47 protein-coding genes and 1 riboswitch (2 of these 48 cut by a window edge) are annotated in these 57,671 nt (G+C 71.9%); of the genes, 9 read left to right on the forward strand and 38 right to left on the reverse strand.

The features are described from left to right. Nucleotides 1-231 carry the 3' portion of a VOC family protein gene (locus ACYVKF_RS19330; protein ID WP_460968588.1) on the forward strand. The gene continues 126 nt to the left of window position 1, outside the view, so only the last 231 of its 357 coding nucleotides appear in the window; the start codon falls outside the window, past its left edge; the stop codon is at nt 229-231. Nucleotides 232-324: 93 nt separating this feature from the next. Here ACYVKF_RS19330 and ACYVKF_RS19335 read toward each other — a convergent pair whose 3' ends face one another. The 3 genes from ACYVKF_RS19335 to ACYVKF_RS19345 are packed head-to-tail and all read right to left on the reverse strand — an operon-like array spanning nt 325 to nt 3,581. Continuing rightward, the gene (locus ACYVKF_RS19335; protein ID WP_460968590.1) at nt 325-2,616 is read right to left on the reverse strand and encodes an exo-beta-d-1,3/1,6-glucosidase; all 2,292 of its coding nucleotides are present in this window, start codon (nt 2,614-2,616) and stop codon (nt 325-327) included. A gap of 10 nt (nt 2,617-2,626) precedes the next feature. Beyond that, a complete protein-coding gene (locus ACYVKF_RS19340; protein ID WP_460968592.1) occupies nt 2,627-3,001 on the reverse strand; it encodes a DUF805 domain-containing protein in 375 nt (124 codons plus the stop codon). Nucleotides 3,002-3,011: 10 nt separating this feature from the next. Next, nucleotides 3,012-3,581: a TetR/AcrR family transcriptional regulator gene (locus ACYVKF_RS19345; RefSeq protein WP_460968594.1), complete on the reverse strand. Its 570-nt coding sequence runs from the start codon at nt 3,579-3,581 to the stop codon at nt 3,012-3,014. Between the two features lie 192 nt (nt 3,582-3,773). Here ACYVKF_RS19345 and ACYVKF_RS19350 point away from each other — a divergent pair, with 192 nt between their 5' ends. After that, nucleotides 3,774-5,993: an MMPL family transporter gene (locus ACYVKF_RS19350; RefSeq protein WP_460968596.1), complete on the forward strand. Its 2,220-nt coding sequence runs from the start codon at nt 3,774-3,776 to the stop codon at nt 5,991-5,993. On the opposite strand, the gene ACYVKF_RS19355 is transcribed toward ACYVKF_RS19350, so the two are convergent. The 3 genes from ACYVKF_RS19355 to ACYVKF_RS19365 form a co-directional block, all read right to left on the reverse strand. After that, nucleotides 5,990-6,469, reverse strand: coding sequence for a hypothetical protein (locus tag ACYVKF_RS19355; protein WP_460968597.1), 480 nt, complete (start codon nt 6,467-6,469; stop codon nt 5,990-5,992). The genes ACYVKF_RS19350 and ACYVKF_RS19355 overlap by 4 nt on opposite strands. Nucleotides 6,470-6,536: 67 nt before the next feature. Continuing rightward, a complete protein-coding gene (locus ACYVKF_RS19360; RefSeq protein WP_460968599.1) occupies nt 6,537-7,286 on the reverse strand; it encodes a hypothetical protein in 750 nt (249 codons plus the stop codon). A gap of 153 nt (nt 7,287-7,439) precedes the next feature. Next, a complete protein-coding gene (locus tag ACYVKF_RS19365) occupies nt 7,440-7,598 on the reverse strand; it encodes a hypothetical protein (protein WP_157581328.1) in 159 nt (52 codons plus the stop codon). Nucleotides 7,599-7,859: 261 nt separating this feature from the next. Between ACYVKF_RS19365 and ACYVKF_RS19370 the strand changes: the two genes are divergently transcribed. Further along, nucleotides 7,860-9,617, forward strand: coding sequence for an FG-GAP repeat domain-containing protein (locus ACYVKF_RS19370; protein WP_460968600.1), 1,758 nt, complete (start codon nt 7,860-7,862; stop codon nt 9,615-9,617). A gap of 107 nt (nt 9,618-9,724) precedes the next feature. On the opposite strand, the gene ACYVKF_RS19375 is transcribed toward ACYVKF_RS19370, so the two are convergent. The 24 genes from ACYVKF_RS19375 to mraZ form a co-directional block, all read right to left on the reverse strand. Beyond that, nucleotides 9,725-11,884, reverse strand: coding sequence for an ATP-binding SpoIIE family protein phosphatase (locus ACYVKF_RS19375; RefSeq protein ID WP_460968602.1), 2,160 nt, complete (start codon nt 11,882-11,884; stop codon nt 9,725-9,727). A 94-nt stretch (nt 11,885-11,978) separates the two neighbouring features. Beyond that, entirely contained in the window at nt 11,979-14,135 is a 2,157-nt protein-coding gene (locus ACYVKF_RS19380; protein WP_056914947.1) for a S9 family peptidase, read from the reverse strand. Between the two features lie 22 nt (nt 14,136-14,157). Then, entirely contained in the window at nt 14,158-17,769 is a 3,612-nt protein-coding gene (dnaE, locus tag ACYVKF_RS19385) for a DNA polymerase III subunit alpha (RefSeq protein ID WP_460968604.1), read from the reverse strand. Nucleotides 17,770-17,916: 147 nt separating this feature from the next. Further along, nucleotides 17,917-18,840 (reverse strand): RluA family pseudouridine synthase, encoded by a 924-nt coding sequence (locus tag ACYVKF_RS19390; protein WP_460968606.1) that lies wholly within the window; start codon nt 18,838-18,840, stop codon nt 17,917-17,919. Continuing rightward, nucleotides 18,833-19,471: a signal peptidase II gene (gene lspA / locus ACYVKF_RS19395; RefSeq protein WP_082552814.1), complete on the reverse strand. Its 639-nt coding sequence runs from the start codon at nt 19,469-19,471 to the stop codon at nt 18,833-18,835. Before lspA ends, ACYVKF_RS19390 begins: the two co-directional genes overlap by 8 nt. Next, nucleotides 19,444-20,331 (reverse strand): TraR/DksA family transcriptional regulator, encoded by an 888-nt coding sequence (locus tag ACYVKF_RS19400; RefSeq protein ID WP_460968608.1) that lies wholly within the window; start codon nt 20,329-20,331, stop codon nt 19,444-19,446. The genes lspA and ACYVKF_RS19400 overlap by 28 nt, the downstream gene beginning before the upstream one ends. A gap of 236 nt (nt 20,332-20,567) precedes the next feature. Beyond that, nucleotides 20,568-21,815, reverse strand: a complete 1,248-nt coding sequence (locus ACYVKF_RS19405) for a DivIVA domain-containing protein (protein WP_460968610.1) — start codon at nt 21,813-21,815, stop codon at nt 20,568-20,570. 108 nt (nt 21,816-21,923) lie between these two features. After that, on the reverse strand, nt 21,924-22,214 hold the full coding sequence (locus ACYVKF_RS19410; RefSeq protein ID WP_056914951.1) for a YggT family protein: 291 nt from the start codon (nt 22,212-22,214) through the stop codon (nt 21,924-21,926). 42 nt (nt 22,215-22,256) lie between these two features. Then, a complete protein-coding gene (locus ACYVKF_RS19415) occupies nt 22,257-22,742 on the reverse strand; it encodes a cell division protein SepF (protein WP_056914952.1) in 486 nt (161 codons plus the stop codon). 90 nt (nt 22,743-22,832) lie between these two features. Beyond that, nucleotides 22,833-23,534 (reverse strand): YggS family pyridoxal phosphate-dependent enzyme, encoded by a 702-nt coding sequence (locus ACYVKF_RS19420; protein WP_460968612.1) that lies wholly within the window; start codon nt 23,532-23,534, stop codon nt 22,833-22,835. Continuing rightward, nucleotides 23,531-24,256, reverse strand: coding sequence for a peptidoglycan editing factor PgeF (pgeF, locus tag ACYVKF_RS19425; protein ID WP_460968613.1), 726 nt, complete (start codon nt 24,254-24,256; stop codon nt 23,531-23,533). The genes ACYVKF_RS19420 and pgeF overlap by 4 nt, the downstream gene beginning before the upstream one ends. A gap of 139 nt (nt 24,257-24,395) precedes the next feature. Further along, nucleotides 24,396-25,634 carry a cell division protein FtsZ gene (ftsZ, locus tag ACYVKF_RS19430; protein ID WP_460968615.1) on the reverse strand — a complete coding sequence of 413 codons (1,239 nt, stop codon included), beginning with the start codon at nt 25,632-25,634 and terminating at the stop codon, nt 24,396-24,398. Nucleotides 25,635-25,928: 294 nt separating this feature from the next. After that, complete coding sequence (locus tag ACYVKF_RS19435; RefSeq protein ID WP_460968617.1) at nt 25,929-26,528, reverse strand: cell division protein FtsQ/DivIB; 600 nt, start codon at nt 26,526-26,528, stop codon at nt 25,929-25,931. A gap of 413 nt (nt 26,529-26,941) precedes the next feature. After that, nucleotides 26,942-28,381: a UDP-N-acetylmuramate--L-alanine ligase gene (gene murC, locus ACYVKF_RS19440; RefSeq protein ID WP_460968619.1), complete on the reverse strand. Its 1,440-nt coding sequence runs from the start codon at nt 28,379-28,381 to the stop codon at nt 26,942-26,944. Then, nucleotides 28,378-29,505 carry an undecaprenyldiphospho-muramoylpentapeptide beta-N-acetylglucosaminyltransferase gene (gene murG / locus ACYVKF_RS19445; protein ID WP_460968621.1) on the reverse strand — a complete coding sequence of 376 codons (1,128 nt, stop codon included), beginning with the start codon at nt 29,503-29,505 and terminating at the stop codon, nt 28,378-28,380. The genes murC and murG overlap by 4 nt, the downstream gene beginning before the upstream one ends. Continuing rightward, nucleotides 29,505-30,779, reverse strand: a complete 1,275-nt coding sequence (ftsW, locus tag ACYVKF_RS19450; protein ID WP_082552817.1) for a putative lipid II flippase FtsW — start codon at nt 30,777-30,779, stop codon at nt 29,505-29,507. Before ftsW ends, murG begins: the two co-directional genes overlap by 1 nt. Continuing rightward, nucleotides 30,776-32,392 (reverse strand): UDP-N-acetylmuramoyl-L-alanine--D-glutamate ligase, encoded by a 1,617-nt coding sequence (murD, locus tag ACYVKF_RS19455; RefSeq protein WP_460968623.1) that lies wholly within the window; start codon nt 32,390-32,392, stop codon nt 30,776-30,778. The genes ftsW and murD overlap by 4 nt, the downstream gene beginning before the upstream one ends. 111 nt (nt 32,393-32,503) lie before the next feature. Next, nucleotides 32,504-33,586 carry a phospho-N-acetylmuramoyl-pentapeptide-transferase gene (mraY, locus tag ACYVKF_RS19460; RefSeq protein WP_056914959.1) on the reverse strand — a complete coding sequence of 361 codons (1,083 nt, stop codon included), beginning with the start codon at nt 33,584-33,586 and terminating at the stop codon, nt 32,504-32,506. Then, complete coding sequence (locus ACYVKF_RS19465) at nt 33,583-35,043, reverse strand: UDP-N-acetylmuramoyl-tripeptide--D-alanyl-D-alanine ligase (protein ID WP_460968625.1); 1,461 nt, start codon at nt 35,041-35,043, stop codon at nt 33,583-33,585. Before ACYVKF_RS19465 ends, mraY begins: the two co-directional genes overlap by 4 nt. Beyond that, on the reverse strand, nt 35,040-36,632 hold the full coding sequence (locus ACYVKF_RS19470) for a UDP-N-acetylmuramoyl-L-alanyl-D-glutamate--2,6-diaminopimelate ligase (protein WP_460968627.1): 1,593 nt from the start codon (nt 36,630-36,632) through the stop codon (nt 35,040-35,042). The genes ACYVKF_RS19465 and ACYVKF_RS19470 overlap by 4 nt, the downstream gene beginning before the upstream one ends. A 17-nt stretch (nt 36,633-36,649) precedes the next feature. Beyond that, the gene (locus ACYVKF_RS19475) at nt 36,650-38,434 is read right to left on the reverse strand and encodes a peptidoglycan D,D-transpeptidase FtsI family protein (protein ID WP_460968629.1); all 1,785 of its coding nucleotides are present in this window, start codon (nt 38,432-38,434) and stop codon (nt 36,650-36,652) included. A 359-nt stretch (nt 38,435-38,793) separates the two neighbouring features. After that, a complete protein-coding gene (locus ACYVKF_RS19480) occupies nt 38,794-39,453 on the reverse strand; it encodes a hypothetical protein (protein ID WP_460968631.1) in 660 nt (219 codons plus the stop codon). Then, on the reverse strand, nt 39,450-40,439 hold the full coding sequence (gene rsmH, locus ACYVKF_RS19485) for a 16S rRNA (cytosine(1402)-N(4))-methyltransferase RsmH (protein ID WP_460968633.1): 990 nt from the start codon (nt 40,437-40,439) through the stop codon (nt 39,450-39,452). Before rsmH ends, ACYVKF_RS19480 begins: the two co-directional genes overlap by 4 nt. Before the next feature lie 233 nt (nt 40,440-40,672). Further along, on the reverse strand, nt 40,673-41,104 hold the full coding sequence (mraZ, locus tag ACYVKF_RS19490; RefSeq protein ID WP_056914965.1) for a division/cell wall cluster transcriptional repressor MraZ: 432 nt from the start codon (nt 41,102-41,104) through the stop codon (nt 40,673-40,675). A 394-nt stretch (nt 41,105-41,498) separates the two neighbouring features. On the opposite strand from mraZ, the gene ACYVKF_RS19495 reads away from it, so the two are divergent. From ACYVKF_RS19495 to ACYVKF_RS19505, 3 genes are read left to right on the forward strand one after another with little or no spacing between them, the layout of a single operon-like run. Then, complete coding sequence (locus tag ACYVKF_RS19495; protein WP_235529038.1) at nt 41,499-42,602, forward strand: AAA family ATPase; 1,104 nt, start codon at nt 41,499-41,501, stop codon at nt 42,600-42,602. Nucleotides 42,603-42,611: 9 nt separating this feature from the next. Continuing rightward, nucleotides 42,612-43,871 carry a DUF58 domain-containing protein gene (locus ACYVKF_RS19500; RefSeq protein ID WP_056914966.1) on the forward strand — a complete coding sequence of 420 codons (1,260 nt, stop codon included), beginning with the start codon at nt 42,612-42,614 and terminating at the stop codon, nt 43,869-43,871. After that, nucleotides 43,868-46,267, forward strand: coding sequence for a transglutaminase TgpA family protein (locus tag ACYVKF_RS19505; RefSeq protein WP_056914967.1), 2,400 nt, complete (start codon nt 43,868-43,870; stop codon nt 46,265-46,267). Before ACYVKF_RS19500 ends, ACYVKF_RS19505 begins: the two co-directional genes overlap by 4 nt. 57 nt (nt 46,268-46,324) lie before the next feature. Here the strand turns inward: ACYVKF_RS19505 and ACYVKF_RS19510 are convergent, their stop codons facing one another. The 7 genes from ACYVKF_RS19510 to ACYVKF_RS19540 all read right to left on the reverse strand — a co-directional run bounded on the left by ACYVKF_RS19510 (nt 46,325) and on the right by ACYVKF_RS19540 (nt 53,604). Next, nucleotides 46,325-47,116, reverse strand: coding sequence for a hypothetical protein (locus ACYVKF_RS19510; protein WP_460968636.1), 792 nt, complete (start codon nt 47,114-47,116; stop codon nt 46,325-46,327). A 268-nt stretch (nt 47,117-47,384) separates the two neighbouring features. Next, nucleotides 47,385-49,001 (reverse strand): RNA polymerase sigma factor, encoded by a 1,617-nt coding sequence (locus ACYVKF_RS19515; RefSeq protein ID WP_460968637.1) that lies wholly within the window; start codon nt 48,999-49,001, stop codon nt 47,385-47,387. Nucleotides 49,002-49,220: 219 nt separating this feature from the next. After that, on the reverse strand, nt 49,221-49,622 hold the full coding sequence (locus ACYVKF_RS19520; protein ID WP_056914969.1) for a universal stress protein: 402 nt from the start codon (nt 49,620-49,622) through the stop codon (nt 49,221-49,223). A gap of 68 nt (nt 49,623-49,690) precedes the next feature. Next, nucleotides 49,691-50,827, reverse strand: a complete 1,137-nt coding sequence (gene metX / locus ACYVKF_RS19525; protein ID WP_460968640.1) for a homoserine O-acetyltransferase MetX — start codon at nt 50,825-50,827, stop codon at nt 49,691-49,693. A gap of 16 nt (nt 50,828-50,843) precedes the next feature. Then, a riboswitch (SAM riboswitch) is annotated at nt 50,844-50,954 on the reverse strand. An 83-nt stretch (nt 50,955-51,037) separates the two neighbouring features. Beyond that, on the reverse strand, nt 51,038-52,159 hold the full coding sequence (locus ACYVKF_RS19530) for a DUF4192 domain-containing protein (protein ID WP_460968642.1): 1,122 nt from the start codon (nt 52,157-52,159) through the stop codon (nt 51,038-51,040). Between the two features lie 189 nt (nt 52,160-52,348). Further along, on the reverse strand, nt 52,349-52,774 hold the full coding sequence (locus ACYVKF_RS19535) for a YkvA family protein (protein WP_460968644.1): 426 nt from the start codon (nt 52,772-52,774) through the stop codon (nt 52,349-52,351). Between the two features lie 116 nt (nt 52,775-52,890). Beyond that, nucleotides 52,891-53,604 (reverse strand): EcsC family protein, encoded by a 714-nt coding sequence (locus ACYVKF_RS19540; RefSeq protein WP_369796176.1) that lies wholly within the window; start codon nt 53,602-53,604, stop codon nt 52,891-52,893. Between the two features lie 119 nt (nt 53,605-53,723). Between ACYVKF_RS19540 and ACYVKF_RS19545 the strand changes: the two genes are divergently transcribed. After that, entirely contained in the window at nt 53,724-54,656 is a 933-nt protein-coding gene (locus ACYVKF_RS19545) for a sulfurtransferase (RefSeq protein ID WP_056914972.1), read from the forward strand. Continuing rightward, complete coding sequence (locus ACYVKF_RS19550) at nt 54,653-55,117, forward strand: SufE family protein (protein ID WP_460968647.1); 465 nt, start codon at nt 54,653-54,655, stop codon at nt 55,115-55,117. The genes ACYVKF_RS19545 and ACYVKF_RS19550 overlap by 4 nt, the downstream gene beginning before the upstream one ends. A 119-nt stretch (nt 55,118-55,236) precedes the next feature. Here ACYVKF_RS19550 and ACYVKF_RS19555 read toward each other — a convergent pair whose 3' ends face one another. After that, nucleotides 55,237-56,763, reverse strand: a complete 1,527-nt coding sequence (locus ACYVKF_RS19555) for a S8 family peptidase (protein WP_460968649.1) — start codon at nt 56,761-56,763, stop codon at nt 55,237-55,239. 163 nt (nt 56,764-56,926) lie between these two features. On the opposite strand from ACYVKF_RS19555, the gene ACYVKF_RS19560 reads away from it, so the two are divergent. Then, on the forward strand, nt 56,927-57,671 hold the 5' portion of the coding sequence (locus ACYVKF_RS19560) for a DNA polymerase (protein ID WP_460968651.1). 944 nt of this gene lie beyond the right edge of the window; 745 of the gene's 1,689 nt are visible here — the first part of the coding sequence; its start codon is at nt 56,927-56,929; its stop codon lies off the right edge, out of view.

The following is a 57,671-nucleotide window of genomic DNA, read 5'->3' on the forward strand; positions in this document are numbered from 1 at the left end:
GAGTACGGGCAGTGCATCTGCTTCCAGACGGTCGAGAACTACCGCGCGCCGATCTGGCCCGGTCAGGACGTGCCGCAGCAGATGCACCTCGACGTGGTGGTCGACGACCTCGACGTGGCCGAGGCCGAAGTGCTCGAGATCGGCGCGACGAAGCACGAGCACCAGCCGGGCACGACGTTCCGGGTGTTCCTCGACCCGGCCGGTCACCCCTTCTGTCTCTGCCTCAGCTGAGCCACCCGACCCCGACGCCCGTCCTCGGACGCTCGGCCACGGATGCCCGACGCTCGACGCACAAGCCCGCCCCCGGACGCCCGGGACAGCCCGTCAGCCCGTCAGCCCGAACGCCGCGCGGAGCAGCACCTCGTCCCGCGACGACGGCCCCACGAGCAGCTCGAACCCGCCGGGCTCGACGACCCTGCGACCCGAGGCGTCCACGATCGAGCAGGCCGACACCGGCACCGCCACGTCCACCGTCACCGAGGCACCCGGCTCGACCCGCACCTGGGTGAACGACTTGAGCTCCTTGTCGGCCCAGCTGGCCGACGTCACGAGGTCGCGCACGTAGACCTGGACCGTCTCGAGGGCCGGCCGAGATCCCTTGTTGGACAACGTGACTCGACCTGAGACCGCCCCGTCGCCCGCAGCCGGCACCGAGACCGAGTCGGCGTCGAGCACGAGGTCGGAGTAGTCCACCGTCGTGTACGACAGTCCCTCCCCGAAGGCGAACGCCGGGCGCTGCGTGAGGTCTGCGTACCGGTCGCCGTGCTGGCCGCGCACCTGGTTGTAGTAGGTCGGCTGCTGACCGGCATGACGGGCGAACGAGATCGGCAGCCGACCCGATGGTTCGATGTCGCCGAGGAGCAGCTCCGCGATGGCCCGGCCGCCCTGCATACCGGGGTTGGCGACCCACACCACCGCAGCGGCGTCGAGGGCGGAGTCGGGCAGCACCAACGGCTTCGAGGCCAACAGCACCACGACCATCGGGGTCCCGGTGGCGGCGAGCGCATCGAGCAGGGCCACCTGACCGCCGACGAGCTCGAGCGTCGCCGTCGAGCGCCCCTCACCGACGAGCTCGATGCGGTCGCCGACGACGGCGACCACGACGTCCGCGGCAGACGCAGCCGCAACGGCCTCCTCGATGAGCGCCGGGTCGGGAGGACTCGGCACCGCCACCTGGGGACGTGGCTGCCCGTCCGGGAAGAACTCGCCCGACGGGTCCGGCGCCAGGGTGAGGATGTCGGCGCCACGCGCCCGGCTCACCGTCCAGTCGTCCGGCACCGCCGCGCGCAGTCCGTCCAGGACGGTCGTGATCATCTCCCGCGGGTGACCCTCGAGGATCCAGTCAGCCTGCCCCGACGAACCGGCCCAGTCCCCCAGCTGCGTCTGGGCGTCGTCGGCGAGCGGCCCCACGACCGCGATCCGTCGCGCGCCGCCTCCATCGGCGAGACCCGAGGCAGGGCTGGCCGAGTCCCGCAGCGGAAGGGCGCCGTCGTTGCGCAGCAGCACCAGCGAGCGCCGTGCCACCTCGAGGTTGAGCTCGGTGTGCGACGCCGTGGCGATCACCTCGCGCTGGCGCGAGGGGTCGGGTCGGCGCGGGTCCTCGAACAACCCGAGCTCGAACTTCACCGTCAGGATGCGGCTGACCGCGGGGTGCAGGTCCGACTCGGACAGCATCCCCCGGGAGATCGCGTCGAGCGCCCCCGCGAAGAACTGCGGCGTCGTCATGACCATGTCGTTGCCGGCCTTCACCGCAGCGGCGGCGGCGTGCGTGTGGTCGGGCTGCACCTGCTGCTCCCAGACCATCCGGCCGACGTTGTCCCAGTCGGTGATGAGCGTCCCGGTGTACCCCCACTCGCCGCGCAGCACGTCGCCCAGCAGCCAGTCGTTGACGGTGATCGGGACGCCGTCCATGGTCTGGTACCCGAGCATGAACGTCCGGCAGCCTTCTCTCGCAACCCGTTCGAACGGCGGCAGGAACCACGACCGGAGCTTGCGCCGACTGATGTCTGCCTCGCTGGCGTCACGGCCGCCCTGGGTCTCGGAGTACCCCGCGAAGTGCTTGGCCGTCGCGAGGATCGCCGTCGGGTCGTCCAGCCCGTCGCCCTGGTAGCCGCGCACCATCGCGGACGCGAGCTCACCCAGCAGGTGCGGGTCCTCGCCGAACGTCTCGTTGACGCGCCCCCAGCGCAGGTCGCGGGCGATGCACAGCACCGGCGAGAAGGTCCAGTGCACGCCGGTCGCCGACACCTCGACCGCCGTGGCGCGCGCTGCCCGCTCGACGAGGACGGGGTCCCACGAGGCCGCCATGCCGAGCTGGGTCGGGAAGATCGTGGCCCCCTTGAAGAACGAGTGCCCGTGGATGCAGTCCTCCCCCACGAGCAACGGGATGCCGAGCCGGGTCCGCGCGATCAGCTCGTGGGCCTCGGCCAACCGCTGGGGCGACGCGTGCAGGATCGACCCCACGTGCGTGGACAGCACGTGCTCGGGGAGTCCTTCGCGCGCGTCGAGCTGCATCATCTGCCCGACCTTCTCCTGCGCGGTCATCCGCCCGAGGAGGTCGGCGACGCGTTCGGCGACGGGGAGCTGGGGATCGAGGTACGGCAGCGTTTCGCTCACGCCGACGATGCTAGGCCGGGGCGGGGGTGCTCACCGGGTCGGGCGCGGCATCCTTCGTCGGTCTCGCCAGGAAGGTGGCGAGGACGACCACGCCGGCCACCGGGACCAGGAGCCAGAAGACGTGGGTCCAGCGGTATCCCGCATCGCGCAGGCGCCGCACCGTGACCCCCAGGTTGGGCAGGAGGACCGCGATGCTCCACACCCCGGCCAGCGCACGACCCAGACCCTCGGTCGGGTTGTCGCCGCCACCGCCGGTCGCGACGTCGATCGCGGCGAGGACGAGGACGTTGAACAGCGTCCACCACCAGAACTCGGCCCGGCCCGAGCGCCCCTCGAACTCGGCGTACCGGCGCAGCACGGTGCGGATGGACGCGGCGAAGCTCATGGCCCCGATGCTAGGCCGACCGCGAGGCGTCCACGAGCACCCGGCCGAGGTGCCGCATCTCGGCACGCAGGGTCTCGTCGTTGACGTCCACCAGGTGCGGGTCGGCCCCCGCATGGGCGATGCCCAGCGCCAGGACGGGCACCGCGATGACGCGCCGCTGGCTGGGCTCGGGTCCGAGCAGCTGGGTGCCGAGCCGGGTGGTGAGGTCGTTGAAGTCCTCGTGGGCCGCGAGGATCCGCTCCACCTCCGGGTCGCTGAGCATCGAGGCCACCACCTGTCGGTGGGCCAGCACGACGTCGATCAGCCCGTCGAGCGCCAGCACCGTCGCCTCCTCGGCAGTCGGCGCCGCCTCGGAGGTCTCGATGTGGCCGCGCAGCTGCTCGACCGCGCCCTCGACGACGGCGAGGACGATGTCCTCCTTGGCGTGGAACTGGTAGTAGACGGCAGCCTTCGTGACCCCGAGGTGGTCGGCGATCATCTGCAGGGACGTCCCGCTCACGCCCTGGGTCGCGAACAGCTCCAGGGCCGCCGCGAGCACGCGGGCGCGACCCTGACCCCTCGGCGCCTGCGGCCTGGCCATCGCGTCTCCCGTCCCGGCCGTCCCGGGCCGAGTGTCGTGCGGTCCCGACCGCTCGTCGGCCGTGACGGCCGCCACAGTAGCAGCATGGTTAGCCGATCGGCTTGTCTTGACCTAGCCGATCGACTAACTTGATGGGTGGCCGTCCACCCGGGCCGGCCCGCCCGCACGCACGCACCCACGGGGAGCTCACCGATGGCCAACCTCCTGTACCGGATCGGACGTCTCGGCTTCCGCCGTCGCGGCGTCGTCGCCTCGGTGTGGCTCGTCCTGCTCGGTGCCCTCGTGGCCACCGTCGTCTCGGTCGGCACCGCGCCCACCGCAGGGGTGGCCATCCCCGGCACCGAGTCCCAGCGCGCGCTGGACTCCCTCGCCCGTGAGTTCCCGCAGGCGAGCGGCGCTGCCGGCACCGTCGTGGTCCGCGCACCCGAGGGACAGAGCGTCGCCACCCCGGCGAACCAGGCCACGGTGGCAGGAATCGTGGCGAAGGCGTCCGGCCTTCCCGGTGTCGTCGGCGCCGTGAGTCCCTACGACTCCAAGGCGATCAGCCAGGACGGCCGCTACGCCCTGGTCACGGTGCAGTTCAAGGAGACGTCCGACGCGCTCACGCCCGAGCAGCGCACGGCATACGAGGACCTCGGGAAGGCCGCCCCGGCGGGCTGGACGGTCGCCGCCGGCGGCGAGCCGCTCATGACCGAGCCCGAGGTGGGCTCCACCGAGGCCATCGGTGTCGCGGTCGCGCTGGTGGTGCTGCTGATGACGTTAGGCTCGCTGGTCGCCGCCGGCATGACCATGGTCAACGCCCTGATCGGGGTCGGTGTCGGCCTGCTCGGGCTGCTGCTCGCCGGGCACGCGTTCGACCTCACCAGCGTCACCCCGGTGCTCGCGCTCATGCTCGGCCTCGCGGTCGGGATCGACTACTCGCTGTTCATCACCTCCCGGTACCGCCACAACCTCGCGACCGGGCTGGGCCGGGAGGAGGCCGCTGGTCGGGCGATCGGCACCGCCGGGTCGGCCGTGGTGTTCGCCGGCCTCACGGTCGTGATCGCCCTCGCCGGCCTGTCCGTCGTCGGCATCCCGTTCCTCACCGCGATGGGCCTGGCCGCGGCCGGCACCGTCGCGGTCGCCGTCCTCGTCGCCGTCACGCTGCTGCCGGCCCTGCTGGGCTTCGCCGGCGACCGGGTGCTTCCCCTTTCCCAGCGCAAGGCCGCTGCCTCCGGTGGCGCCGGTGGTCGCCAGGACTCCGAGTCCAACCGGGGGTTCGGCTGGGGCCGGACCATGGTGCGGCGGCGCATCCCCGTCATCCTGGGCGGGGTCGTGCTGCTGGGCGCGGTCGCGCTCCCGGCCGCCGACATGCGCCTGGCCCTCCCGGACGACGGGACCGCCCCCGTCGGCACCACCAAGCGGGTTGCCTACGACCTCATCGCCGAAGGCTTCGGTCCAGGCTTCAACGGTCGGCTCGTCATGGTCGTCCACGGCGACGACCCGGCCTCGGTCCAGCAGGCCGTCACGGCGGCGAGCGCCGTCATGGCCAGGACCAAGGACGTCGTCGCCGTCGCCCCGGGAGGGGCCAGCGCCGACGGTCGGACGGCGCTCGTGGCGGTCATCCCCGCGTCCGGCCCGTCCGACGCGGCCACCTTCGACCTCGTGCGGGCCCTGCGCGACGGCGTGGCACCGACGGCCACGGCGACCGGGACCGACATCGCCCTCACCGGGGCGACGGCCGCCGGCGTCGACGTCTCGGACAAGCTGGGTGCCGCCCTGCCCGTCTACCTGCTCGTCGTCGTCGGGCTGAGCTTCGTCCTGCTCACCCTGGTCTTCCGGTCGCTGCTCGTACCGCTCAAGGCGACCGCCGGCTTCCTGCTCACCGTCGGGGCGACCTTCGGCGCGACCGTCGCGATCTTCCAGTGGGGCTGGCTGGCCGACCTCCTCGGCGTCCAGACGCCCGGGCCCCTGGTGAGCTTCCTGCCCATCCTGCTCATCGGCATCCTGTTCGGCCTCGCGATGGACTACGAGGTCTTCCTCGTCTCGCGGATGCGCGAGGACTTCGTCCACGGCCAGGGCTCCCGCGAGGCGGTCGTGTCCGGTGTGGGGCACGGGGCCAGGGTCGTCGTGGCCGCAGCGCTCATCATGATCTCGGTGTTCGCGGGCTTCATCCTCGTCGACGACCCGATCATCAAGTCGATGGGCTTCGCCCTCGCGTTCGGGGTGCTCGTGGACGCGTTCGTCGTCCGGCTCGCCCTGGTCCCCGCGATCATGTCGTTCCTGGGCGACGCGGCCTGGTGGCTGCCCCGCTGGCTCGACCGGGTGCTGCCGCGCGTCGACATCGAGGGCGAGACCCTGCCGCCGGTCCCGGCCGGCGGCGACGTCGACCGGACGGCGCCGCGCGAGCTCGCCGAGGCCGTCGAGGGCTAGGAGCGCATCGCCGAGCGGCGCGCGGCCGCGGCGAACTCGTCGTGGACGCGGGTCAGCTCCAGCCCACCGTCACGCCCCAGACGGACCCCGAAGCTGTTGCGCCAGTCGTTCACGACGAGCAGGGCCAGCCCGAGCACGGTCAGCAGGAGCATCAGACCACCGTTGCCCCCGAGGGCCCCGACCACGACCGCGAGCACGACCCCGGACCAGAGCGTGGCCAGCGACGCCGTCCGCAGCGTGCGGTGACGACGCCAGGCCTCGGCCCGGAACGGCACGAGCAGGTCGTAGGACCGCGAGGACAGCGAGCTGACGAACAACCACGCCACCAGCCCGAAGAGGATCGTCGCACCGGCCCAGTCCTGGGCAGCGCGCCCCCGGACACGGACCACGTCACCGGTCGGCACGCCCGTCTTGACGCAGACGCGTGGCAGGACCTCCGCCTTCGGGGTCAGGGTGCTGATCGTGACGACGGCCATGCGGACAGGGTATGGCGCGTCCGCGCGCCCCAGCGTGTGGTTCGGTGCGTCCCCTCCGGTTGCGGGGTCAGAATCCCCCACCGAAGTCGCCGCCGCCGCCGAAGTCACCTCCACCGAAGTCACTGCCACCGAAGTCACCGCCGCCGAAGTCACCCCCGCCGCCGTCGTCGCCTCCCGCGAAGTCCGTTCCACCACCGTCGTCGGACTGGCCGGTGTCCGCGACCGTGTCACCGCCCGCCGAGGTGTCCGTGTTCGAGTCGGCGGCGACGCCGTCACCGGCGGAGGCCGCCTCGGGCGAGGAGTCGAAGCCGTCGAACAGGGCGTCCGCCACCATCGACCCGACCACGACCCCGGCAACGGTGCCCATCATCGAACCCATGAAGGTGCCGCCCATCCCCATGCCTGTCCCCATGCCCGACCCCATACCCGTCCCTCCGGCCTGCCTGCGACCGAACGCCTGCTCGAGGTACCCGGGACGGCGCAGCTCGGCCCGGGTGGCGAACCGCGCCATCGAGCCGGGGTCGTCGGTCGGCGGCTGCTCGCCCGGCGGCAGGTCGGTCGACAGGTCGGCCAGCACCTGACGTCGCTGCTCGGGGGTCAGTCGGGCGAACGCCTCGGCGTGGACCTGCTCGAGCGCCTCCGGCGGCGCGGTCCGCAGCAGGTAGCGGTAGCGGGCCACGGCCTGGGCGTCCGGGGACGCTGCGGGAGCAGGCGGGGCGCCATACGCCGGTCCGGGTCCCGGGGACGGCGGCGAGCTGCGCTGGGGAGGATAGGTGTCGCGGGCCTCGCGGCCCAGCAGTCGGTCGAGGAAACCCATGACGCACTCCGTCCATCGGCGGGGCGCTGCGGTGCCCGCGGTCGTCCCATCCTGCATCGGCGGGGCTGCGGACGCAGCCACCGGCTCGCCGGGACGCGGCGGGGCGGGGTGGAACAGGTGGGCCCGGGGCGGGCGGACAGACGGTGGGGACGGTCAGGCGGTGAGGGCGGAGGTGTCGCCCAGCGCTGCACCGAGCGTGTCGGCCCCAGTCATCCAGGATCCGAGGGCCGGACCGACACCGTCACGCACGTCGAGGACCGAGGTGTCGTCCTCCATGACGGGGATGAAGCGCTCCAGGAAAAGCTGCCACATGTCCACACCTACCCTTCTGCGGGATCAGCGTCGTCGCCGATCTGGGTCTACCGCGCAGCATTGAGCATGCAGCTCGTGATGGTGGGGCGGCGCGCCGCAGCAGGTCACCTCAACCATTCTGCGGACAGTCTCACCCGTTCGTATGAGGTAGGGCAACCCGCGAACGGATGCATCCGGGCCCGAACCGCCGTCGAGGGCACCCAAATGCCACAAACTGGCAGGCGCGTCTCCCCCACACGCGAAACCCCCGGAGCTGTCGTCATGTCCTCGTCCCCCCGCCCCCGTCGGTCCGCCGGCATCATGCTGGCCGTCGCCGCCCTCCTCTGCGGCCTCCTGACCACCGCCGCCACCGCGAGCGCCCCCGCCGCCTCCGCCGCGACGGCCGTCCCACCCACCCCGACCGGCCTTCCCTCGGGCGTCGAGGAGCTCGCGTCGTACGTCGGCGCCAACTCCTGCGACGCCTCGACCAAGCCCGGCAGCGCCGCCCTCGGCGCCCTCCTCGTCAAGACCTACCCGGGCACGAGCTACGGCTCGGCGCGCGCCTGCGCGTCCGACTCGCTGGCGACCTCGGAGCACTACGACGGCCGCGCCGTCGACTGGATGGCCAACAGCCGCAACGCGACCCAGAAGGCGCAGGCCAACGCCGCGGTCGCCTGGATGCTCGCCAAGGACAAGGCCGGCAACCCGTACGCGATGGCCCGGCGCCTCGGCGTCATGTACCTGATCTGGAACAACAGGTCCTGGTCGGCCTACCGTCCGGCGGAGGGCTGGAAGGAGTACAACGGCTGCCTGGCTGCGTCCAAGGCCAGCAGCACCTACGACACGACGTGCCACCGCAACCACGTCCACATCTCGCTGTCGTGGGCCGGCGCGATGAAGCGCAGCTCCTACTGGTCGAAGAAGGTCGCTGCACCCGAGTACGGACCGTGCCGCACGTGGATGACCAACTGGGCCAGCCCCAGCACGACGGCCAACCACACCCGCTGCCAGTCCCTGGCGCCGGTGCAGGCCCTCCCGACCGCCACGACGCTGGGCAAGCGCCTCGTCTCGATCTCGGGCATGTACGTCAAGCAGGGCAGCACGGGACCCGCGGTGACGTCCGTGCAGTCCGCGATCGGTGCGAGCGCCACGGGGTCGTTCACGAGCTCCACCACCAGCGCGCTGGTCGCCTGGCAGAAGCGCAACAGCGTGCCCGCCACCGGGGTGACCGACGCCAGGACCTGGCGGGCGCTGATCCGGGCGCACGCGGCCCAGCCGATCGCCCTCGGTCTCGATTCCACCATCGACTCCGACCTGCTCAGCCTCACCGACGGTCGGCTCACCCTCAGCGACTCGGCCTCCGACCCCTACGGTCGGGTGCTGGCCACGAACTGGTCCGGGGTCAACGGCCTGGTCGCCCCGGGTGACTTCAACGGCGACGCCTATCCCGACCTCATCAGCCGCACCGCCGCCGGCGTGCTGCGCCTCCACCGAGGGACGGGCAACGCGACGTTCGCGCCGCCGGCGGCCTGGGGACCCGGCTGGAACGTCTACTCATCCCTGTTCTCCCCCGGTGACTTCAACGGTGATGGCCGCGCCGATGTGATCGGTGTGCGACCGGACGGGGCGATGTACCTCTACAAGGGCAACGGCAAGGGCGGCTTCTCCGGCACCTCCCTCGTCGGCACCGGCTGGAACAGCTACGACCTCGTGCTCTCCCCCGGTGACTTCACCGGTGACGGTCGCGCCGACCTCGTCGTCCACCGGCCCGACGACACGCTGTGGCTCTACAAGGGCAACGGCAAGGGCGGCTGGGTCGGGACGCGCACGCAGCTCACGAGCGGTCTGCCGGCGCTGACCAGCATCGTCGCGGCCGGTGACCTCAACGGGGACCAGCGGTCCGACCTGCTCGGCCTGACCACCGGTGGTCGCTGGCTCGCCTGGTACGGCACCGGCACGGGCGCACTGACCAGTGGCACGGGGCGGCAGGTCTCCGGCAGCGACTGGTCCTCCGCCGGCCTCGTCGTGGGCGTCCGCTGACCGCGGACGTCCGACCACCAGCTGGCGCCCGCCGAGGGCGGGCGCCGACGGGGATGCGCTGAGGGGGGCATCCCCATCGTCGGTGCGCTGGGCAGGCCGCGGCCGGCTCAGCGCACCGGCTCACCGAGCACGGGTTCGTCGACGCCCTGCTCGCCGGGGAGCGCCGAGACCACCACCTCGAACCACACCGTGGTCCCGGCCGACGTGCGGTGCGAGCCGAACGCGTCGCTGATCGCCCGGACCAGCGACAGGCCCCGTCCGCGCACGGCCATCGACTCGCCTCCGGTGAGCAGGGGCTCCCCACGGTTGCCGCTGTCGGCCACCGTGACGGAGACCTGCCCGGAGTCCAGGTCCATGGTCAGGTGGGACTCGGTGCCCGCGTGCAGCACCGCGTTGGTGATGAGCTCGGAGATCCCCGTGACGATCGTGTACTGGTCGGACTCCCCGACGTGCCACTGCGTGAGCTGGGCGCGGGCCCAGTCGCGGGCCGCCTTCACCGACTCGGGCATGGGCGGGACGACGATGGTGCACCGCCGGTGTCCCTCCGGCGAGCGACCGACCGTGAGGACGGCGCAGTCGTCCTCCTGCCCCGCCGCGGGCACCATCGCCTCCATGACGATCTGGGCGACCCGGCGCGGGCTGCTCGGGGGCACGTCCGCGAGCACGTCGAGCAGTCGCGCCTCCCCCTGGACCAGGTCCTCGCCGCGACGCTCGAGCAGGCCGTCGGTGTAGGCGACGAGCATGTCGCCGACCTCGAGCACGAGGGTCGTCGCCGGGCGGGCCCCGGCGATCCCCAGGGGCGGGCCCACCGGCATCGAGAGCAGGCGCCCTCGCGGGGCGCCCTCCTCGCGCGCCGCCCGACCGGAGAGCAGGGCGGGCAGGGGGTGCCCGGCGCTGGCGATCTCGACGACACCCGTCTCGGGCGTGATGGTGGCGTAGAGCATCGTGACGAACAGCTCGCCACCGAAGGACATGCCGGGCCGCGCCCGCGTGGTCCCGAGCGGCAGGGACGCGGGCCACAGGGCGTCGAGGTCCCAGACCACCCGGTCCAGGGCCCCCATGACCGCCTCGGGCCGACTGTTGGCCAGGGCAGCGCCTCGCACCGCGGCACGGACCTGACCCATCACCGTGGCGGCCATCACCCCGCGGCCGACCACGTCGCCGATGACGAGGGCGAGTCGTCCGTCGGGAAGGAAGAACGAGTCGTAGAAGTCGCCACCGGCCACCGTCCCCTCAGAGACCGGTTCGTACCTCGCTGCGACGCTGATGGCGTCGGACTGGGGAAGGTTCGCGGGCAGCAGCGTGCGCTGGAGGAGCTCAGCCGTGGAACGTTCGGCGTCGTAGACCACGGCCCGACCGAGCGCCTCCGCCACGAGGTCGGTGAAGGCGGACAGCACGACCCCGAGGGTCGGCGGCAGCGGCGTGGCCTCCCGGAAGCCGACCACCGCGGCCCTGATGGTGCGGGCCTCCAGCGGGACGACGACGAGCTCGCCGGAGTCGGATCCGTGGACCTCCCGTTCCTCGACCGCCCAGGACACGGTCTCGGCGAGGTCCTCCGGGAGCTCGGACCAGATGAGCGGCAGCCGCTCCTCGTCGGGTGAGAGGTCCTCGATCCGGTGGCGGCGGGCGATCCGCCACCCGCCGTGACCCGGTGAGGGCAGGCAGATGCCGGCGGAGCGGGCCCCGAAGGCGGACACCGCCTCCCTGAGCACCACCTTGCAGACGTCGTCCACGGTCACCGCGGTGCCCAGGGCGGTGGCGAGCTCGGCGACCGCGCGCGCCCGGTCGTGCGACGTCGAGGTCTCGACCACGACGTGCACCGCGGCGACCACGTCACCGGCCGAGTCACGGATCGGCGAACCCGTGCGCAGGTGGTGGCCGAGCAGCGGGAGCTCGGCCACCTCGGCCTCGCCCAGCGAGGACAGCCCCACGCGGGAGTCCTCGTCGAGGAACCCGTCCCCATCGGTCAGGACCCGGTCGAGCAGCCGCCCGAGGTGCGAGCGCTGCCACAGCTCGGGCAGCGCCTCGTCGGCGGGACACCCGAACGCCGCCGGGTGCCTCGCGCCGAGGCGGGCGGCGAAGGCGTCGTTGTACAGCAGGACCCGGCTGGGTCCGACGAGCAGCGCGGTCGGGAGCAGCGAGTCGAGCGCCTGGTCCCAGGCGGCCAGCAGAGCCGCCGGCCACTGGTCGGCGGCGCCGGTGGGCGTACGGGACCAGTCGGTGTGGGCGGCGAGGGCACGCGTGCCCTCAGTCCCGACGTCGACCACTGCTCCACCTTTCGCCACCATGAAGCCTAGGCATCACCCGGGCGCCGTGGGGCCTCACCTGTCCGTGGCCTTCCCATCGGCCGAAAGGACCAGATCATGAGGAGGCCGGGACGGTCTCTTTCTGCGCACCGGCGCCGACCTGGTCCACGAGGAACGCCCACTCCCACGCCACCTGTCGCCAGGAGTCGTACCGGCCGCTCTTCCCGCCGTGCCCCGCCACCATCTCGGTCCGCAGGAGCACCGGTCGCTCGTCGGGTCCGTTGGTGGTGTTCTCCCGGAGGCGGGCCACCCACTTCGCCGGCTCGGTGAAGTACACGCGGGTGTCGTTGAGGGACGTGGTCGCCAGCACGGCCGGGTATGGCGCGCGGTGCACGTTCTCGTACGGCGAGTACGACTTCATGTAGGCGTACACCTCGGGGTCGGCGAGCGGGTTGCCCCACTCCTCCCACTCGACCACGGTCAGGGGCAGGCTGGGGTCCAGGATCGTGGTGAGCGCGTCGACGAACGGCACTGCCGCGTGCACCACCCGGAACCGCTCGGGCGCCAGGTTGACGGCCGCGCCGATGAGGAGGCCGCCAGCCGAACCCCCTTCTGCCGCAAGGCGTTCCGGGTGCACCCAGCCGGTCTCGACGAGGTGGTCGGCACAGGCGACGAAGTCGGTGAACGTGGAGCGCTTCTGGGTCAGCTTGCCCTCGTCGTACCACGCGCGACCGAGCTCGCCGCCACCACGGACGTGCGCGATGGCGTACACGAACCCCCGCTCGAGCAGCGACAGCCGGGCCACCGAGAAGTACGGGTCCGAGGAGATCTCGTAGGAGCCGTAGGCCGTGAGCAGCCCCGGCCGGGTGCCGTCCGGCTCGCTGCCCGCCGGGTAGACCAGCGAGATCGGCACCCTGGTGCCGTCGGGGGCGGTGGCCCACTCCCGGCGCTGCTCGTACTGCGAGGGGTCGTAGCCGCCGAGCACGGGCTGGCGCTTGAGCAGGGTGTAGTCGCGGGTGCGCAGGTCGTAGTCCAGGACCGTGCGGGGCGTGACCAGCGACTCGAACACCACCTGCAGGCTGGTCGTCGCGCTCTCTGGGTTGTCCCCCAGTCCCACCGAGTAGACGGGTTCGTCGAAGTCGAGGTCGTGGCTCGCGCCATACCCGGTCGGGGAGCCGGCGTCGCGCTCGAGGACGCGCACGGCGGTGAGTCCCTCCTTGCGCAGGGCGAGGACGGCCACGTCGTCGAAGGCCTCGACCCCCTGGAACCGTTCGCCGGCAGCGGAGCGCAGCAACGGCTGCCACTGGTCGGCGGACGTGGCGTCGAGCGGTGCCCACGCCAGGTCGGAGTCGATGGAGTCGGCGTTGTGGACGATGAGGAGGCGGTCGGCGGCCGGCTCGACGTCGTACTCGACACCCTCGCGCCGCGGTGCCACGACCCGGAACTCCCCCAGGGGGTCGGTAGCGTCGAGCAGGCGCACCTCCGAGGTCGTCTTGGAGCCCAGCCCGACCATGATCCAGCGGTCGTCGCGGGAGGAGCCCAGGCCCATCCAGAACCGCTCGTCGGGCTCCTCGTGCACCAGCACGTCGTCCTCGGCCGGGGTCCCGACCTCGTGCCGCCAGGCCTGGTGCGGACGCCAGGTCTCGTCGACCCGCGTGTAGAACAGGTAGCGGCCGTCGTAGGAGAAGACGCAGCCGTAGCCGACCTCCTGGACCGCGGTGTCGACGATCTCCCCCGTCGACAGGTCCTTGACCCGCAGCGCGAAGCGCTCGTCACCCTCGGTGTCGACGGCGTACGCGAGCCACCGGTGGTCCGGGCTGATGCTCAGCGCCCCGAGCGAGAAGAACTCGTGACCCATGGCCTCGAGGTTGCCGTCGAGCAGCACCTGCTCGCCCTCGACCGTGGCACCGACCTCGGGCTCGGGGCGCGGGGCGCCGTCCGCGCGCGGGGCGCGGCACTCCAGCGAGTACTGCGAACCCTCGTAGCTGCGCGAGTAGTACCACCACGGGCCGCTCGCCACGGGCACGGAGAGGTCGGTCTCCTGGGTGCGGGAGCGGATCTCCTCGAAGATCTCGTCGCGCAGCGGCTGCAGACCGGCCGTCATCGCCTCCGCGTAGGCGTTCTCGTCCTCGAGGTGGGCCACCACCGCGGGGTCGGACTTGTCGCGCAACCACTCGTAGGGGTCGATGACGACGTCGCCGTGGTGCTCGCGCGTGGTGGGGCGCTGTTCCGGGCGGGGGACGGACGGCGGGGTGACCGCGGGCGTGCTCACGCGCAGAACACTACGGGGGTGCTCAGCCGACGAGGCAGCGTGGCCCGAGGATCACCTTGAGGTCGCCGAACAGCGCCTCGGTGGCGTTGACCCGGTAGGCGTCCTCGAGCTTCATGAGCACGGAGCGACCGGGCTGGCTGAGGCGCACGTGCACCTCGGTGGAGCCGGGGTGCGACGACAGCACCGACTTGAGCTCCTCGACCTTGGCCGCGGTGGCCCGGTTGGTGTCCATGGTGACGACCACGGGGCCGCGCGGACCCTCCGAGATGTCGGGCAGCGTGAGGTCGGACGCGTAGATCGACGGGGTGTCGTCGCGCCGGTTCACCCGGCCCTTGACCACGACGACCGCGTCGTGGGTCAGGGCGTGCTGCACGGTGAGGTAGGCCGAGGGGAAGAACAGGCACTCGATGGCACCCTCGAGGTCCTCGACGGTGACGATCGCCCAGAGGTCACCCTTCTTGGTGCGCTTGACCTGCAGGCCGGTGATCAGGCCCGCGATGGTGACGTTGGAGCCCTCGGGCTTGCCGTCCTCTCCCGTGAGGCTCGCGATCGAGGTGTCGGCGTGCGAGGACAGGACGTGCTCGATGCCGAACAGCGGGTGGTCGGAGACGTAGAGGCCGAGCATCTCGCGCTCGAACTGCAGCAGCGTCTTCTTGTCCCACTCCACGGTGGGGATGGGCGGCAGCACCGAGAAGTCGACCGACTCGGCCCCGCCCTCGTCACTACCGAACGACCCGAACAGCGAGTCCTGGCCGATCGCCTCCTGGCGCTTGATGTCGACGAAGTTGTCGACATAGTCCTCGTGCACGCGCAGCAGGCCCTGGCGCGACTCGGCCAGCCCGTCGAACGCACCCGCCTTGATGAGCGACTCGATGGTGCGCTTGTTGCAGACCACGGCCGGGCACTTGGACAGGAAGTCCTTGAACGAGGTGAAGCGGCCCTTCTCCTCGCGCGCGGCGATGATGCCCTCGACGACGTTGTGGCCGACGTTGCGGATGGCCTGCAGGCCGAACCGGATGTCGGTGCCGACGGCGGCGAAGCGGCCCACGGAGTCGTTGACGTCCGGGGGCAGCACCTTGATGCCCATGCGACGGCACTCGCCGAGGTACAGCGCCGACTTGTCCTTGTCGTCCCCGACGCTGGTGAGCAGGGCGGCCATGTACTCGGCCGGGTAGTTGGCCTTGAGGTACCCGGTCCAGTAGGAGACCAGCCCGTATGCGGCGGTGTGCGCCTTGTTGAACGCGTAGTCGGAGAACGGGACGAGGACACCCCACAGGGCGGCGATCGACGCCTCGTTGAACCCCTTGGCCTTCATGCCCTCGGAGAAGGGGACGTACTCGGCGTCGAGCACCTCCTTCTTCTTCTTGCCCATGGCGCGACGCAGCAGGTCGGCGTTGCCCAGGGTGTAGCCCGCGAGCTTCTGGGCGATCTCCATGACCTGCTCCTGGTAGATCACCAGGCCGTAGGTCGTGCCGAGGATCGGCCCGAGGGCGTCGATCATCTCCTGCTGGAGCTTGCCCTCGAGCTGTGGGTCGAGCGGCGTGAGGATCTGCTTGCCGTTCTTGCGCAACGCGAAGTTGGTGTGCGCGTTCACGCCCATGGGACCGGGACGGTAGAGCGCGAGGGCCGCGGAGATGTCCTCGAAGTTGTCGGGCTGCATGAGCTTGAGCAGCGTGCGCATGCCGCCGCCGTCGAGCTGGAACACCCCGAGGGTGTCGCCGCGCGCGAGCAGGTCGTACGTCGGCTTGTCGGTCATGTCCTTGGACAGCGCGTCGAGGTCGATGTCCTCGTCGCGGTTGGCCTTGATGTTCTCGATGGCGTCGTCGAGGATCGTCAGGTTGCGCAGGCCCAGGAAGTCCATCTTGACCAGGCCGAGCGACTCGCAGCTCGGGTAGTCGAACTGGGTGATGACCTGGCCGTCCTGCAGCCGTCGCATGATCGGGATGACGTCGATGAGCGGCTCGCTGGACATGATGACGCCGGCGGCGTGCACGCCCCACTGCCGCTTCAGGCCCTCGAGGCCCTTGGCGGTCTCGACGATCTCCTTGAAGTGCGGCTCGGACTCGACCAGTGCCCGGAAGTCGCCGCCCTCGTTGTAGCGCTTGTGCTCCTTGTTGTAGATCTCCGACAGGGGCACGCCCTTGCCCATGACGTCCGGCGGCATCGCCTTGGTCAGCTGCTCGCCGACGACGAACGGGTGGCCCATGACGCGCGCGGCGTCCTTGACGGCCTGCTTGGCCTTGATGGTGCCGTAGGTGACGATCTGCGCGACGCGGTCGGCGCCGTACTTCTCGGTGACGTACTTGATGACCTCGCCACGTCGACGCTCGTCGAAGTCGATGTCGAAGTCGGGCATCGACGCACGCTCGGGGTTGAGGAACCGCTCGAAGATCAGGCCGTGCGGGATCGGGTCGAGGTCGGTGATCTTCATGGCGTAGGCGCACATGGAGCCTGCACCCGAGCCACGCCCGGGACCGACCCGGATGCCGTTCTTCTTGGCCCAGTTGATGAAGTCGGCGACGACGAGGAAGTAGCCGGCATACCCCTTGGAGACGATGACCTCGGTCTCGAAGGCCGCCTGCCTCGTGGCGTACTCCGGCACGCCCTCGGGGAACCGCCCCATCAGGCCCGTCTGGACCTCCTTGATGAACCAGCTCTCCTCGTTCTCCCCCGGTGGGCAGGGGAAGCGCGGCATGTAGCGGCCCTCCCCCTCGGTGAAGGAGATGTCGCACATCTCGGCGATGAGGAGCGTGTTGTCGCACGCCTCCGGCAGCTCGCGCCACGTGTGGCGCATCTCCTCGGGGCTCTTGAGGTAGAAGTCGTCGGCGTCGAACTTGAACCGGTTGGGGTCCATCATCGTCGAGCCGGACTGCACGCACAGCAGGGCCGAGTGGGCCTTGGCGTCCTCGGGGCTGGAGTAGTGCAGGTCGTTCGTGGCCACCAGCGGCAGCTTGAGCTCGCGGGCCAGGCGCAGCAGGTCCTTCTGGACCCGTCGCTCGATGTCCAGGCTGTGGTCCATCAGCTCGCAGAAGTAGTTCTCCGCACCGAAGATGTCGCGGAAGTCGCTCGCCGCCTGCATGGCCTCCTGGTACTGCCCCAGGCGCAGGCGGGTCTGGATCTCCCCCGACGGGCAGCCCGTCGTCGCGATGAGCCCCTGCCCGTGGGCGCTGAGCAGCTCGCGGTCCAGGCGTGGCCACTTCGCGTAGACCTGGTCCAGGCTCGCGAGGGAGTCGAGGCGGAAGAGGTTGTGCAGGCCGTTGTTGTTCTTGGCCAGCAGCGTCATGTGCGTGTAGGCGCCCGAGCCCGACACGTCGTCGCGCGACTGGGACTCGTCGCCCCACTTCACACGGGTCTTGTCGGTGCGGTGCGTGCCCGGCGTGACGTAGGCCTCGACGCCGATGATCGGCTTCACGCCCGTGCCTTGGGCCTTCTTCCAGAACTCGTAGGCCCCGAAGACGTAGCCGTGGTCGGTCGTGGCGAGCGCCGGCATCCCCATCTCCGCGGCGCGGGTGAACAGGTCACCGATGCGGGCGGCACCGTCGAGCATGGAGTACTCGGTGTGCACGTGCAGGTGGACGAACGAGTCGGATTTCGACCCGGGGCGAGCGGTGGGGGCGGCGGGCTGGGAGGACATCGGGTCGAGTCTAAGCCGCCCCACCGACTGCCCTCCGGCGTGTCGCCCCACCGTGTCGCGGCGGGTTTCCGTCGCGGTCGCCCGACGACCGGTGCGGTATGCCGCGGACCCGGGTCCGCGGCACACCGCACCGGCTCGTGGGGTGCCTCAGAGGCGGTCGAGCGCGCTCTGCAGGTCGGCCGGGTAGGGGCTCTCGAAGGTGACGTGCTTGCCGGTGCCGGGGTGCTCGAACCCGAGCCCCACGGCGTGCAGCCACTGGCGCTCGAGGCCGAGGCGAGCCGCCAGGGTGGGGTCGGCTCCGTACGTCAGGTCGCCGGCACACGGGTGGCGCAGGGCGGAGAAGTGCACGCGGATCTGGTGGGTCCGGCCGGTCTCGAGGTGGATGTCGAGCAGCGACGCCGCGCGGAAGGCCTCGATGACCTCGTAGTGGGTGACGCTGGGCTTGCCCTTGTCCATCACCGCGAACTTGTAGTCGTGGCCGGGATGGCGGCCGATCGGGGCGTCGATGGTGCCGACCACGGGGTCGGGCAGGCCCTGGACGAGCGCGTGGTACTTCTTGTCGACGGTGCGGCTGCGGAAGGCCTGCTTGAGGACGCTGTAGGCGTACTCCGACTTGGCCACGACCATGAGGCCGCTCGTGCCCACGTCGAGGCGCGACACGATGCCCTGGCGCTCGCTCGCGCCGCTGGTGGCGATGCGGTAGCCGGCGGCGGCCAGGCCACCGACGACGGTCGGGCCGGTCCAGCCGACGCTGGGGTGGGCGGCCACCCCGACGGGCTTGTCGACCACGACGATGTCGTCGTCGTCGTGGATGATCCCCATGCCCGGGACGGGTTCGGCGATCACCTTCAGGCTCGGGCTGTCCTCCGGGGTCGGCAGCAGCACCTCGAGGAGGTCGCCCGCCGTGACGCGGTCGGACTTGCCGGCCGGCGCGTGGTTGAGCTGGACGTCGCCGGCCGCGGCCAGGTCGGCCGCCTTGGTCCGGGAGACCCCGAACAGCCGGGCCAGGGCCGCGTCGACCCGTTCGCCCTCGAGGCCGTCGGGGACGTGGAGCGTGCGGGCGTCAGGCATGGGCGTCGTCCTGACCGGCAGCGGAGCCGCTCTCGTGGTGGGAGGGGGTGGTGCGGGAGGCGTGCGGCGCCTCGTGGCGGCCGGCGCGCACGCCGTCCACGCCGATGCCGCGCAGGGCCAGCACACCGATGAGGGCGGCGGCGCTGACGATGGCGATGTCGGCGACGTTGCCGATGAAGAGGCTGAAGTAGTCGATGAAGTCGACGACGTGGCCACGGCCGGGGCCGGGCTCGCGGGTCATCCGGTCGGTGAGGTTCCCCACCGAGCCGCCGAGCAGCAGTCCGAGCGCCCAGGCCCAGCCCCGGCTGCCGATGCGACGAGCCGTCCGGATGATGAAGACGAGCACCCCGAACGCGATGAGTGTGAGCACCCAGGTGGCGCTGTTGGCGATGGAGAACGCGGCCCCGGGGTTGCGGATCAGGTTGAACCGGATGAACTCGCCCACGACGTCCACCGGCTCACCGGGGGTCAGCGTGCGCAGGGCGACCACCTTGCTGAGCTGGTCGGCGACGTAGACCAGCACGGCGGTCACGGCCAGGAGCCGGAACAGTCCGCTGCGGTCCCTGCGGGGGTCGGGGGTGGAGGTGGACTCGTCGGCCGCGGTCAGCGGCGCTCCTGCTTCGTCTTGCATGTCATGCATAGGGTCGCACGAGGAGCGGCCTGAAGGCGAAGTTTGCCGATGGGGTTGCCGCACGACTCGCAGATGCCGTAGGTCCCGTTGTCGAGCCGCTCGAGGGCGTGCAGGTTCTGGTCGAGCATGTCGCGGGCGTTGTTCGCCAGCGAGATCTCCTGCTCGCGCTCGTAGGTCTTGGCGCCCGCGTCGGCCTGGTCGTCGCCCGCACCGTCACCCGCGTCGCGCATGAGACCGACCAGGTCGGCCTCGGCCACCCGGATCTCCTGCCGCAGGTGGGCGACGTCGCCCTCGATCTCGGCACGCACCTCGCGCAGCTCCTTGGCGGTCCAGGGCGACTCGTCGTCCCGGACGACGAGGGAGGCCGGCGACGCCTTGGTGGCCTTGGTCGCGGCCGCCTTCCTGACCGGCGTGGCCTTCGTCGCGGGGGCAGCCTGCTTTGCCGCGGGTGCGGCCTTCTTCACGGGTGCGGCCTTTGTCGCCGGGGGCGCAGCCTTCTTCGCGGGAGCGGCCTTTGTCGCCGGGGGCGCAGCCTTCTTCGCGGTAGCGGCCTTTGTCGCCGCAGGCGCAGCCTTCTTCGCGGGAGCCGCCTTCTTCGCCGCAGGCGCAGCCTTCTTCGCGAGAGCCGCCTTCTTCGCCGCAGGCGCAGCCTTCTTCGCGAGAGCCGCCTTCTTCGCCGCAGGCGCAGCCTTCTTTGCCGCGGGTGCAGCCTTCTTCGCGGGGGCCGTCTTGGCGGCGGCAGCCTTCGTCGCGGGCGCGGCCTTCTTCGCGGCGGAGGATCCCGCCTTCTTCGCAGGAGCGACCTTGGCCGAAGCCTTGCCCGTCGCAGTCGTCGTGGCGGCGTGTGCCTTGTGAACCATGGTGAGCCGGGCCCCTCGGTCGCAGGGCGCTCCGTGGGAGCGCTGTCAGGTGCGGTGAGGATAAGCGCTGGAGGTCAGGGACTCAACGCCAAAACACCCTGTATCAGCGACCATTCTGGGTGGACGGCGACAGGCGCCCACCGCGATCGCGGTGGGCGCCTGTCGTGGGTGCCGGTCCTGCTGCTGGTCGTGCAGCCAGTGGTGGTGCCGGGCTGCTCCCGACCCGGCGGGTGCTGCTACTGGCGGTCGTCGTCCTGCTGGCCCTGGTTCTGGTCCTCGTTCGAGCCGTCCTGGTCCTCGTCGTGGCTCTCGTCCTTGGCGGACGGCTCCGCGCCGTCCTCGGCCTCGGCCTCGGGACCACCCTCGGGGGCGAGCCCGGTCTGGTCGAGGTCCGCGAGCTGCTCCTCGATGTAGCTCTTGAGGCGGGCGCGGTAGTCACGCTCGAACGTGCGCAGCTCGTCGATCTTCATCTCGAGCAGGCTCCGCTCGCGACCGAGCTCCTCGAGGATCTGCGCCTTCTTCTGCTGCGCCTCGTGGACCATCCCGGTGGAACGCTCACGCGCCTCGGTGATGAGCTGCTCGTGACGCGACGTGGCCTCGGCGACCAGCTCGTCGTGGCGGTTCTGGCCGGTGGACACGAGCTCGTCGTGCTTGGCCTGTCCGGTGGAGACCAGCTCGTCGTGCTGGGCCTGTCCGGTGGAGACCAGCTCGTCGTGGCGGGACTGTGCCTCGGAGATGAGCCGGTCGCGGGTCGACTCGCCCTGGCCGACGTGCTCGTCGTGCAGGCGCTGGGCCATCTCGAGCAGCGCGGCTGCGCTGCCACCGCCACCCACGGCCGCTGCTGCGGCGACGGGGGCGGCGTTGTCGGACGCCGGCGCGGCAGCGGCGACGGACGCCTGCTGCTCGGCCTCGGCGGCCCTGGCCTCGGCCTCCTCGGCGCGGGCGCGGGCCTCGTCGATCTGGCGCTGGGCCTCGGCGATCCGCTGCTCTGCCTCCTGCGCACGGGCCTCGGCGTCACCGGCGTGCGTCTCGACCTGCTGCTGGGCGTCGCCGATGCGCGCCTGGGCGGAGGTCTCGGCCTCTTGGGCTCGCGCGGCCGCCATCTTCTCGGCCTCCTCGGCCCTGGCGTTCGCCTCGGCGATGCGGGCCTCGGCGGCCTTCTCGGCCTCCTGCACCTTGGCCTCGTACGCGGCGATCCGGTCCTGCGCCTGCTGGGCGGCCTTGGCCTCGGCCTCCTGGGCTGCCTTCGCCTCGGCGGCCTTGGCCGCCTCGGCCTTGCCGTCGGCCTTGGCGACGGCCGGCATCCCCTTGCTCTGGCGGCACTCGTTGAGCTGGTCGCGCAGGTCGTCGGACTCCTTGACGACCCGGCGCATCTCGGCCACGACCTCGTCGAGGAAGTCGTCGACCTCGCGCTCGTCGTAACCACGACGGAACTGGGTCGGAGTGAAGTTCTTGTTGAGGACGTCCTCGGGCGTGAGCGTCATGTAGTCACCTCTGTTGACAGGCGGGGAGCAGAGCAGGACAAGCATCCCAGAGACTGGGCTGCTCGCCAGCCTAGAGGATCTGCGGGGTCCGGCAGGAAGCGGCGGGACCTACAGGATCTGGGTGAGGACGCTCACGAGGACGAAGAGGATGAGGAAGGCGAGGTCGAACCGGATGCTCCCGAGCTGCAGCGGCGGGACGACGCTGCGCAGCGCCTTCAGGGGCGGGTCCGTGACCGAGTACAGGACCTCGGCGACGACGAGCAGGACGCCCCGTGGGCGCCAGTCGCGGGCGAACACCTGCACCCAGTCGAGGACGAGGCGTCCGATGAGCACGACGTAGAAGGCGAACACCACGAAGCGGATGATGTCCGCGAAGATGTTGAAGCCGAGCAGATGCATGGAGTCACCCTGCCATGACCGGCTGGGCGGGGGCTGGGCGGATCAGCTCTGGTTGAACAGGCCGCGGGCGGTGGGCGCCGGGACACCCTCCTCGGCCGAGACCTCAACGTGCGCCGGCGACAGCAGGAACACCTTGGACGTGACCCGCTCGATCTGGCCGTGCAGGCCGAACACCAGGCCGGCGGCGAAGTCCACGAGTCGCTTGGCGTCGGAGTCGTCCATGTCGGAGAGGTTCATGATGACGGGCGTCCCGTCGCGGAAGCTCTCGCCGATGTTCTTGGCCTCGTTGTAGGTGCGCGGGTGGATCGTCGTGATGCGGTTCAGCGCACCCACCTCCACGTCGCGGACCACGCGGGCGACCGGCGTGCGCTGCGGCAACGGGGTGACGGCGGCCGAACGCTCGGGCTGCTGGGGCGCCTCGGCGCGGGCCGGCTGCTCGTCGTAGTCGTACTCGTCATACCCCTCGTAGCGCTCGTCGTCCTCGGCAAGCCCGAGGTACACCATCGTCTTGCGCAGCGCCCCAGCCATTACGAGCTCCTTCAGTGGATCAAAGTTTCGGGTGGTTCAGAAAGTCGTTCGTCCGACCGAGGCGTTCCCCGTTCGTGCTCGCGACCGAAGTTACCGGTGTGACTGCCGAGTTCCGAGGATTGCGCTCCCGACACGCAGGTGTGTCGCACCGTGCGCGATCGCGGCCTCGAGGTCACCGCTCATGCCCGCCGACACCCAGTCGGCACCCGGGTGCTCCTCCCGTATGCCGACGGCCACCTGCTGCAGGGTGGCGAAGGCGGGATCGGGGTCGGCACCCCACGGCGCGACCGCCATCACCCCCTGCAGGCGCAGGTGGGTGGCACCCGCCACGAGGTCGGCGAGGCCGCGCGCCCCTTCCGGCGGGACTCCCCCACGCCCGGGCGCCTCGTCGAGGTTCACCTGCACCAGGACGTCGGTCGTGGCCCCCGCGGCCGCTGCCGCCCGGTCGAGAGCCGTCACGAGCTTGGGGCGGTCGACCGACTGGACGACGTCGGCGTACCCCACGACGGACCCGGCCTTCTTCGACTGCAGCTGGCCGATGAAGTGGACCTCCAAGCGGTCCCGCGCCGTGACCTCGGTCAGCTTGGCGGAGACCTCCTGGTCGCGGTTCTCCCCGATCGCCGTGATGCCGAGGTCGGCGAGCAGGTCGACGTCGCTCGCGGGGAAGAACTTCGTCACGGCGATGAGCGTGACCTCGCCCGGGTCGCGGCCCGCGTCCGCACAGGCGCGGTGGATCCGGGTGCGCACGACCTCCAGGTTGGCGGCGAGCTCGTCGCGGCGCTGGTCACTCATGCGCGGTCCAGCACGACGACGCCGGCGAAGCGGCCGGTGCGGCCGTCCCGGCGGTAGGAGTACAGCGATTCGTTCTCACGAGCGCAGCCCGGGATCCATTGCACAGCAACGCCTTTCGCATGCAGCTGGGCGACCACTCCGGATGCCACGTCGATGGCCGGCGTCCCCGTCCAGGACACGGCCGCGGACTCGGGCGCCACGGCGGCGGCCTCGGCCCGCATGTCCGGCGGCACCTCGTAGCAGCGACCGCACACCGAGGGCCCGACGACGGCACCGATCTCGGTCGCCCCGAGGTCGCGCATGCGCTCGACCGCGACGTCGACGATGCGCGAGGTCATCCCGGGCCGTCCCGCGTGCACCGCGGCGACCACCCCGGCGGTCGGGTCCGCGAGGAGCACCGGGGTGCAGTCGGCGACCAGCGCGGCCAGGGCCAGCCCCGGCGTCGTCGTCACCACGCCGTCCGCGGGCGGCGGCCCCGACGGTCCCCAGGGTTCGTCGACGACGAGCACGTCGTTGCCGTGGCACTGCTGCAGGAAGAGCAACCGCGGGCGATCCACCCCGACAGCCTCGGCCACGCGCGTCCGGTTGGTCTCGACCGCCGTGGTGTCGTCACCGACGTGCCCCCCGAGGTTGAGCGAGCCGAAGTCGCCCGTGCTGACGCCACCCTCGCGATCGGTGAACGCCCATTGCACCGGACCGGACCGACCACGCGCGAAGAACACGGCCCCAACCTACTGCCCGGGGCGAGGCCCCCGCCGTCGCCCCGTCGCGTCGACACCCCGTCCCGGTCATGACATGCGTCAGGGGCGCCGGACCCGTGGGTCCGACGCCCCTGACGAGGCACCGCGACGGTCGGTCGTCCTACTTGAGGAAGTCCGGCACGTCCAGGTCGTCACCCTCGTCGAAGGTCACCGTGCGGGGCGGACGACCCGCCGGCTCACGGGAGACCGCGGGCTCCTGCGCCGGCGCCGCCGGCTGGGAGGGCTGGAACATCGGGTTCGGCTGCTCGCGCTGCGGCTGCGCCTGAGGGGCGGGCGGCTGGGGCTGCTGGGCCGGGGCCGGCTGTGCGGCCGGAGCCGGGGCAGCCTGCGGAGCGGGGCGCGAGGTGCCCTGCACCTGGCCGATGGCCCGGTCGTTGTCGCGCTTCAGCGGCGCTCCGCCGTCGAAGCCGGCGGCGATCACCGTGACCCGCACCTCGTCACCGAGGGCGTCGTCGATGACGGCGCCGAAGATGATGTTGGCCTCGGGGTGGGCGGCCTCCTGCACCAGTCGGGCCGCCTCGTTGATCTCGAACAGGCCGAGGTCGCTGCCACCCTGGATGGAGAGCAGCACCCCGTGGGCGCCGTCGATGCTCGCCTCGAGCAGCGGGCTGGAGATGGCCAGCTCGGCGGCCTGCACGGCCCGGTCGTCACCGCGGGACGACCCGATCCCCATGAGGGCCGAGCCGGCACCCTGCATGACCGACTTGACGTCGGCGAAGTCGAGGTTGATCAGGCCGGGGGTGGTGATGAGGTCGGTGATGCCCTGGACGCCGGACAGCAGGACCTGGTCGGCCGAGCGGAACGCGTCCAGCATGCTGACCGCGCGGTCGCTGATCGACAGCAGCCGGTCGTTCGGGATGACGATGAGGGTGTCGACCTCCTCGCGCAGGTTCGAGATACCGGTCTCGGCCTGGTTGGCGCGACGACGACCCTCGAAGGTGAAGGGGCGCGTCACGACACCGATCGTCAGGGCACCGAGTCCCCGCGCGATCTTGGCGACCACGGGGGCGCCGCCGGTACCGGTGCCGCCACCCTCGCCCGCCGTCACGAAGACCATGTCGGCCCCCTTGAGGACCTCCTCGATCTCCTCGGCGTGGTCCTCGGCGGCCTTCTTGCCGACCTCGGGGTCGGCACCGGCGCCGAGCCCTCGGGTCAGCTCACGGCCGACGTCGAGCTTGACGTCGGCGTCGCTCATCAGCAACGCCTGGGCGTCGGTGTTGATGGCGATGAACTCCACGCCCTTGAGGCCGACCTCGATCATGCGGTTGATGGCGTTGACGCCACCCCCGCCGATGCCGACGACCTTGATGACGGCCAAGTAGTTCTGTGGTGCTGCCACGGCGGTGGGCCTCTCCTGAATGCGGTGCCTGAAAACGGTGCCTGAGTGCGGTGAAAATGTCTGGACGTCAAGTCGAGGGTTACACTTATGTCAACTTTCCGGTGCCGCCGACGCTATGCGCTGGGTGCGTGGCAGGCAAAGATTCGGCCCGCGTGTCGCAGCACGGATTCGCCCGTTTTCCGGGTTTCTCGCCGGGCGCCTCGGGGCAGTCGCCACACCAGTCACAACCGCCTCATACGTACCACTCTCGCACGTCCGGTCGCGCCGGTCCGCAGCGCCTGTCGGGACCGACTCTCAGCGGGTCACCGGGGTGTCCGGCGCACTGACGTCGATGACCTTCGGGGCGGACCGCAGCAGCGCCGTCATGATCGCCAGCTTGCGCTCGGGGTCGTTGTTCCCGCCCCACACGACGGTGGTCTTCCCCAGCTTGAGGGTGACGAGGTTGGCGCTGCTCACGGTGACGTTCGAGACGCGGTGCTGCAGGCTCGCCGGGAGCACCTTGACGACGCTGACGGCAGCCCCGAGGGCATCGCGCGACAGGGCGGCCTCACTGGCGGCGTTGACCGTCGGCACGCCGGCGGGAGCGGTCGTCACCTGGGCGTAGGCCACTCCCTCTGCATCCACAACCTTTAGTTGACCTTGAGGGTTCTTGACCACGAGGAACGGCACCCGCGGGCTCGCGTGGATGACCAGGGTCGAGGGCCAGGACCGCTCGATCGAGACGTCGGCGACGGTCGCCCGCTCGGCCACCCGCGCGGCGACGAGGTCCTGGTCGACCCGCGCCAGGGGCTCACCGAGGGGCACCCGGGCGAGCGCGCGGATGGGGGCCACCTCGGAGGCCGGCACCCCCACGACCTCGACGGTGCGCACCGCCAGGACCGGGCTGAAGGCCACGAGCCAGACGAGGAGGCCGAGGACGACGAGGGTCCCCCCGGACCACAGCAGCAGCCGCAGGGGGCGTCGGCGGACGTCCTGAGCCCGGCGCTGGAACCGGGCGGCCGAGGAGGCCAGGCCGGTCGGGACGGTCGGGCGGGACGGCCGTGGACCACTCGGTGCAGAACCATTCGGTGCAGAAGCCCTCGGGGTGGAGGCCTTCGGAGCAGAACCATTCGGTGCAGAAGCCCTCGGGGTGGAGGCCTTCGGCGCCGCGCCGGCCCTGGCCCCGGAGGCGGACCGGCCGGCCCGGTCCTGCGACGAGGGGCGCGGCGACCCCGACCGGGGCTGTGACGGGCGGGACGTTCCCCCGGTGCGCGGTGCGCCGGCGGGCCGGGCAGTCCGGTCGGACCCCGGGGTGTCGGACGGCCGGCTCACGGTCGTCCGAGGGCCCGCAAGATCTCCGGGCCGATCATGGTGACGTCGCCGGCACCGACGGTGAGGACCAGGTCGCCCTCGGCAACCAGCTCGGCGACGGTGTCGGCGACGGCCGACCACGACGGGACGACCCTGACGTCCGCCGACGCGTCGAGCGCGGTGAGGGCGTCGGCGACCAGGGCCGAGGACACCCCGGGCACGGGGTCCTCACGGGCTCCGTAGATCTCCATGAGCAGGACCACGTCGGCCGGCACGAGCGCCTGCGCGAAGGCCGCCGCGAAGTCCCGGGTCCGTGAGTAGAGGTGTGGCTGGAAGACCACGACGAGCCGCCCCCGGTCACCGACCAGGGCGGCTGCGGTGCTGACGACGGCGGCGACCTTGCCGGGGTTGTGGGCATAGTCGTCGACCACGGTCACCCCCGCTGCCGAGCCCTTGAGCTCGAACCGCCGACGCGTCCCCGTGAACCCGAACAAGCCGTCCAGGACCCGGGTCGGCTCCTGGGCCAGACCCTCCACGGCCACGGTGTAGGCCGCAGCGGCGTTGAGCAGGTTGTGCCGTCCGGGGATGTTGATGCGCAGGGCGCGGTCCGTGCCGTCGGGCCCGGTGACGGTGACCCGGCTCATCAGCCCCCGGGACACCTCGTCCCGGAGCACGACGTCGGCGTCGGTCGAGAAGCCGTAGGTCAGCACCCGGGCGCCGGAGGCGCGGGCCTCCTTGGCCAGCGATCGGGAGCCCTCGTCGTCGTGGCACGCCACGAGCAGCCCGCCGGGTTCGATGGACGCGGCGAACGCGGCATACGCCTCCTGCACGCGCTCGAACGTCCCGTAGAAGTCGAGGTGGTCCGGCTGGACGTTGGTGACGACGCCGACCTCGGGGCGGTAGACGAGGAACGAACCGTCGCTCTCGTCGGCCTCGGCCACGAAGACGTCACCGGTCCCCCAGTGGGCGTTGGTGCCGTGCTTGGCCAGCTCTCCCCCGGCGGCGAACGACGGGTCGATCCCGCAGTGCTGCAGCGCGACCGTGAGCATCGACGTGGTCGTCGTCTTGCCGTTGGCGCCGGCGACGGCGACCCGCCGCGAGCCGGCCATGGTGCTGGCCAGCGCCTGGGAACGGTGCAGGACCCGCAGCCCCCGGGCGCGGGCCGCCGAGAGCTCGATGTTGTTCTCCCGGATGGCCGAGGAGATGACGACGGTCTGGACCCCGTCGAGGTGGGACTCCGCATGGCCGACGTGCACGGTCGCGCCCTCGGCCTGCAGGGCGGCCAGGACCGGCGACTCCTTGGCGTCCGACCCCGAGACCCTGCACCCGCGGGCGAGCATCACCCGGGCCACCCCGGACATGCCCGCTCCCCCGATGGCGATGAAGTGCACGGCGCCGAGCTCCTCCAGCGGAGGGACCGCGTCGGTGAAGTCGAACCGCTCGTTGGCGCCGTTCACCGGTCGCCCCCTGCCGCACCGTTCCCGGACTCGCGGAAGGCGCGGACCACGAGGTCGGCCAGCGCCTCGTCGGCGCCCCGCGAGCCGGAGGCCGCGGACGCCTCAGCCATCGCGTCGAGTCGGTCGCGGTCGACGACCAGCGGCAACAGGGTGGTGTCGATCCAGTCGGGTCCCATGGCCGCGTCGTCCACGATGACTCCACCCCCGGCGGCCACGACGTCGGCGGCGTTGAACCGCTGCTCGCCGTTGCCGATCGGCAGCGGGACGTAGACCGCGGGCAACCCCACGGCGGTGAGCTCGCAGACGGTGTTGGCCCCGGCCCGCGCGACGACGAGGTCGGCCGCGGCATACGCGAGGTCCATCCGGTCGGCGTAGGGGACGGTGACGTACGGCGCACCCGGGCCCTCGACCTCGGGCACGAACTCCTTGCCCGCACCGGTGAGGTGCAGGACCTGCACCCCGGCGCCGCGCAGGACACCCGCGCGGGCCTGGAACGCGGAGTTGAGCCGCTGCGCGCCCAGGGAGCCACCCGTGACGAGCAGGGTCGGCCAGTGGTCCTCGAGGCCGAAGTGCGCGAGGCCCTCGGCGCGTGACGCGACCCGGTCGAGCTGGCTGATCTCGCGGCGCAGGGGCATGCCGATCGGGGTGGCGTGGGGCAGCGAGGTGCTCGCGAACGTCGTGGCGACGTACCGCGTGATGCGTGCCCCCAGCCGGTTGGCCAGGCCGGGACGCGCGTTCTGCTCGTGGATGACGACCGGTATGCCGCGGCGGCGGGCGGCGATGTACGCGGGCGTGGAGACGTACCCGCCGAACCCCACGACGACCTGGGCCTGCGTCTGGTCGATGGCCCGCTCGGCGGCGGCCACCGCGGTGCGCAGGCTGGTGGGCAGGCGGAACAGGTCGGCGGAGGGGCGGCGCGGGAGCGGCACCTTCGGGACGGTCAGCAGCGGGTACCCGCGCTCGGGCACCAGCCGGCTCTCCAACCCGGTCTCGGTCCCGAGGGCCGTGACGAGGATGTCGGGGTCGCGGCGGCGCAGGCAGTCGGCGAGGGCGAGCAGCGGCGAGACATGGCCGGCCGTCCCGCCACCGGCCAGCAGGACCGACGTGGGGGTGTCAGCAGTCATCAGCGATTCCGCCGCCCCGGGAGCACCGCGAGGGACCGCTTGACGACCGACGGCTTCGCCGACAGGGCCTCGGAGCAGCCGGGCTCCTGCCGGGCGAACGACAGCAGCATGCCGAGGGCGAACATGGTCGTCATGAGGGAGGAACCACCGTAGGAGACGAGCGGGAGTGGGACACCGATGACGGGCAGCAGCCCGATGACGGCTCCAATGTTGATGATGGCCTGGCAGACGATCCACGCCATGACCCCGGCGGTCGCGATGCGCACGAACATGTCCTTGCTGCGCAGCACGATCCGGTAGCAGACCAGGGTGAGGGCACAGAAGAGACCGAGCATCACGAGGGTGCCGGGGAGACCGAGCTCCTCGCCGAGGATGGCGAAGATGAAGTCGTTGTGCGCCTCGGGGAGCCACGACCACTTCTCGCGCGAGGCGCCGAGGCCGACGCCCCACCACCCGCCGTCGGCGAGGGCGTACCGACCGTGCAGCGGCTGCCGGGCCGCGCCGTACGGGTCGGTGTCCTTGCCGAGCCACACGTCGAATCGGGCGAGTCGGTTGGGGCTGGTCACGACCATGAGGACGGCGAGCGTGGTGAAGGCGGTGAGCCCCCAGACGAACAGGCGCCGCGGCACCCCCGCGGCGAAGAGCAGGGCGGCGACGATGCCCCCCATGACCATCACGGTGCCGAGGTCGTGACCCAGCAGGACCAGGCCGATGGTCGCGGCGGCGACGGGCACGAGGAAGGGCACGAGGACGTGCCGCAGCCGGCCGAGGGAGCGACGCTTCGCGGACAGCACGGCGGCGCCCACCAGGACGAGGCCCACCTTCGCGAACTCCGAGGGCTGCAGCGAGATCGGGCCGACACCCAGCCAGTTGCGGTTGCCGTTGACGGAGACGCCGAGCGGGGTGAAGACGAGGACCTGCAGGAACAGCGCGCCCACGAGGATCGGGACCGACAACGCCTTCCACGTGCGGATCGGCACGTGCGCGGCGACGGCCATGGCGATCCCGCCGAGGACGGCGAACTGCAGCTGCTTGCGGAAGTAGACGTAGGGCGTGGCGTTGTCGGTCTGCACCAGCGACTTCACCGACGAGGCGGACAGCACCATGATCAGGCCGATGACCACGAGGACGACGGCCACGGAGAGCAGGACGTAGTAGCTCGTCACGGGAGAGTCGAGGCGCTGGAGCCAGGTGCTGACCTTGGTGGGCTCGTCACGCGAGGCACCACCGCGGGCCCGCGGCTTCGAGGCGGGCGCGGCGGTCACGCTGCTCACGCCTGGTCCCCCTGCGGGTCGGTCGGGTCCGTCCGGCCGGAGCCGGTCGCGCCGTCGCGGCCGGTTGCTCCGTCGCCGCCGGTTGCGCCGTCGCGGCCGGTCGCGCCGTCGGAGGCGGTCGCGCCGTCGCTGGCCCGGCGGGCCACCGCGGCGGCGAAGGCGTCGCCCCGTGCGCCGTAGTCGGTGAACATGTCCATCGACGCGGCTGCGGGTGCGAGGAGCACCACGTCACCGCTGCGGGCGAGCCCGGCGGCGTGCTCGACGACGACATCCATGGCACCAGTGTCCGTGCTCGACACGTCGACCACGGGGACATCCGGCGCGTGTCGGGCGAGCGCCTCGGCGAGGGTCGCGCGGTCCGCCCCGAGCAGGACGACGGCCCGCAGCCGGGGAGCCGCCTCGCGGACGAGCTCGTCGACGTCGGCGCCCTTGAGCAGACCACCGGCGACCCACACCACGTGCTCGAACGACAGCAGCGACGCCAGCGCCGCATGCGGGTTCGTGGCCTTGGAGTCGTCGACGTACCGCACGCCGTCGACCTCGCCGCAGTCGGCGATGCGGTGCGGCTCGGGACGGAAGGCCCGCAGGCCGTCACGGACCGCGGCGGGTGGGACGCCGTAGGCACGGGCCAGCGCCGCGGCGGCGAGCGCGTTCGCGAGGTTGTGCGGGGCCAGCGTCGCGGCACTGCCTCGGACGTCGTCGAGCGTGGCGAGCTCGGCGGCGGAGGTCTTGCGCTCCTCGACGAAGGCCCGGTCGGCGAGGATGTCGTCGACCACCCCGACCATCGAGAGGGCGGGCATCCCGAGGGTGAACCCGATCGCGCGGCACCCTTCCTGGACCTCGGCCTCCATGACGAGCCGCTCGGTGGCGGGGTCCTGGACGTTGTAGACGCAGGCGACCTTGGTGTTCGCGTAGACCTTGCCCTTGGCGGCGGCGTACTCCTCGAACGACCCGTGCCAGTCGACGTGGTCGGGCGCGACGTTGAGGCAGGCCGAGGCGTGCGGGGCGAGGGAGTCGGACCAGTGCAGCTGGTAGCTCGAGAGCTCGACCGCGATGACGTCGTAGGGCTCGGGGTGCAGGACCGCCTCGAGGATCGGCGTCCCGACGTTGCCGGCGGCGGTGGCGCGCAGGCCGGCCGCGCGCAGCATCTCGGCCAGCATGGTCACGGTGGTGGTCTTGCCGTTGGTTCCGGTGATCGTCAGCCAGGGCGCCGGACCGACGGCGGCGCGCATCCGCCAGGCCAGCTCGACCTCGCCCCACACCGGCACGCCGGCGGCCGCGGCCTCGACGAGCAGGGGCTGGTCCGGCCGCCAGCCCGGGGAGGTGACGACGAGGTCGGCGGCGTGGCCCTGCGGCATACCGGCCACGTGCTCGGGCCCGAGCCGGACGTCGACGCCGAGGATGTCGAGGATGCGCGCCCGCTCCCCCAGCCGGGTGTTCGTCTCGGGGTCTCCCCCGTCGACGGCGACCACGTGCGCGCCCCGCTCGTGCAGGGCGTCCGCGGCGGCGAAGCCACTCACCCCGAGCCCGGTGACCACGACCCGCAGGCCGCTCCAGTCGGCGCTGCCGTTGGTCAACCCGTCGAGTCGTCCGCCGACCGGTGTGCTGCTCACTGCTGGTGCTTCCTCACTGCTGGTGCTGCTGTCTGGTGCCGTCTGGTGGTGTTGTCTGGTGGTGTTGTCTGGTGGTGTTGTCTGGTGGTCAGGTGGCCGGTGCTGCCGGGGTCACTGCGCCCCGACGACCCACTCGGCGTAGAAGAGTCCGAGGCCCAGGGCCACGAACAGTCCCGCGATGATCCAGAACCGGATGACGATGGTGACCTCGTTCCACCCGAGCAGCTCGAAGTGGTGCTGCAGCGGCGCCATCCGGAAGACGCGCTTGCCGGTCATCTTGAAGGACCCGACCTGGATGATGACGGACAGCGTGATCGTGACGAACAGGCCGCCCAGGATGATGATGAGCAGCTCGGTGCGGGTCGTGATCGCGAGGCCGGCGAGCGCGCCACCGAGGGCCAGCGAACCGGTGTCCCCCATGAAGATCTTGGCGGGTGAGGCGTTCCACCACAGGAAGCCGAAGCAGGCGCCCATGCAGGCCGCGGCGACGACCGCCAGGTCGCGGGAGTCGCGGACCTCGTAGCACTTGAGGCCGGGCGTGATCTGGCAGTTCTGGTTGCCCTGCCAGATGCCGATGAGGACGTATGCCGCGAACACCATCACCGACGCACCGGTGGCGAGTCCGTCGAGGCCGTCGGTGAGGTTCACGCCGTTGGACGTGCCGGCGATCATCAGGTTGGCCCAGATGACGAACAGGATCAGCCCGACGAGGGTCCCCGCGAACGCGAGGTTGACCGGGGTGTCACGCACGAACGAGATGTACGTCGACGCCGGCGTCCGGTGCTTGCTGTTGGGGAACTGCAGGGCCAGGACCGCGAACACGACCGCCACGAGAGTCTGCCCGGCGAGCTTCTCGCGCGACCGCAGGCCGAGGCTGCGCTGCTTGGAGATCTTGATGTAGTCGTCGAGGAACCCGACCAGCCCGAGGCCGGCCATGAGGAACAGCACCAGCACGCCGCTCCACGTCACCGGGGTGCCCGTGACGAGGTGCGCCAGCGCGTAGGCCGCGATCGCCGACCCGATGATCACCGCGCCACCCATGGTCGGCGTGCCGCGCTTGGTGTGGTGCGAGGTCGGGCCGTCGTCGCGGATGAACTGGCCGTAGCCCTGCTTGACCAGGTACTTGATGAACATCGGCGTGCCGAACAGGGCGCCCACGAGGGAGACGACGGCAGCGATCAGGACCGCCTTCACGTCGCGTCCTCCTCGCTGGTCTGGGCACCCTGCGGGCCGGCCTCGGGGGCGCCGAGGGCGGCCACCTTGTCTCCGAGCCACCGTAGTCCGGCGTCACGGCTCGACTTGAACAACACGACGTCACCGGGGCGACAATTCTCGACGAGCAGGTCGTACGCCGCGTCGGCGTCGGGCACCCAGACCGCCTCCTCGCCCCACGACCCCTCGTGCTGCGCGCCGCTGGCCATCGGCCGGGCGACGTCGCCGACGACGACGAGCCGGGAGATGTTGAGCCGCACGGCGAGCCGGCCGATGGCGTCGTGCTCGGTGGTGGACTCCTCCCCCAGCTCGAGCATCGAGCCGAGCACGGCCCAGGTGCGACGCTCGCGGCCCTGCGCGTCCCGGCCCATCGCGGCGAGCGCCTTGAGGGCCGCGCGCATCGAGTCGGGGTTGGCGTTGTACGCGTCGTTGACCACCGTGACGCCGTCGGGTCGTTCGACGACCTCCATCCGCCAGCGCGAGGCCGGGGTGGCGGAGGCCAGTGCCTCGACGACCGACTCCAGGGGCAGCCCGCACTCGAGCGCGGCGGCGACGACGGCCAGGGCGTTGCCGACATGGTGCTCGCCGTGCAGCGGCAACGTCACCGGTGCCTCGCCGGCGGGCGTGAGCAGTCGGAAGGTGGGTCGACCGGAGGCGTCGAGCACGATGTCCTCGGCGCGGACCGTGGCGTCCGGGGCGGTCCCGACGAGCTGCACCCGGGCAGCGGTCCGGCCGGCCATCGCGCGGACGACCGCGTCGTCGGCGTTGAGCACCGCGAGCCCGTCGTCGGGCAGGGCGGCGACCAGCTCGGCCTTGGCCACGGCGATCGCCTCACGGGAGCCGAACTCCCCCACGTGGGCGGTGCCGACGTTGAGCTCGATCCCGATCCGGGGCGGGGCGATCGTCGTGAGGTACTCGATGTGCCCGATCCCCCGGGCGCCCATCTCCACGACGAGGTAGCGGGTCTGCGCTGTGACGCGGAAGACCGTGAGCGGGACACCGACCTCGGAGTTGAGCGAACCCACCGGGGCGACGGTCGGCGCCACGGACGACAGGACGCTCGCCAGGAGGTCCTTGGTCGACGTCTTGCCGGACGACCCCGTGATGCCGATGACGGTGAGGTCGGGGTGGCGGTCGACGACGGCGCGGGCCAGGGAGGCCAACCCCGCCTGGATGTCGCCGACGACGACGCACGGGAGCTCGTCCACCTCGCGGGTGGTCATGGCGGCGACGGCGCCGAGCGCCGCTGCCGGGCCGACGAACTGGTGGCCGTCCATCTGCTCGCCGACGCGGGCGATGTAGAGGCCACCGGCTCCCGCTTCCCGGGAGTCGGTGACGACGGGGCCGTCGACGACGAGGCGCGCCGCCTCGTCCTCCGGTATGCCGTGGAGCCGTCCACCGGTGATGGTGGCGATCTCCGCCAGGGACAACGGGATCACTGCGTACCTCTCGTGCCGGTGGCGACGGCGCGCAGGGCGCGGGCCACCTCTTCGCGGTCGTCGAACGGGTGGATGGTGCCGGCGACGTCCTGGCCGGTCTCGTGGCCCTTGCCCACGACGGCGACCACGCTGCCGGGCCCCCGGTCGTGCGCGGCCCGGACGGCCTGCTCGATGGCAGCGGCCCGTCCGTCGACGTCGTGCAGGTCGTCGGTGCCGCCGGCCGAGGCGGCCTCACGCGCGCCGGCGAGCACGGCGGCGCGGATCACCGCAGGGTCCTCGGAGCGCGGGTTGTCGTCCGTGACCACGACCACGTCGGCACCGAGGGCCGCTGCCCGCCCCATGGCGGCGCGCTTGCCGCGGTCGCGGTCGCCACCGGCGCCGAGGACGACGACGAGGGCACCGAAGGTCTGCGGCCGCAGGGCCTTGAGCGCCGCGGCGACCGCGTCGGGGGTGTGGGCGTAGTCCACGACGACCAGCGGCAGCGACGGGTCGTCGGCGGCCCCGGCACCCCCCGTGCCCTCGGGCAGCGACACCTTCTCCATCCGGCCGGGCACGTGCGGGTCGCTGCGCAGGGCGCGCTCGACCTCCTCCGCCGCCGACCCCGAGTCGAGCAGGGCGAGGGCGGCCATCGCGGTGTTGACCCGGTTGAAGTCCCCCGGCAGGGCCGAGCGCAGCCGCAGGGTGGTGGTGCCGTCCGACAACGTGAAGTCCGCCGGGTCGTGCCCGGACGTGGTGTCGGCGGCCGTCACGAGGTGCCAGTCGGCGTCGACGTCCGGCAACGAGGTCATCGTCGTGACGGGCACGGTGGATATCGTCGCGAGCTCGCGTCCCCACTCGTCGTCCACGCAGACGATCCCGCGCCGTGCCCGTTCCGGGGTGAACAGCGAGGCCTTGGCGAGGAAGTAGTCCCGCATCGTCGGGTGGAAGTCGAGGTGGTCCTGCGAGAGGTTGGTGAACAACGCCACGTCGTAGACGACGCCGTCGACCCGGTGCTGGGTCAGGGCGTGGCTCGACACCTCCATCACGCAGGAGTCGACCGACCGCTCCCGCATCACCGCCAGCAGGGCGTGCAGGACGGTGGCCTCGGGGGTCGTCCTCATGCTGCGCAGCCGCTCCTCACCGATGCGGGTCTCGACCGTGCCGATCAGTCCGGTGGTCTGGCCCAGGGCGGTGAGTGCGGAGTCCATCAGGTAGGCGGTGGTCGTCTTGCCGTTGGTGCCGGTCACGCCGTAGAGCCGCAACCCGAGGTCCGCCGTGCCGTAGAGCGTCCGGGCGACGGCGCCGACGACGCTGCGGGGTCCTTCGACGACGACGGTCGGGACGTCCAGCCCGTCGGCCGCGAGCACCGCGACCCCCGCCGCGTCCGTCAGGACGGCGACGGCCCCGGCCTCCAGCGCCCCGGCGGCATACCGGGCACCGTGGGCGTTGGCACCGGGGAGGGCGGCGTAGAGGTCGCCGGGCACGACGTCCTGGGAGGCGAGGGTGACCCCCGTCACGACGACGTCCTCACCGCTGACGGTGCCCCCGACGAGGGCGGCCACGGCAGAGATCGGGGTGGCGTGCAGCGACGCCGGACGGGGGGAAGGCACGGACAGCGAGCCTACCGTCAGGGCCGCGACCGGGCTGCGTCAGAGCCCCGGTCCCGCAGCACCGTGGCGTCGGACGGGTCGGGGGTCTGGTCGGCCTTGACCTTCACCGTCGGCGACTTCGTGCCGGTCGGCGGGATCTGGAGCTCCTGGAGGGCGTAGGTCATGACGTCCTTGAACACCGGACCCGCGACGACACCGCCGAAGTAGCCCTTGATCGGGCGCTGCAGCGTCACGGCGACGACGATCTCTGGGTCGTCGGCGGGGGCGAAGCCGATGAAGCTCGCCGTCTTGCCCGAGTAGCCACCCACCTTGGCGTCGTACCGGTCGGCCGTACCCGTCTTGCCCGCGACGCGGTAGCCGGGGATCTTCGCCTCGGGGGCGGTCCCCTCCTTGCCGACGACGCCCTCGAGCATGTCGCGGACCTTCTTCGCCGTCTCCGCGGAGACCACCTTGACGCCCTTGGCCTTCGGGACCGGCGTGAACGTGCCGTGCCCGTCGCTCGTGGCGGCGACGATCCGCGGGGGGATGCGGACCCCGTCGTTGGCGATGGTCTGGAAGACGCCGGCGGCCTGGAGGGCGTTGACGGACAGGCCCTGGCCGAAGAGCACGGTGTAGCGCTGCGAGCCGCTCCAGTCCTTGTAGTCGGTCAGCAGGCCGGGTCCCTCACCCGGGAAGCCCATGCCCGAGGTCGACCCGAGACCGAACTTCTTGAAGTAGGAGTACATCGTCGAGGCCTTGACCTTCTCCCCGGCGAGGATGGTGCCGATGTTGCTGGACTGGGCCAGCACGCCCGCGAAGGTGAGGTACTCCGTCGGGTGGTCGTGGCTGTCCTTGAACTCCGTGCCGGAGCGGTGGATCCGGTTGGGGACCTCGACCACCTCCGACGGGTTCACGGCCCCCTCCTCGAGCGCCGCCGCCGCCGTGATGACCTTGCCCGTCGAGCCGGGCTCGTACACGTCGTTGAACGCCTTGTTGGTCCAGTTCTCCGGGTCCTGACCCGGCTGGTTCGGGTCGAACGTCGGGTAGGACGCGACCGCGAGCAGCTCACCCGTCTTGACGTTCTGCACGACGACCGTGCCGGACAGCGCCTTGGTCTCGATCACCTTCTGCGCCACTGCGTTCTGCGCGAACCACTGCAGGTCGGAGTCGATGGTGAGCTTGACGTCCTTGCCGGGGACCGGCTCGGTGGTCTCGGACCGGGCGTTCGGGATGGCGCGGCCGTCCTGGGACTGCTCGAAGATCGTCCGACCGGCCTTGCCCTTGAGCGTGGAGTTCATCAGCACCTCGAGCCCACCACCGGCGGAACCGTCGGACTGCACGAAGCCCACGAGGGACGCAGCCGCGGTCGACGTCGGGTAGTTGCGGTCCGAGGTCGCCTCGGAGTAGATGCCGTTGATGCCGAGCTCGGAGATCTTGCGCCAGTTCAGGGGCGTGATGTTCTTGGCCAGCACGCGGTAGCGCGAGGTGCCGGTCAGCTCGGTGACGAGCTGGTCGACGGGCACCCCGAGCAGCGGGGAGAGGTCCTGAGCGGCCCCGGCGACGCCGACGGTGGCGCGGACGCCGTTGACCGACTTGATGTACTTCGGCACGGCGGTCTGGTCGACCGTGACCGTCCGGCGCTCGATGCTCGAGGCGAGGATGGTGCCGTTGCGGTCGACGATGCTCCCGCGCATGGCGGGCAGGGCCACCGTGGCCGTGCGGTTGGTCTGGGCGTCGGCCGAGACCGCCGAGGCGTCGAACCCCTGCAGCCGCAGCAGCTGGGCCCCGAAGATGCTGAAGACGAACAGGATCGCCACCGTCATCGACCGCATCCGTCGACGAGGGTTCGACCCGTCCAGGCTGACCGAACGGCCCAGGGGGCGACGCGGCGGCGAGGCGGGGCGCTGGGGTGCCACCGGGCGCTTGCGGGGCACCGGTCGACCGGGGGCCGCCTCGGACCGGGCGCGGGTGCCGCCCGCTGCGGGACGGCCGGCCTTGGTCGAGGTCGCCCGCTCCTTGCCAGCGGCGGCGCCGGGTGCCGGACGTCGACGGGGTGCTTCACCGTTCGCAGGACGAGGGCGCGGGGCTCCGGGGCGAGTGCCTCGGGTCTGCGTCACTGGGTACCTCGTGTCTGGGTCAGGGCTTGATCAGGGTCTGGTCGGGGCTTCGATCGGGGCTTCGATCAGGGCTTCGGGGTGGCGGGCGTCGGCGTCGTGGTCGCCTTCTTCGCCGGGGTGGTGGTGCTGGTGCTGGTGGTCGTCTTCGTCTTCGCGTCGACGCTGGTCACCGTAGTGACGAGCGACCCGTCCGGCTTGGTGACCTTCTCGGTCGTCGTCGTCACGTCCCCCTTCGTGCTGACGGTGGTCTTCGGCCCCGTGCTCTTCGCCGCGGCGGACGATGCGGACGTCGCCTCCGGAGCCGTGACCACGGTAAAGCCGGCCTGCTTCTTGGCCGGGCTCGCCACGCCGAGGACCTTCCCGTCGCTGAGGCGCAGGAACGCGGCCGAGTCGGCCGGCACCATCCCCAGCTTGGCGGCCCGCGCCGCGAGGTTGGCCGGGCTGCGCTGGGCGTCGATCGCCTGGGTGAGGGCCTGCTGGGTGTCGGTGAGCTCACCGGAGGTCGCCTGGAGACGGTGCAGGGTGAACGACCCCTCTGCCATGGCGGTGTTGAGCATGAGGAGGGCGACCAGGCCGGCCACGAGCAGGGTCATGCACAGCGCCGCGAACACGCCGTTGCCCGGCTGGCCGATCGCCGCCGGCACGACCCGCAGCGGCTGGGGCGACACCTGCCGCCGCAGTGGTGCCCGAGATGCGACCCTCGCCGTCGCAGTCTGCTGGCTCATCGGTGGGTTCCCTTCGTTGCAGTGGAAAGTCGGGTGCGTTCGGCGGCCCGCAGGCGCACCGAGGCAGATCGGGGGTTGGCGGCCTGCTCGTCGGCGGGCGCCTCCTCGGCGCCACGCGTGAGCAGCCGCAGGTATGCCGCGTGCTCGGGGAGCTCGACGGGCAGGCCCTCCGGGCTGCTCCCCTTGGCTCCCTGCGCCAGCACGCGCTTGGTGATGCGGTCCTCGAGCGAGTGGTAGGACAGGACGGCCACCCGGCCGCCGACGCCGAGGGCGTCGATGACGCGCGGCAGCGCCCGGGCCCAGACGGACAGCTCGGCGTTGACCTCGATGCGCAGCGCCTGGAAGGTCCGCTTGCCGGGGTGTCCCCCGCTCTTCTGGGAGGCGGCGGGCACGGCCTTCTTGAGGAGGTCGACGAGGCGGCCGGACGTGGTGAACGGCTCCGTCTCGCGCTCGCGCACGATGGCACCGGCCACCTTCCTGGCGAACCGCTCCTCGCCGAACTCGCGCAGGATGCCCTCGAGGTCGGCCGCCGAGTAGGTGTTGAGCACCTCGGCCGCTGTGATCCCGGTGGACTGGTCCATCCGCATGTCGAGCGGCGCGTCCTGGCTGTAGGAGAACCCGCGGTCGGTCTCGTCGAGCTGCAACGAGGAGACACCGAGGTCGTAGAGGCTGGCGTCGACGTGGGTGACCCCGGCCTCGGCCAGCGCTCGCGGCACCTCGTCGTAGACGGCGTGGACGAACGTGGTGCGGCCGGCGAAGCGGTCGAGGCGTTCCGCGGCGAGCGCGAGGGCCTCCCGGTCGCGGTCGATGCCGACGACGCGGGCCTGCGGGCAGGACTCGAGGATCGCCTCGGCGTGGCCGCCCATGCCGAGGGTGCCGTCGAGGTAGACGGCACCGGGCTCGGTGAGGGCGGGGGCGAGCAGCTCGACGATGCGGTCGCGCAGGACGGGAATGTGCCGGTCGGCGGCCATTCCTCGTGAGTTCATCGCGCTGCTCCTGCTCGTGTCCTGCTCGTGTCCTGCTGGGGTGGTGTCCGGGTCCTGCTGGGGTGGTGCCGGTGGTGCTGGGTGGGGCGGTGCGCCCGGTCCTGCTGTGGTGGACCCTGCGGTCAGGTCCCCATCCGCTCCGTGCGGCCCGGGACGGGGGAAGTCGTCCCGGGATGTGAAGCGGCTGGAGACCTGGCTGCAGGGGCCGCGGGCACGAGTGCCCGGCGGGTGCGTCACAGCAGGCCCGGGATCACCTCCTCGGACTGGTCGGCGAAGCCCTGCTCGGTGCTCTCGAGGTAGGCGTTCCAGGCGTCGGTGTCCCAGACCTCGACCCGCGACCCGGCGCCGATGACGGTGCAGTCGCGGGTCAGGCCGGCGTAGGCGCGCAGGGTGGCGGGGATGGTCACGCGACCCTGCTTGTCGGGGACCTCGTCCGAGGCCCCGGAGAGGAAGACGCGGGTGAAGTCACGAACGGCCTTGCTGGTCGTCGGCGCCGACTGCATCTGCTCGGTGACGCGGACGAACTCCTGCATGGGGAAGACGTAGAGGCAGCGCTCCTGGCCCCGGGTGACGACCAGCCCGCTGGCCATCCGCTCACGGAACTTCGCGGGCAGGAACAGGCGGCCCTTCTCGTCGAGGCGGGGGCTGTGCGTCCCGAGGAACACGGTGCACCCCTCCCCTCACTGCGACCACAGGACCCCACGGCCCTCTTGTTTCCCCCACTTTACTCCACCCTCACCCCCACAGGTACCCACTTCCGCACGTTTTCCTCATCCTTTCGGCTGTTTCTGCAGGTCAGACTGGTGGTGGAAAGTGGTGCGCCGTGACGGTCCCGGACCACCTGATTGGCCCGTCGTCCCGGCTTTCGGCGACGATTGACCGGTGGGTGGAACCTCGGGGACGATCCGGGCACCGAAACGGGGGCCCGGGCGTTCCCGAACCAGCCCCGTGAGGTCACGAGACGGCATACCTGCTGTCCCGGTGGGGCAATGTGGGGAAAGATCGGGACCATCCGCAGGGCGCAGCGTGGCGCCGACGGAATCGACGGAAGGACAGCCTGTGCAGGGTGGGTATGAGGACCAGGGCGGGGGCCCCCACGGGTCGATGGGCGGTTCCGCAGGGAACCAGCTCGGCACCGGCGGGCGGCAGGGGGCGGGCAGCTCACCCGCCACCGGACCGGAGAGCCTGCTGTCGTTCCCGGCCGGCTCCCCCGCATCGCTGAGCCAGGTGACCGAGGTGGCCGGGCGGCTCGCGCGGGCCATGAACTCGGTCATCGAGGGCAAGCCGGACGTGGTGCACACGGCGATCACCGTGCTGCTCGCCGAGGGGCACCTTCTCCTCGAGGACGTGCCGGGCGTCGGCAAGACGATGCTGGCCAAGACGCTGGCGAAGACCATCGACTGCTCGGTGCGGCGCGTGCAGTTCACCCCCGACCTGCTGCCCAGCGACATCACCGGTGTCAGCGTCTTCAACCAGGACGTGCGCGACTTCGAGTTCCGGCCGGGGGCGATCTTCGCCAACGTCGTGGTGGGTGACGAGATCAACCGCGCCTCCCCGAAGACCCAGTCCGCCCTGCTCGAGTCGATGGAGGAGGGCCAGGTCACCGTCGACGGCCAGACCTACGACCTGCCGAAGCCGTTCATCGTCATGGCGACGCAGAACCCCATCGAGATGGAGGGCACCTACCCCCTCCCCGAGGCCCAGCGCGACCGGTTCATGGCCCGCATCTCCCTCGGGTACCCCTCGTCCCGCGCCGAGGTCGCCATGCTCGACAGCCACGGCCAGGTCTCCCCGCTGGAGACGCTCAGCCCGGTCACCGATGCCGCGACGATCACCGCCATGGTCAAGGCGGTCCGTTCCGTGTTCACCAGCGACGCCATCAAGCAGTACGTCGTCGACCTCTCCTCGGCCACCCGATCCAGCTCGGCCCTGCGGCTGGGCGCCTCACCGCGCGCGACGCTGCACATGCTGCGCGCGGCCCGGGCCCACGCCGCCCTCGAGGGTCGGGACCACGTGCTGCCCGACGACGTCCAGGCCATCGTCGTCCACGTCCTGGCGCACCGCGTCATCCCCACGGGGGAGACCCAGCTCGCCCGCCGTAGCACCGCCGAGGTCCTCCAGGACCTGATGCGGCGGGTGCCGGTCCCTGCGGCCGGCCGCTGAGGCTGCGCCGTGCGCAGACTTCGCGACCTCCTCACCACCCGCGGGCGGGCGTTCGTCGCGGCGGGAATCACATTGGTGCTGTGCGGGATCGGGCTCGGGTTCACCGACCTGACCCGGATCGGCGTGCTGCTCGTCGCGCTCCCCCTGCTGAGCGGGCTGCTCATGCGACGGCACGACCTGCGGTTCGCGCTCGAGCGCACCGCGGTGCCCGGACGCATCCAGGTCGACGAGCAGTCGGTGGTCACCCTCGGCATCGAGAACGCCGGTGGCGCCGCGAGCCCGTTGCTCATGGCCGAGGAACAGCTCGACTACGCCCTCGGTGACCGACCCCGGTTCGTCGTCCCGCGCCTTCGTCGTGGTGACCGGCAGGAGATCCACTACACGGTGCGCTCCCACGTCCGGGGACGTCACCGCCTGGGTCCGCTCGGCGTCCGCCTCCGCGACCCGTTCGGGCTCAGCACCCGGGTCGCAGCGATCTCCGGTGCCAGTGACGTGCTCGTGCTGCCCCGCATCCTCCCCCTGGGCGGCGGGCTCCCGCCGGGCAGCGGTGTCGGTGCCGAGGGCGCCATACCCCACATGGTCGCCCTCCACGGCGAGGACGACGTCTCGATCCGCTCCTACCGTGACGGCGACGACCTGCGCCGCATCCACTGGCCGGCCACGGCCAAGACCGGTGAGCTCATGGTGCGCCAGGAGGACCGTCCGGCGCGCCGTCGTGCGGCGATCGTCCTCGACTCGCGCTCCCGCGGCCACCACGGGTCCGGCAGCTCGGGGTCGTTCGAGTACGCCGTGACCGCGTGCGCCTCGATCGCGGTCCACCTCCTCGACCAGGGGTATGCCGTGCACCTCGTCAGCGACGAGACCGCCGACGACAGCCGCGCCGCCACGGCGATGGAGGTCGACCCGCTGCTGGACGTCCTGGCCATGGCCGAGCCCGGCTCGGAGGACCAGTTCGCCGACGTGCTCCAGTCCGCCCACCCCGTCACCGCGTCCGGTGGCCTGGTCCTGGCCGTCGTGACCGACCTCGACGAGGAGGTGGCCCGCCAGGTCGCCTCGCTGCGCCAGCCGGGCGGCACCGCGCTGGCCATCGTGCTCGACCCGCACGGGTTCGGGGCGTCGCGGCGCCGACCCGGCGCTGCCTCCGAGCTCGCCTGCGTCCCGGTCCTGCGGGGCGCCGGGTGGGGGGTGGCGGTCGTGGGTTCCGGTGACGACCTCGCCTCCGTCTGGGGTGTCCTGTCCGGTGGGTCGGCGAGGGTGGGCGTCGCATGAGCCGCGGACGCGTTCCCGAGTCCCTGCTCGCCGGGGCGGCCTCCGCCGTCGTCGCCTGGCCGATCACGACGCTCTTCACCCCCAACACGTGGGTCCGGCCCACGCTCGCCGTGATCCTGGTGGTCGTGCTGACGGGCATCGCCGCCCGGATGCTCACGACGTCGTGGGTCCTCGTCGCACTCTCCCAGCTCGCCGGCATCGTCCTGGTCGCCAGCTGGCTCCACGGCCGCGGGCACCTCTGGTACGGCCTGCCCACGCCCGACATGGTCCTGGCGTTCAACAACCTGCTCGTGGACGCCCGGCTCACGGTGCAGAACTACGCAGCCCCCGCGCCCACCAACCGCGGCGTCACCCTCGGCATCGGCCTAGCCATCGGTGTGGCTGCCGTCATCGTCGACCACCTCGCCGTCATGCGTCGCTCCCCGGCGATGGCCGGCCTCCCCCTGCTCACCGCCTTCCTCATCTCGGCCTCCAACTCCGGCGAGTCGCTCAACCCGATGTACTTCGTCGCCGCCGGAGGCGTCTGGCTGCTGATGCTCGGTCGCCAGGGCATCTCCTCGTTGCGCCGGTGGAGCACCACGACCCCGATGAGCACGACCGGCCGCCGCTCCTCCGAGGACCACGACGGCGCCTACGGGTATGCCGCGGTGGGACGCACGCTGGCCGTGGCCGGCCTCGTCACCGCGGTCGCGCTCCCCGTCGTGATCCCCCACTTCCCCACGCGCTACCTCATCGACGGCCTGGGGCGGTCGAGCGACGCCGCCGGGTTCAGCGACGGCCAGATCGGCCTCAAGACGACCCTCGACCTCCAGCGCAGCCTCGGGAACCCGTCCAAGGCCCCGGTCCTGTCGTACACGACCAACGCCCCGATCCTCACGCCGCTGCGCGTCGGGGTGCTGGTCAACTACGCCAACGACGAGTGGCGACCCGACGACGCGGACGTGCGCTACACGCGCCGTCCCGACCTGCAGCTCCCGCCCGAGCTCGACGACAGCGTCCCGCGCGAGACCTACCGGATCTCGGTCGACGAGTCCCGCATCGAGGCACCCCAGATCGCGGCACCCACCCCGCTGGTCTCCGGTGACCTCGACGGCGTCGCGTGGGGCCTGGACCGCCAGACCTCCGTCGCGAGCGTAAACCGGACGGCCAGCTCGTACAGCTTCACCTACCTGGCCCTCAACCCCAGCGCGCAGACCCTCGACCAGGGCGTGCAGGGTGCGACCGGCGCGTTGCTGCCGCCCGAGCTGCAGGTCGACCCCGAGTCCGAGCCACTGGTGCGCGACCTCGTGGCCAAGGTCGTGCCCGAGGGCGCCAGCCGGATCGAGGCGGCCCGGGCGATCCAGAGCTACCTGCGGACCGGGGGCGGCTTCACCTACTCCCTCACCCTCCCGAAGACCGTGACCAACGAGTTCGGACAGTCCGAGGCGCCCGACCCGATCTCGTTGTTCCTGCGCAGCAAGGTCGGCTACTGCGTGCAGTTCGCCACCGCGATGGTGATGATGGCGCGCGAGAGCGGGATCCCTGCGCGCATGGCCATCGGCTTCCTGCCCGGGACGGCCGACCGCGGCACGTACACCGTGCGCGCCTCGGACGCGCACGCGTGGCCCGAGCTGTTCTTCGAGGGGGTCGGGTGGCTGCGCTTCGAACCCACGCCCTCGGGTACGCAGAACACCGTCGCACCGCCCTACTCGCTGGCTCCCACCACCCCCGACCCCACCAACCCCTCGTCGACGGCGAGCGGCAGCAGCTCGGTGTCGTCCAACACCCGGGTCGACGGCGCCAACGACCCCGGTGCCCAGGACCCGACGTCCACCTCGGGGTCCAACAGCGACAGCTCGTCGTTCCTCGGACAGCAGACCCGGACGGTGCTGCTGTGGGTGCTCCTCGCCCTGGTGGCCGGGATCCTCGGATCGCTGGCCGTGCCGCTGGCCGCACGCTCGCGGCTGCGCCGACGGCTCAAGGACGCCCCCGACGAGGCAACCCGGGTGGAGATCGAGTGGCAGGCCATGGTCGAACGCCTCGGCGACCTCGGCGTCATCCCCCCTCGGGGGAGCACCCCGCGGCAGGCCGGTCGGTTCTACCAGCGCGAGGCCTACCTCGAGGGTGAGCAGACCCAGGCGCTGCGCCGGGTCGTGGACGGCGTGGAACGGTCCCGGTACGCGCCCCCGGGCACGACGGTGACCGACGTGCGGCCCGACACCCACGAGGTCGTCAAGGCCGTCTCCGGGGTGCGCCGCCGCAAGGACCGGCTGCGGGCCGCGTGGTGGCCGAGCGAGGGCCTGCTCGAGTGGCGCGAGCGCCGCGAACGCGCCGCCCGGGTGGCGCGCACGCCGTGGGACCGCTGGCAGGAACGCCGCGCCGAGCGCCGGGCCGAAGCCCGGGGCGGCCGCAGCTAGGACCAGCGGCGGCCGCCGGAGCCCCGTGACGGACTCCCCCCTGCCTGCGGCGGGCGCTCAGGACCTCAGCTGGGACATCTGCAGCCAGCAGGACCAGTCGGCAGCGCTCGAACCCCACGCCTTCGCCGTGGTCGGGTAGGCCACCCAGCCCCCTCCCCGGCCGTACCTGGTCACCAGCGCGCGGCAGCCGGCGTCGGCGACCTTCTTCGCCGCGGCCTTCCCGGGAAACGCCCCGGTCGGCTTCTTGTGCTCCCCGAGCCAGACCCACTGCGCGGACCCCAGCTCGCACTTCTCCGGGCTGAACGCCTTGGCCGTGTGCGTCTGCGCGCACCGGCCCAGGAGGCTGGGAAGAGGGTTGGTCTTGCCCGTGAGCCGGCCGTTGAGGGAGCCGACCGTCCGGCTCAGTGTCTTGTGGTCCGGGGCCAGCCCGACCACGGCCACGCACGCGGTCCACCGGGCCCCTGCCGCGATCTGCTCCCGGGTGGGGAAGCGCCACGTCCGCAGGACCCCCAGCGGGACGGCACCGGAGTACCCGACCCAGGGGCGCAGGTTGGGACAGACCGCGTTCGGGTCGAGGCGCCCGAGCTGGGTGCGGTCCGCCGGGTCGGTCAGACCAGGTGGCAGCCCGACCACGGCGTAGACCTGGCCCTCGTGGGGAGTCCCGCAGTCGACCGCCGCGGCCTGAGCGAGATCGCTCACCGAGCTCATCTGCAGGCAGGCGTTGAGTGCCGGTGCCGGTGCCGGCGTCGGTGTCGGCGTCGTCCCGCCCCCCATGCTGCTCGAGCACCCGGTCAGCCCCAGGACGCCGAGCACCACCACCAGCGCCAGCCCTCGCCGCGATCGCCGCATGTGATCCCCCGCCCCTCCGGTCGCCACGTCCTAGCGGATCACCACGGTGGGGGCGCAGGCAATGACCCGATGTGACTAGGGGCCGAGGTGACCAGGGGCCGAGATGACCACGGGCCGAGGTGACCACGGGCCGCGGTGACCACGGGCCGCGGTGACCAGGGGCCGGGGTGACCACCCGACGCACAGTGGGACGCAGAAAGGTCAGGCGCCCGGTGGGGCGCCTGACCTTTCGAGGCCGAGCCGACGCCGGCGTCGGCGGCGGGTCTGCTCAGTCCAGGTAGTCGCGCAGGACCTGGGACCGGCTCGGGTGACGCAGCTTGCTCATCGTCTTGGACTCGATCTGGCGGATCCGCTCGCGGGTCACGCCGTAGACCTTGCCGATCTCGTCGAGCGTCTTGGGCTGGCCGTCGGTCAGGCCGAAGCGCATCGAGACCACTCCGGCCTCGCGCTCGGAGAGGGTGTCCAGCACCGAGTGCAGCTGCTCCTGCAGGAGCGTGAAGCTCACGGCGTCGGCCGGGACGACCGCCTCGGAGTCCTCGATGAGGTCACCGAACTCGCTGTCACCGTCCTCGCCGAGCGGCGTGTGCAGGGAGATGGGCTCGCGGCCGTACTTCTGGACCTCGACGACCTTCTCCGGGGTCATGTCGAGCTCCTTGGCGAGCTCCTCCGGGGTGGGCTCGCGCCCGAGGTCCTGGAGCATCTGGCGCTGCACCCGCGCCAGCTTGTTGATGACCTCGACCATGTGGACCGGGATGCGGATGGTGCGCGCCTGGTCGGCCATGGCGCGGGTGATGGCCTGACGGATCCACCACGTCGCGTACGTCGAGAACTTGTAGCCCTTGGTGTAGTCGAACTTCTCGACCGCACGGATCAGACCGAGGTTGCCCTCCTGGATCAGGTCCAGGAACAGCATGCCGCGACCGGTGTAGCGCTTGGCCAGCGAGACCACGAGGCGCAGGTTGGCCTCGAGGAGGTGGTTCTTGGCCTTCTTGCCGTCCTGGGCGATCCACCAGAGCTCACGCTTGAGCTTCATGTCGATCTTGTCGCCGGAGTTGAGCCGCTCCTCGGCGAACAGGCCGGCTTCGATGCGCTTGGCGAGCTCGACCTCCTGCTCGGCGTTGAGGAGGGCGACCTTGCCGATCTGCTTGAGGTAGTCCTTGACCGGGTCGGCGGTGGCGCCGGCGGTCACGACCTGCTGGACCGGGGCGTCGTCCTCGTCGTCGTCGCGCAGGACGAAGCCCGAGGAGGACTCCTCCTCGTCGCTGTCCTTCTTCTTGTCGTCGGTCTCGTCCTCGATGACGACGTCCTCGAGCTCGGCCTCGACGACATCGGTCGGCTCGGCGTCCGCGAGCTCCTCGCCGTCGACGACCGGCGCGTCGTCCTTGCCGGCAGCGGCCTTGGCCGTCTTCGCGGTCTTCGCCGCAGCCTTCTTGGCCGCGGGCTTGACCGGCTCGGCAGCGGCCGCAGCCGCCTTCTTCGTGGTCGTCGCCTTGGCCGCAGCCTTGGTGGCGGGCTTGGCAGCGGTCTTGGTCGCCGTCTTCGCGGTGTCGTCGGCCGCGGCAGGCTTGGCTGCCGCCTTGGTCGTCTTCGCGGCCGCCTTCTTGGCGGGCGCGGTCGCGGTGCGACGGGTCGTCGTCGCAGCAACGGCACGCGAGGCGGTGGCGGCGTCCAGGGTCACGGTGATGCCCTGCTCGTCCAGCGAACGCAGCACCACCTTCATCCGCTTCGGCGGGACCTCGGCGCCCTCGAGCGCCTCACGCAGCGCGCCGCTGTCGACCGAGCCGTTGGTGCGGCCCTGCATGAGCAGCTGCTGCAGGGCTGGATGGGTGAACTCGGTGGGGAGAGACGGTGCGGGGCTCGCAGCCTTCTTGGACACAGGCGACACGGACTACCTTTCGTCGCGGGATCGCGGCACGGCGCACGCCATCACGGGCATGGCGGGGCATGCCTACGACAACAACTGCGGGGGCGGAAGTATTGCCGAGACCGGGCGGGAGTGCCCTGCGCGACCTCGTTCCAGACATTGTAAAACGAGAAGGCGCTCATTCCCGCATTCGTGCACGAATTCGGGCCGTTCGCGGCCCGATCGCGTCGTTCGTGGCGCCTACGCGTCGGCCTTGACCGCCAGGACCGGGCAGGACGCGTCGAGCAGGATGCGCTGCGCGTTCGACCCGAGGATGAGCTTCCCGACCGGGGTGCGTCGACGCAGCCCGATGACGATGAACTCGGCGTGCTCCTCCTCCGCGACGGCGATCAGGTCCTCGGCGGGTTCGTTGCCCCGGACCAGCTGGCGCACCTCGTGCACCAGCCCCTGGTCGTCGAGCTGGCCCTGGATCCGCGAGAGCTCGGCCTCGAACCGCTGGGCCTCGTCGCTGTCGTAGTCCCGGCCTCCACGGTTGGAGTTGATGACGATGAGCTTGGACTTGCGCAGCAGCGCCTCGTCCGCCGCGCGTCGTAGCGCCGCTCGCCCTTCCTTCGTCGGGACATACCCCACAACGATGGCCACGGGAACCTCCTCGTTCGTCGACAGCTGCGGCAGTGGCCGCGCGGCCGACGCTACCGGAAATCACCCGGTCAGGCAGGGTCCCCGAGAACCCGCACCACGATGGCACCGACCTGCTCCAGCTCGATGAGGAAACCGTCGTGGCCGTAGTCGGAGTGGACGGTGTGGACGACCGCACCCGGGACGGCGTCCGCGATCTCGTGGGACAGGCGCGGCGGGTAGAGCCGGTCGGAGTCGACCGCCACCACGACGACGTCCGCCGTGATGCGGGCCAGCGCGGCCTCGACACCGCCCCGCCCCCGGCCGACGTCGTGGGAGTTCATGGCCTCGGTCAGGACGACGTAGGAGTTGGCGTCGAACCGGCCCGCGAGCTTGCCGGCGTGGTGGTCGAGGTAGGACTCCACCGCGTAGCGCCCCCTCCCCCCGAGCGGGTCCTCCTCACCCTGCGCCGAGCGGCCGAAGCGCTCGTGGAGCTCGATCTCGCTGCGGTAGGTGACGTGGGCGATGCGCCGGGCGATGCCGAGTCCGGTGTCGGGCCCGGTCTCCTGGTCGTAGTAGTCGCCGCCGTGGAAGTGCGGGTCGCTGCGGATCGCGAGCAGCTGGGCCTGGCACCAGGCGATCTGCTCGGCCGACGCGTAGGCCGTGCTGGCCAGCACCAGCGCGGAGGCCACGCGGTCGGGATGGGTCACCGCCCACTCGAGGGCGCGCATCCCTCCCATCGACCCGCCGAGCACCAGGTGCCACCTCTCGACGCCGACGCGGTCGGCGAGCAGGGCCTCGACCCGCACCTGGTCCCGCACGGTCACGAACGGGAAGCGGCTCCCCCAAGGGCGCCCGTCGGGAGCCGGTGAGGCGGGGCCGGTGCTCCCCTGGCAGCCGCCGAGCACGTTGACGGCCACGACGAAGAAGCGGTCCGTGTCCAGCGGGCGGCCCGGGCCGATGAGGCCGTCCCACCAACCAGGGGTCGGGTGGCCCGGCCCGGCCACCCCGGTCACGTGACTGTCTCCAGTGAGGGCGTGCTCGACCAGGATCGCGTTGTCACGGTTGGCGTTGAGCTCCCCCCACGACTCGTAGGCGAGGGTGACGTCGGGCAGCACCCCGCCGCGTTCGAGCTCGACCGCGCCGAGGGCGACGAACCGCCGGTCACCCACCGGGTCCCCGGGACGCCAGGCCCCGGTCGTCGTCGGGGGTCGGGAGGTGGTCGTCATGAGGGTGCTCCTGTGGCCATCGCGCTTGCCGCCCAGGACAGGGCCGGCCGGGTCCTCACCCGGGGCACCCCACCGCGAGGAGGGTTGCCGCCCAGCAAGCCGGGGCTTGGTGCTGGGACTCATGACCTGCCGACCATCATACGAGCCGCGCGTCGAGGTGTCCGGCCCGTCCGGACACTGGACCGGAGGGAGGAGGACGACCTCGTCCGGTCAGGCCGACAGGCCTCCGGGCACGGAGCCGAACCCGTGTCGCGGCGGGGGTTCGGCCGCCGGCCGGGAGCGCACCCCGAGGTCGACCATGCGTTCCAGCAGGCGGGCGAGCCGGTACCCCGGGTGGTGCTGGAGGGCGCGGTCGAGCGCGACGCGGGTCAGCGCCCCGTCCCCCAACCACCAGGCGAGGTTGGCGAGCACCGTGAGGACGGCGGCGCAGTCATCGTCCGGCACCGCGCGGGCGACGGCCTGCAGCCGGGACAGGACCCGGCGTCCTCCCACGGCAGCACGCTCTCCCCCACCCTGCAGCCAGGCCGGCTCAGGGAGGCAGCTGTGCAGGGCGTCGACGAGGTCGACCGACAGCGCGTCGAACGGCAGCGTGCCCGGACAGACCCAGGCGATGACGGCGTCGCGCAGCTCCACGTCCCGCAGACCTGCGACGAGGAGGGCCACCTCTTCGGGGCCCAGCTCGAACGCACCGCGGAACTGGTCCGCGCCGGCGACATCGAGGACCTTGGCCCAGGTGGCGAGGTGCCTGAGCCGGTGGACGGCGACCGCACGCCCGCCGAAGGAACGGCCATCGGCGCGTGCCCCGAGGTCCTCGAGCACGGCGGCCACCGCCGGCGTCCGGGACGGGTCGGCGGCGACGAGCTGCGCCAGCGACTCCCTGCCGGGCAGGGGGGCGACCCCTAGGGCGACGAACTGCGCCACGGCCGGGACGGCCCGCGGGACGTCCTGCTCGTGGCCGACGCTCGGGCAGCAGCCGCGGTCGCAGTCGGGGGCGTACCACCGGCCATCCCGGACGACGAGGCGGTCGAGGACCGGGACGTCGGCCGCGACGAGGGCGTCCCGGACCGCGTCGGCGAGCGGGAGCGCGTCGCCCGGTCGTGACTCGTACCCGACGAGCAGCACCCCGTCGGGCTCCTCCCTCAGCAGCGGTGGCACCAGGGCCGTGCAGGCGTCCTCCACGGCGTCCTGCGGTGGCAGGTCGATCCGCTCCACGAGACCGATCTGGCGCTCACGCAGGGCGATCGCGACGAGGGACTCGCTGGGGTGGTACCCGAGCTGGTAGGGCAGGACGGCAAGGACGTCGGCGGGTCCGGCGAGACGGATCGGTTCCATGGCCACCACGGTGGTGGGCCGGACGCCGAGGACCCAGGGCGTCCGGGGCGGCCTGTGGACACCCCGTCGGGTGACCACCACCTGTGGACGGACGACCCGGGGGGGCGGCGAGCCCGCGCGATCGACGAGCCACCTCGGTCGACCAGTCACCCCAGTCGCCGAACGACTGCCGTCAGCCGCCCACCGCGGTCACCGGACGACGTGCCCCGGCACCGTGCGACCCTGCTGCCGGCTCGAGCCGTACGGCTCCTCCTGGGCCGCGGCATACCCGTCGGCGGGGTGGGCCGTCCCCCGGACGGTGCGCTCCCACCGCAGGTAGCCCTCGGTCTCGTTGATGAAGGCCGCGGCGAGCCACGACACGACGACGGCGTCGTCGGCGAGGCCCAGGACGGACAGGAACGCCTCGGGCACGAGGTCGATCGGCGACACGACGTAGGCAACCGCTGCAGCGATCATGAGCAGGCGTCCACGGGTGCTGCCCCGGTACTCCCCCCGGAAGGTCGCGCGCAGCAGGCGCGGGAGGCTGGCGAACCGCTCCCCCAACCCGGGCGAACCGGGGCGCAGGGCGGTGCGCAGGGCGGTGGCGATGGTGCGGAAGGCTCCGAGGCGGTTCACGGCCATGTCGTCTCCAGGGGTGTCAGCGGTGCTGGTCGGTGGGACGGACGGCACGGGCGCCGACCGCGCCCGAACACGGGTCCCAACGAGTCGTGCGGGCCAGACATTCCCGGCCGTCAGAGCCCGGTCGCGCGCTTCGGGAACTCGTGGCGCGCGTGGTCGGCGATCCGCTTGAGGAGGTAGGTGTCCAGGCCGGCGCCGACGACGCCGCCGAGCACCGGGACCCCCTTGCCGAACCGCGTCAGCGTCTTCTTGCCGGCCGTCGACAGCAACCGGAAGCCGACCGCCTTGTTGACGACCATCAGGGCCGGGCCGGGAAGTCGTTGCGCCGCAAGGTTCGACAGCCGCCCGGTCGACATCACGCCGGCCTTCTTGAGCAGGTCGTCGGCGTCAGCGCCGACGAGGGTCAGCAGGACGGCGGAGCGGATCTCCGGCTGCTTGATGTCGTACCCGCGCAGCGACGCGATGGAGGCGACCATGCGGGTGGCGACGAGGTAGAACTCGACGACGTTGGCCGGCAGGGCGACCGGGAGGGTGATGAACCCGCCGAGCCCGGTCACGAACCCGCCCGCCGCGGCGAGCTTGAGGTGTCCGCGCACCACCGCGTCGACGGCGTCCTCGGCGTCGGGACGCTCCGCACGCTTGACGTCGGCGATCTTCTGCGCGGAGTCGAACGGCCCCTTGCCGTCGATCCCGACGTCCAGGAGGTTCTCGACGAGCCCGGTGACGGCGCCGGTGAACATCCCCGTGTCCTCCTTGCCGGCCCTGGCCTGCTCGAGTGCAGGAACCTTCGCCCCAGACCCGTCCTTGCCCAACCCGAGGAAAGCCACGCTGTACTCCCTGTCGTCGTCCGTCCGGGTCTGCGAACCCGTGCCCTGCGACCGCTGGCGCGGGCGTCCCGACCATCCTGCCACGCAGTCCCGGGACCAGCAGGTTTAGCCTTGGGAGCATGGCCGACCACACCGAGTCCACCCCCACCACGTCCACCACCGAGTCCGCCTTCGCCGCGTACGCGCACCCCGAGCGGCTGGTCAGCACGCAGTGGCTGGCCGAGCAGGTCGAGGCCGGGAAGGTCGGCGGGCCCGACGGCATCGTCGTCCTCGAGTCCGACGAGGACGTGCTCCTCTACGACACCGGCCACATCCCCGGGTCGCTGAAGCTCGACTGGCACCAGGACCTCAACGACGCCGTGGTGCGCGACTACGTCGACGCCGAGCAGTTCGCCGCCGTCATGTCGGCGCGAGGCATCTCCCGCGACACCACGGTCGTCGTCTACGGCGACAAGAACAACTGGTGGGCGGCCTACGCCCTGTGGGTGATGAGCCTGTTCGGCCACGAGGACGTGCGCCTGCTCGACGGCGGCCGCGCCAAGTGGGTCGCCGAGGGCCGCGAGCTCACCAAGGACGTGCCGCAGGTCGCGCCGCTGACCGGCGACGCGGCATACCCGGTCGTCGAGCGCGACGACACTCCGATCCGCGCGTTCAAGGAGGACGTCCTCGCCCACCTCGGTGGTGCGCTGGTCGACGTCCGCTCCCCCGGCGAGTTCAGCGGCGAGCTGCTGCACATGCCCGACTACCCGCAGGAGGGGGCCATGCGCGGCGGTCACATCCCGGGTGCGCGCTCGGTGCCGTGGGCGCGGGCGGCCAACGAGGACGGGACCTTTAAGTCCCGCGAGGACCTCGAGGCCATCTACCTCACCGAGCAGGGCCTGTCCCCCGCCGATGCCACGATCGCCTACTGCCGCATCGGGGAACGCTCCTCGCACACGTGGTTCGTCCTCACCCACCTGCTCGGCTTCGGGCAGGTCCGCAACTACGACGGCTCGTGGACCGAGTGGGGCAACTCGGTCCGCGTCCCGGTCGAGCAGGGCGCGCCGAAGTGACCGACACCGTCGACCTCCCGCCGGCGATGCGTGAGGTCGCCGACGACTTCGCCGAGCTCACCGCGAACGAACGGCTCCAGCTGCTGCTGGAGTTCAGCGAGGGCCTGCCCGAGCTGCCCGAGCGGTATGCCGGGTCGCTCGACTCGATGGAGCAGGTGCACGAGTGCCAGTCGCCGATCTTCCTCGCCGTCGAGGTCGACGACGAGCCGGCGGACCGCCCGGGCGACCGGCCCGTGCACCTGTTCTTCTCCGCCCCGCCGGAGGCGCCCACGACCCGCGGGTTCGCGGGGATCCTCCACGAGGGCCTCGACGGGCTGACCGTCGCCGAGGTGCTCGCCGTCCCCGAGGCTGCGCCGTACCAGTTCTCGCTCGGCGAGGCGGTGTCCCCGCTGCGGCTGCGTGGCATGGTGGGGATGCTGAGCCGCATCAAGCGGCAGGTGGCGCTGAAGTCCCAGTCCTAGCAACGGTTTCCGACTCCGAGTCCGAACTCCGCCCGGTATGGCGCGGGGAGACGACGAAGCCGCGGCCCCCTCAGGGGACCGCGGCTTCGCGCCGTTGAGCTGCTCGGTCGGCTGACCGGTCAGCGCACCGCGTCGAGGGCGTCGACGATGCCCTCGCCGTAGTAGCTGTTGTCCGAGGCCGGACCGGTGCACGGGATGCTCGTGCCGCCCTCGGGCGCGGCGCACGCGCGGTCGTCGGCCTGGGCGCGCAGCTTGGCGACCATCTGCTCCGGCGTCCACGTCGGGTGCGCCGACTTCATCAGCGCCAGCACTCCCGCGACGTGCGGGGACGCCATCGAGGTACCGCTCTTGGTGCCGTAGCCGTTGTTCGCCACGACGGTCGACAGGATGGTCCGACCCGGTGCGGCGACGTCGATGACGCCGAGGCCGCGGTTGCTGAACGACGCCAGCTGCTCGGCGCGGTTGGTCGCCGAGACGGTCACGACACCCGGCAGCTCGGTCGGGATGTCCTTGCAGCCGTTGTTGATCTGGCGCGGGATCGGCGTCGTGTCGTTGGGGCTCGCCGTGTCGTTGGTCTTGTTGGCGAGGTCCTTGGCGGAGTTGCCGGCCGCCGCCGCATGGACGACACCGCGCTTGGTGGACCAGGCCACCGCACGACTCACGGACTCGAGGACGGCAGCCTGGTCGGGCTGGTCACCGCACCAGAACTCCATCGGGTCGATGTAGTAGCTGTTGTTGGTGACGTCCATCTTGTGCTGGCCCGCCCACACGAAGCCGCAGATGGCGTACTCCGGGTAGATGAAGCCGTCGTCGTTGACGACCTTCACCGCAGCCATGCGCACGTTGGGGGCGACCCCGACGATGCCGACTCCGTTGCGCGCGGCGCCGATGGTGCCGGCCACGTGCGTGCCGTGGTCGGAGGTCGTCGGGTACCACGAGCCGGCCGACTGGTCCGGCCGCCCTGCGCCGGTGCAGCTCACCGAGTCGGCGACGTCGATGTTGGCGGCCAGGTCCGGGTGGTCGGGGTCGATGCCGCTGTCGAGGACACCCACGACGACGTTGCGGTCGCCGTCGGTGATCTTGTGGGCCTGGTCGGCCTTGATCTGCACCATGTCCCACTGCTCGGCCTCGCGGGGGTCCGCCGCCGGCGCGGCGGGAGTGGTCATGGCGCCGGACAGGTCGCCGTTGGCCGGCTTGGCGTGGCCCTGCTTGTAGCCCGAGGCCCCCGGGCCCCACGAGGCGCCCAACCCGGTCGGCGTGCCCTCCTTGACGGGCGCGGTGCGGCTGGCTCCCACGGACTGGACGGCGTTGCCACCGTGCTTGCGCACATCGCTGCGGAAGGCGGCGCGGTCGGAGTGGGCGATGACGACGCCGATCTGGGGCCACGACTGGACGACGACGCCGCCCGAGGCCACGACGGCCTTCTCGACGAGGGCGGTCTGCCCGGGGTTCGCGACCTTGGCGTTGACGACGTAGCTCATCAGGGTGCCGTCAGGCGTGACGACGGGGACGGGCGTCGACGCGTCCTGCGCCGTCGGCGAGGCGCTGGCGCTGCCCGACGCGAACATCGCGGTCGCGAGCAGCGCGGCCGAGGCCGCGAACGCCGCACCGGCGAGTCGTCGTGGTCGGTGGGTCCTGTGGGACATGGGGATGCCTCCTGGTGTGGGGGGGGTGGTGCACCGGCCCTGCGGATCGGGCCTCCCGGCACTCTGCCCGATTGGCCCGGCGTATGGGGGTTTGCCCGCTCTTCAATCGTTCACCGGTCCGCCCGGCCGAGGTGTCCGGGCGACCTGACAGGATGGCGCTGCCATGGCCTCTCCCCTCGTCGCGTTCGTGACCGCACCCGACGGTCGGGTGGCGCTCGTCGGCCCCGAGGCCTCGAGCGTGCTGACCGCGGCCGACGCCGCCGCCCGCGCGCAGGAGCTCGTGGCGCAGGGGAGCACGCGGTTCGTCTGGTGGGCCGCCGCCGTGGACGCCGCGCCCCTGGTGGCGGCCCGCGTGCCCCTGGCCCGCGGCTGGGACGTCGCCGAGGCGCACCGCCTGCTGTTCGGCGGGTGGGACGCCTCACCGCAGACCGCGTGGGCCGCCGTGCACGGCCTGGATCGCGGCGCCCTCCCCGAGGCCTCGCGGGGCGACCTGTTCGACTTCCACACCGCCGACGAGTCGCCCACCGACGGGGTCGTGCGCCCCGATGCCTACCTCACCCCCGACGCAGGGACGCCGACGTGGCGGCCGCCGGACCCCGTGCTGCTCGCCTGGGGCCGGGCCGCGATCGACTGCGCCACCGCCCAGGCCACCGCCCTCGAGTCCGTCGGGCCGCGCAGCGTCGCTGCGGCCCACTCGGAGTCGGCCGCGGCATACCTCTGCGTGGAGCTGGCCCGCGACGGCCTCCCCATCGACCGGGGCGCCGCCGAGGCGCTGATCGCTGCGAGCGCCGGCCCCCGTCCCACCGACGAAGGCGACGCACGGCGGATCCGGGCCGAGCGCGACGCAGCGGTGCTCGTGCACACCCCCGGGCGGGAGTCCACCGACCTGCGCAACCCCGTCCAGGTGC

The organism is Pedococcus soli, from assembly GCF_054782575.1.

Bases quoted from the DNA above. Each gene is read 5' to 3' on its own strand.
- ACYVKF_RS19390 (WP_460968606.1), bottom strand. From the start codon at position 18,840: ATGCCTGACGCCCGCACGCTCCACGTCCCCGACGGCCTCGAGGGCGAA.
- ACYVKF_RS19545 (WP_056914972.1), top strand. From the start codon at position 53,724: ATGGCCGACCACACCGAGTCCACCCCCACCACGTCCACCACCGAGTCC.
- ACYVKF_RS19505 (WP_056914967.1), top strand. From the start codon at position 43,868: ATGAGCCGCGGACGCGTTCCCGAGTCCCTGCTCGCCGGGGCGGCCTCC.
- ACYVKF_RS19355 (WP_460968597.1), bottom strand. From the start codon at position 6,469: ATGGCCGTCGTCACGATCAGCACCCTGACCCCGAAGGCGGAGGTCCTG.
- ACYVKF_RS19510 (WP_460968636.1), bottom strand. From the start codon at position 47,116: ATGCGGCGATCGCGGCGAGGGCTGGCGCTGGTGGTGGTGCTCGGCGTC.
- ACYVKF_RS19410 (WP_056914951.1), bottom strand. From the start codon at position 22,214: ATGCATCTGCTCGGCTTCAACATCTTCGCGGACATCATCCGCTTCGTG.
- ACYVKF_RS19360 (WP_460968599.1), bottom strand. From the start codon at position 7,286: ATGGGTTTCCTCGACCGACTGCTGGGCCGCGAGGCCCGCGACACCTAT.
- ACYVKF_RS19340 (WP_460968592.1), bottom strand. From the start codon at position 3,001: ATGAGCTTCGCCGCGTCCATCCGCACCGTGCTGCGCCGGTACGCCGAG.
- ACYVKF_RS19415 (WP_056914952.1), bottom strand. From the start codon at position 22,742: ATGGCTGGGGCGCTGCGCAAGACGATGGTGTACCTCGGGCTTGCCGAG.
- lspA (WP_082552814.1), bottom strand. From the start codon at position 19,471: ATGCAAGACGAAGCAGGAGCGCCGCTGACCGCGGCCGACGAGTCCACC.
- ACYVKF_RS19480 (WP_460968631.1), bottom strand. From the start codon at position 39,453: ATGAGCCAGCAGACTGCGACGGCGAGGGTCGCATCTCGGGCACCACTG.
- ACYVKF_RS19400 (WP_460968608.1), bottom strand. From the start codon at position 20,331: ATGGTTCACAAGGCACACGCCGCCACGACGACTGCGACGGGCAAGGCT.
- ACYVKF_RS19475 (WP_460968629.1), bottom strand. From the start codon at position 38,434: ATGACGGTGGCGATCCTGTTCGTCTTCAGCATCTTCGGGGCCCAGCTG.
- ACYVKF_RS19530 (WP_460968642.1), bottom strand. From the start codon at position 52,159: ATGGAACCGATCCGTCTCGCCGGACCCGCCGACGTCCTTGCCGTCCTG.
- ACYVKF_RS19420 (WP_460968612.1), bottom strand. From the start codon at position 23,534: ATGAGTGACCAGCGCCGCGACGAGCTCGCCGCCAACCTGGAGGTCGTG.
- ACYVKF_RS19350 (WP_460968596.1), top strand. From the start codon at position 3,774: ATGGCCAACCTCCTGTACCGGATCGGACGTCTCGGCTTCCGCCGTCGC.
- metX (WP_460968640.1), bottom strand. From the start codon at position 50,827: ATGACGACCACCTCCCGACCCCCGACGACGACCGGGGCCTGGCGTCCC.
- ACYVKF_RS19365 (WP_157581328.1), bottom strand. From the start codon at position 7,598: ATGTGGCAGCTTTTCCTGGAGCGCTTCATCCCCGTCATGGAGGACGAC.
- dnaE (WP_460968604.1), bottom strand. From the start codon at position 17,769: ATGTCCTCCCAGCCCGCCGCCCCCACCGCTCGCCCCGGGTCGAAATCC.
- ACYVKF_RS19345 (WP_460968594.1), bottom strand. From the start codon at position 3,581: ATGGCCAGGCCGCAGGCGCCGAGGGGTCAGGGTCGCGCCCGCGTGCTC.
- ACYVKF_RS19370 (WP_460968600.1), top strand. From the start codon at position 7,860: ATGTCCTCGTCCCCCCGCCCCCGTCGGTCCGCCGGCATCATGCTGGCC.
- rsmH (WP_460968633.1), bottom strand. From the start codon at position 40,439: ATGAACTCACGAGGAATGGCCGCCGACCGGCACATTCCCGTCCTGCGC.
- ACYVKF_RS19555 (WP_460968649.1), bottom strand. From the start codon at position 56,763: ATGTCCCACAGGACCCACCGACCACGACGACTCGCCGGTGCGGCGTTC.
- ACYVKF_RS19405 (WP_460968610.1), bottom strand. From the start codon at position 21,815: ATGACGCTCACGCCCGAGGACGTCCTCAACAAGAACTTCACTCCGACC.
- murG (WP_460968621.1), bottom strand. From the start codon at position 29,505: ATGACTGCTGACACCCCCACGTCGGTCCTGCTGGCCGGTGGCGGGACG.